This is a genomic window from Streptomyces sp. NPDC026394, from assembly GCF_055567735.1.
The window spans coordinates 1-54591 of record NZ_JBVHPX010000024.1; the positions used below are offsets into that span (position 1 = coordinate 1).

At 72.5% G+C, this 54591-nt stretch carries 55 protein-coding genes, 2 pseudogenes and 1 riboswitch (1 of these 58 only partly in view); of the genes and pseudogenes, 25 read left to right on the forward strand and 32 right to left on the reverse strand.

Features of this window, described 5'->3' with window-relative positions; translation table 11 throughout:
• Positions 1-348: 348 nt before the first annotated feature.
• The 4 genes from ACZ4QV_RS35230 to ACZ4QV_RS35245 all read right to left on the reverse strand — a co-directional run bounded on the left by ACZ4QV_RS35230 (position 349) and on the right by ACZ4QV_RS35245 (position 4271).
• Positions 349-744: a RidA family protein gene (locus ACZ4QV_RS35230; protein WP_361158553.1), complete on the reverse strand. Its 396-nt coding sequence runs from the start codon at positions 742-744 to the stop codon at positions 349-351.
• Between the two features lie 1126 nt (positions 745-1870).
• Positions 1871-2338: a GNAT family N-acetyltransferase gene (locus ACZ4QV_RS35235; RefSeq protein WP_361158550.1), complete on the reverse strand. Its 468-nt coding sequence runs from the start codon at positions 2336-2338 to the stop codon at positions 1871-1873.
• Positions 2339-3052: 714 nt separating this feature from the next.
• Positions 3053-3802 carry an SDR family oxidoreductase gene (locus ACZ4QV_RS35240; RefSeq protein ID WP_467763982.1) on the reverse strand — a complete coding sequence of 250 codons (750 nt, stop codon included), beginning with the start codon at positions 3800-3802 and terminating at the stop codon, positions 3053-3055.
• A gap of 46 nt (positions 3803-3848) precedes the next feature.
• Positions 3849-4271 carry a cupin domain-containing protein gene (locus tag ACZ4QV_RS35245; protein WP_467763983.1) on the reverse strand — a complete coding sequence of 141 codons (423 nt, stop codon included), beginning with the start codon at positions 4269-4271 and terminating at the stop codon, positions 3849-3851.
• Positions 4272-4650: 379 nt separating this feature from the next.
• Positions 4651-4879: riboswitch (cobalamin riboswitch) on the forward strand.
• Between the two features lie 164 nt (positions 4880-5043).
• Between ACZ4QV_RS35245 and metE the strand changes: the two genes are divergently transcribed.
• Positions 5044-7362 carry a 5-methyltetrahydropteroyltriglutamate--homocysteine S-methyltransferase gene (metE, locus tag ACZ4QV_RS35250; RefSeq protein WP_361158538.1) on the forward strand — a complete coding sequence of 773 codons (2319 nt, stop codon included), beginning with the start codon at positions 5044-5046 and terminating at the stop codon, positions 7360-7362.
• A gap of 131 nt (positions 7363-7493) precedes the next feature.
• Positions 7494-8048 carry a hypothetical protein gene (locus tag ACZ4QV_RS35255; RefSeq protein WP_467763984.1) on the forward strand — a complete coding sequence of 185 codons (555 nt, stop codon included), beginning with the start codon at positions 7494-7496 and terminating at the stop codon, positions 8046-8048.
• A 268-nt stretch (positions 8049-8316) separates the two neighbouring features.
• Here the strand turns inward: ACZ4QV_RS35255 and ACZ4QV_RS35260 are convergent, their stop codons facing one another.
• The 4 genes from ACZ4QV_RS35260 to fdh are packed head-to-tail and all read right to left on the reverse strand — an operon-like array spanning position 8317 to position 14066.
• Positions 8317-8703, reverse strand: coding sequence for a hypothetical protein (locus ACZ4QV_RS35260; protein WP_361158531.1), 387 nt, complete (start codon positions 8701-8703; stop codon positions 8317-8319).
• Complete coding sequence (gene nrfD / locus ACZ4QV_RS35265; protein WP_361639702.1) at positions 8700-9788, reverse strand: NrfD/PsrC family molybdoenzyme membrane anchor subunit; 1089 nt, start codon at positions 9786-9788, stop codon at positions 8700-8702. The genes ACZ4QV_RS35260 and nrfD overlap by 4 nt, the downstream gene beginning before the upstream one ends.
• A 34-nt stretch (positions 9789-9822) precedes the next feature.
• Complete coding sequence (locus ACZ4QV_RS35270; RefSeq protein WP_467763985.1) at positions 9823-10821, reverse strand: 4Fe-4S dicluster domain-containing protein; 999 nt, start codon at positions 10819-10821, stop codon at positions 9823-9825.
• Entirely contained in the window at positions 10818-14066 is a 3249-nt protein-coding gene (gene fdh, locus ACZ4QV_RS35275; RefSeq protein WP_361639698.1) for a formate dehydrogenase, read from the reverse strand. Before fdh ends, ACZ4QV_RS35270 begins: the two co-directional genes overlap by 4 nt.
• A 498-nt stretch (positions 14067-14564) precedes the next feature.
• Here fdh and ACZ4QV_RS35280 point away from each other — a divergent pair, with 498 nt between their 5' ends.
• From ACZ4QV_RS35280 to ACZ4QV_RS35305, 6 genes are all read left to right on the forward strand, one after another.
• Positions 14565-16043 (forward strand): aminotransferase class I/II-fold pyridoxal phosphate-dependent enzyme, encoded by a 1479-nt coding sequence (locus ACZ4QV_RS35280; protein WP_361589765.1) that lies wholly within the window; start codon positions 14565-14567, stop codon positions 16041-16043.
• Position 16044: 1 nt separating this feature from the next.
• Positions 16045-16590, forward strand: coding sequence for a cysteine hydrolase family protein (locus ACZ4QV_RS35285; protein WP_361589762.1), 546 nt, complete (start codon positions 16045-16047; stop codon positions 16588-16590).
• A 352-nt stretch (positions 16591-16942) separates the two neighbouring features.
• Positions 16943-17131 carry a hypothetical protein gene (locus tag ACZ4QV_RS35290; RefSeq protein ID WP_241268980.1) on the forward strand — a complete coding sequence of 63 codons (189 nt, stop codon included), beginning with the start codon at positions 16943-16945 and terminating at the stop codon, positions 17129-17131.
• Positions 17128-17928 carry a hypothetical protein gene (locus tag ACZ4QV_RS35295; RefSeq protein ID WP_361158511.1) on the forward strand — a complete coding sequence of 267 codons (801 nt, stop codon included), beginning with the start codon at positions 17128-17130 and terminating at the stop codon, positions 17926-17928. Before ACZ4QV_RS35290 ends, ACZ4QV_RS35295 begins: the two co-directional genes overlap by 4 nt.
• Positions 17925-18860 carry a DUF6895 family protein gene (locus tag ACZ4QV_RS35300; protein ID WP_361589756.1) on the forward strand — a complete coding sequence of 312 codons (936 nt, stop codon included), beginning with the start codon at positions 17925-17927 and terminating at the stop codon, positions 18858-18860. The genes ACZ4QV_RS35295 and ACZ4QV_RS35300 overlap by 4 nt, the downstream gene beginning before the upstream one ends.
• Entirely contained in the window at positions 18857-20017 is a 1161-nt protein-coding gene (locus ACZ4QV_RS35305; protein WP_361617693.1) for a serine hydrolase domain-containing protein, read from the forward strand. The genes ACZ4QV_RS35300 and ACZ4QV_RS35305 overlap by 4 nt, the downstream gene beginning before the upstream one ends.
• 60 nt (positions 20018-20077) lie before the next feature.
• On the opposite strand, the gene ACZ4QV_RS35310 is transcribed toward ACZ4QV_RS35305, so the two are convergent.
• A complete protein-coding gene (locus ACZ4QV_RS35310) occupies positions 20078-20698 on the reverse strand; it encodes a YigZ family protein (RefSeq protein WP_361617696.1) in 621 nt (206 codons plus the stop codon).
• Between the two features lie 238 nt (positions 20699-20936).
• Between ACZ4QV_RS35310 and ACZ4QV_RS35315 the strand changes: the two genes are divergently transcribed.
• On the forward strand, positions 20937-21344 hold the full coding sequence (locus ACZ4QV_RS35315) for a CoA-binding protein (RefSeq protein WP_361589749.1): 408 nt from the start codon (positions 20937-20939) through the stop codon (positions 21342-21344).
• A 9-nt stretch (positions 21345-21353) separates the two neighbouring features.
• Here ACZ4QV_RS35315 and ACZ4QV_RS35320 read toward each other — a convergent pair whose 3' ends face one another.
• A complete protein-coding gene (locus tag ACZ4QV_RS35320) occupies positions 21354-21728 on the reverse strand; it encodes an ArsI/CadI family heavy metal resistance metalloenzyme (RefSeq protein ID WP_467763986.1) in 375 nt (124 codons plus the stop codon).
• 78 nt (positions 21729-21806) lie between these two features.
• Here ACZ4QV_RS35320 and ACZ4QV_RS35325 point away from each other — a divergent pair, with 78 nt between their 5' ends.
• Genes ACZ4QV_RS35325 through ACZ4QV_RS35340 form a run of 4 tightly spaced genes read left to right on the forward strand, consistent with a single transcriptional unit; the run spans position 21807 to position 24281 of the window.
• Entirely contained in the window at positions 21807-22205 is a 399-nt protein-coding gene (locus ACZ4QV_RS35325; RefSeq protein WP_361158499.1) for an ArsR/SmtB family transcription factor, read from the forward strand.
• A complete protein-coding gene (gene arsB, locus ACZ4QV_RS35330) occupies positions 22202-23341 on the forward strand; it encodes an ACR3 family arsenite efflux transporter (RefSeq protein WP_361589745.1) in 1140 nt (379 codons plus the stop codon). The genes ACZ4QV_RS35325 and arsB overlap by 4 nt, the downstream gene beginning before the upstream one ends.
• Positions 23334-23795, forward strand: a complete 462-nt coding sequence (locus tag ACZ4QV_RS35335) for an arsenate reductase ArsC (protein WP_361158493.1) — start codon at positions 23334-23336, stop codon at positions 23793-23795. The genes arsB and ACZ4QV_RS35335 overlap by 8 nt, the downstream gene beginning before the upstream one ends.
• A gap of 9 nt (positions 23796-23804) precedes the next feature.
• Positions 23805-24281: a GNAT family N-acetyltransferase gene (locus ACZ4QV_RS35340; protein ID WP_361158490.1), complete on the forward strand. Its 477-nt coding sequence runs from the start codon at positions 23805-23807 to the stop codon at positions 24279-24281.
• Positions 24282-24346: 65 nt separating this feature from the next.
• Here ACZ4QV_RS35340 and ACZ4QV_RS35345 read toward each other — a convergent pair whose 3' ends face one another.
• The 5 genes and pseudogenes from ACZ4QV_RS35345 to ACZ4QV_RS35365 all read right to left on the reverse strand — a co-directional run bounded on the left by ACZ4QV_RS35345 (position 24347) and on the right by ACZ4QV_RS35365 (position 27140).
• Entirely contained in the window at positions 24347-24709 is a 363-nt protein-coding gene (locus ACZ4QV_RS35345) for an RICIN domain-containing protein (RefSeq protein ID WP_361158580.1), read from the reverse strand.
• Positions 24676-25008, reverse strand: a complete 333-nt coding sequence (locus ACZ4QV_RS35350) for a hypothetical protein (RefSeq protein WP_361158577.1) — start codon at positions 25006-25008, stop codon at positions 24676-24678. The genes ACZ4QV_RS35345 and ACZ4QV_RS35350 overlap by 34 nt, the downstream gene beginning before the upstream one ends.
• Before the next feature lie 238 nt (positions 25009-25246).
• A pseudogene (locus tag ACZ4QV_RS35355) lies at positions 25247-25477 on the reverse strand (helix-turn-helix domain-containing protein); the annotation flags it as partial.
• 354 nt (positions 25478-25831) lie between these two features.
• Complete coding sequence (locus tag ACZ4QV_RS35360) at positions 25832-26398, reverse strand: YbaK/EbsC family protein (RefSeq protein WP_361617701.1); 567 nt, start codon at positions 26396-26398, stop codon at positions 25832-25834.
• A gap of 43 nt (positions 26399-26441) precedes the next feature.
• Positions 26442-27140: a TetR/AcrR family transcriptional regulator gene (locus ACZ4QV_RS35365; protein WP_467763987.1), complete on the reverse strand. Its 699-nt coding sequence runs from the start codon at positions 27138-27140 to the stop codon at positions 26442-26444.
• Between the two features lie 101 nt (positions 27141-27241).
• Here ACZ4QV_RS35365 and ACZ4QV_RS35370 point away from each other — a divergent pair, with 101 nt between their 5' ends.
• From ACZ4QV_RS35370 to ACZ4QV_RS35385, 4 genes and pseudogenes are all read left to right on the forward strand, one after another.
• The gene (locus ACZ4QV_RS35370) at positions 27242-27568 is read left to right on the forward strand and encodes an STAS domain-containing protein (protein ID WP_361158481.1); all 327 of its coding nucleotides are present in this window, start codon (positions 27242-27244) and stop codon (positions 27566-27568) included.
• A gap of 53 nt (positions 27569-27621) precedes the next feature.
• Positions 27622-28827 (forward strand): annotated as a pseudogene (locus ACZ4QV_RS35375) (cytochrome P450).
• Positions 28828-29352: 525 nt separating this feature from the next.
• Positions 29353-29784, forward strand: a complete 432-nt coding sequence (locus ACZ4QV_RS35380) for a hypothetical protein (protein WP_467763988.1) — start codon at positions 29353-29355, stop codon at positions 29782-29784.
• Positions 29777-30604 carry an ANTAR domain-containing protein gene (locus tag ACZ4QV_RS35385; protein WP_361158475.1) on the forward strand — a complete coding sequence of 276 codons (828 nt, stop codon included), beginning with the start codon at positions 29777-29779 and terminating at the stop codon, positions 30602-30604. Before ACZ4QV_RS35380 ends, ACZ4QV_RS35385 begins: the two co-directional genes overlap by 8 nt.
• Positions 30605-30686: 82 nt before the next feature.
• On the opposite strand, the gene ACZ4QV_RS35390 is transcribed toward ACZ4QV_RS35385, so the two are convergent.
• The gene (locus ACZ4QV_RS35390; protein ID WP_467763989.1) at positions 30687-31625 is read right to left on the reverse strand and encodes a DUF3048 domain-containing protein; all 939 of its coding nucleotides are present in this window, start codon (positions 31623-31625) and stop codon (positions 30687-30689) included.
• A 278-nt stretch (positions 31626-31903) separates the two neighbouring features.
• Here ACZ4QV_RS35390 and ACZ4QV_RS35395 point away from each other — a divergent pair, with 278 nt between their 5' ends.
• Positions 31904-32683 (forward strand): Mut7-C RNAse domain-containing protein, encoded by a 780-nt coding sequence (locus tag ACZ4QV_RS35395; protein ID WP_361158472.1) that lies wholly within the window; start codon positions 31904-31906, stop codon positions 32681-32683.
• A gap of 29 nt (positions 32684-32712) precedes the next feature.
• Here ACZ4QV_RS35395 and ACZ4QV_RS35400 read toward each other — a convergent pair whose 3' ends face one another.
• A complete protein-coding gene (locus ACZ4QV_RS35400) occupies positions 32713-33537 on the reverse strand; it encodes an acyltransferase (RefSeq protein WP_361639691.1) in 825 nt (274 codons plus the stop codon).
• Between the two features lie 137 nt (positions 33538-33674).
• Here ACZ4QV_RS35400 and ACZ4QV_RS35405 point away from each other — a divergent pair, with 137 nt between their 5' ends.
• Positions 33675-34166, forward strand: coding sequence for a DUF6328 family protein (locus ACZ4QV_RS35405; protein WP_361158466.1), 492 nt, complete (start codon positions 33675-33677; stop codon positions 34164-34166).
• Positions 34167-34299: 133 nt separating this feature from the next.
• The gene (locus ACZ4QV_RS35410) at positions 34300-34908 is read left to right on the forward strand and encodes a flavodoxin family protein (protein ID WP_361158462.1); all 609 of its coding nucleotides are present in this window, start codon (positions 34300-34302) and stop codon (positions 34906-34908) included.
• A gap of 36 nt (positions 34909-34944) precedes the next feature.
• On the opposite strand, the gene ACZ4QV_RS35415 is transcribed toward ACZ4QV_RS35410, so the two are convergent.
• From ACZ4QV_RS35415 to ACZ4QV_RS35425, 3 genes are read right to left on the reverse strand one after another with little or no spacing between them, the layout of a single operon-like run.
• Positions 34945-35985 carry an SDR family oxidoreductase gene (locus tag ACZ4QV_RS35415; protein WP_361639689.1) on the reverse strand — a complete coding sequence of 347 codons (1041 nt, stop codon included), beginning with the start codon at positions 35983-35985 and terminating at the stop codon, positions 34945-34947.
• Complete coding sequence (locus ACZ4QV_RS35420) at positions 35982-36101, reverse strand: LPFR motif small protein (protein ID WP_275126499.1); 120 nt, start codon at positions 36099-36101, stop codon at positions 35982-35984. The genes ACZ4QV_RS35415 and ACZ4QV_RS35420 overlap by 4 nt, the downstream gene beginning before the upstream one ends.
• Before the next feature lie 28 nt (positions 36102-36129).
• Positions 36130-37014 (reverse strand): SDR family oxidoreductase, encoded by an 885-nt coding sequence (locus ACZ4QV_RS35425; protein WP_361158454.1) that lies wholly within the window; start codon positions 37012-37014, stop codon positions 36130-36132.
• Positions 37015-37191: 177 nt separating this feature from the next.
• Between ACZ4QV_RS35425 and ku the strand changes: the two genes are divergently transcribed.
• On the forward strand, positions 37192-38220 hold the full coding sequence (ku, locus tag ACZ4QV_RS35430; protein WP_467763990.1) for a non-homologous end joining protein Ku: 1029 nt from the start codon (positions 37192-37194) through the stop codon (positions 38218-38220).
• A gap of 73 nt (positions 38221-38293) precedes the next feature.
• Here the strand turns inward: ku and ACZ4QV_RS35435 are convergent, their stop codons facing one another.
• The 3 genes from ACZ4QV_RS35435 to ACZ4QV_RS35445 all read right to left on the reverse strand — a co-directional run bounded on the left by ACZ4QV_RS35435 (position 38294) and on the right by ACZ4QV_RS35445 (position 40236).
• A complete protein-coding gene (locus tag ACZ4QV_RS35435; protein ID WP_361158448.1) occupies positions 38294-38761 on the reverse strand; it encodes a DUF5709 domain-containing protein in 468 nt (155 codons plus the stop codon).
• Positions 38762-38902: 141 nt separating this feature from the next.
• A complete protein-coding gene (locus ACZ4QV_RS35440) occupies positions 38903-39298 on the reverse strand; it encodes a DUF2795 domain-containing protein (RefSeq protein ID WP_361158445.1) in 396 nt (131 codons plus the stop codon).
• Positions 39299-39498: 200 nt separating this feature from the next.
• Positions 39499-40236, reverse strand: a complete 738-nt coding sequence (locus ACZ4QV_RS35445) for a GAF and ANTAR domain-containing protein (RefSeq protein ID WP_361158442.1) — start codon at positions 40234-40236, stop codon at positions 39499-39501.
• Positions 40237-40516: 280 nt separating this feature from the next.
• On the opposite strand from ACZ4QV_RS35445, the gene ACZ4QV_RS35450 reads away from it, so the two are divergent.
• A complete protein-coding gene (locus ACZ4QV_RS35450) occupies positions 40517-41596 on the forward strand; it encodes a Ppx/GppA family phosphatase (protein ID WP_361158439.1) in 1080 nt (359 codons plus the stop codon).
• A 180-nt stretch (positions 41597-41776) separates the two neighbouring features.
• A complete protein-coding gene (locus ACZ4QV_RS35455; protein WP_361589712.1) occupies positions 41777-42154 on the forward strand; it encodes an STAS domain-containing protein in 378 nt (125 codons plus the stop codon).
• A 245-nt stretch (positions 42155-42399) separates the two neighbouring features.
• Here ACZ4QV_RS35455 and ACZ4QV_RS35460 read toward each other — a convergent pair whose 3' ends face one another.
• From ACZ4QV_RS35460 to ACZ4QV_RS35475, 4 genes are all read right to left on the reverse strand, one after another.
• On the reverse strand, positions 42400-42699 hold the full coding sequence (locus tag ACZ4QV_RS35460) for a hypothetical protein (RefSeq protein ID WP_361589709.1): 300 nt from the start codon (positions 42697-42699) through the stop codon (positions 42400-42402).
• Positions 42700-43008: 309 nt separating this feature from the next.
• Complete coding sequence (ligD, locus tag ACZ4QV_RS35465) at positions 43009-43971, reverse strand: non-homologous end-joining DNA ligase (RefSeq protein ID WP_467763991.1); 963 nt, start codon at positions 43969-43971, stop codon at positions 43009-43011.
• 53 nt (positions 43972-44024) lie between these two features.
• Positions 44025-44558 (reverse strand): gamma carbonic anhydrase family protein, encoded by a 534-nt coding sequence (locus ACZ4QV_RS35470; RefSeq protein ID WP_467763992.1) that lies wholly within the window; start codon positions 44556-44558, stop codon positions 44025-44027.
• A gap of 417 nt (positions 44559-44975) precedes the next feature.
• On the reverse strand, positions 44976-46001 hold the full coding sequence (locus tag ACZ4QV_RS35475; RefSeq protein WP_361158422.1) for an alpha/beta hydrolase: 1026 nt from the start codon (positions 45999-46001) through the stop codon (positions 44976-44978).
• Positions 46002-46325: 324 nt separating this feature from the next.
• Here ACZ4QV_RS35475 and ACZ4QV_RS35480 point away from each other — a divergent pair, with 324 nt between their 5' ends.
• Positions 46326-48056, forward strand: coding sequence for a LuxR family transcriptional regulator (locus ACZ4QV_RS35480; protein WP_467763993.1), 1731 nt, complete (start codon positions 46326-46328; stop codon positions 48054-48056).
• A 60-nt stretch (positions 48057-48116) separates the two neighbouring features.
• On the opposite strand, the gene ACZ4QV_RS35485 is transcribed toward ACZ4QV_RS35480, so the two are convergent.
• A complete protein-coding gene (locus tag ACZ4QV_RS35485; protein WP_361589812.1) occupies positions 48117-48761 on the reverse strand; it encodes a DedA family protein in 645 nt (214 codons plus the stop codon).
• A gap of 299 nt (positions 48762-49060) precedes the next feature.
• Positions 49061-49525: a DUF4442 domain-containing protein gene (locus ACZ4QV_RS35490; protein WP_361158415.1), complete on the reverse strand. Its 465-nt coding sequence runs from the start codon at positions 49523-49525 to the stop codon at positions 49061-49063.
• Between the two features lie 173 nt (positions 49526-49698).
• On the opposite strand from ACZ4QV_RS35490, the gene ACZ4QV_RS35495 reads away from it, so the two are divergent.
• Positions 49699-51096, forward strand: a complete 1398-nt coding sequence (locus tag ACZ4QV_RS35495; RefSeq protein ID WP_361158412.1) for an MFS transporter — start codon at positions 49699-49701, stop codon at positions 51094-51096.
• Positions 51097-51118: 22 nt separating this feature from the next.
• Here the strand turns inward: ACZ4QV_RS35495 and ACZ4QV_RS35500 are convergent, their stop codons facing one another.
• From ACZ4QV_RS35500 to tuf, 3 genes are all read right to left on the reverse strand, one after another.
• Entirely contained in the window at positions 51119-51910 is a 792-nt protein-coding gene (locus ACZ4QV_RS35500) for a spermidine synthase (RefSeq protein ID WP_361158568.1), read from the reverse strand.
• A gap of 493 nt (positions 51911-52403) precedes the next feature.
• On the reverse strand, positions 52404-53246 hold the full coding sequence (locus ACZ4QV_RS35505) for a patatin-like phospholipase family protein (RefSeq protein ID WP_361158409.1): 843 nt from the start codon (positions 53244-53246) through the stop codon (positions 52404-52406).
• Positions 53247-53463: 217 nt separating this feature from the next.
• On the reverse strand, positions 53464-54591 hold the 3' portion of the coding sequence (tuf, locus tag ACZ4QV_RS35510) for an elongation factor Tu (protein WP_361618497.1). It continues 48 nt past the right edge of the window; 1128 of the gene's 1176 nt are visible here — the last part of the coding sequence; the start codon falls outside the window, past its right edge — the gene reads right to left on this strand; it ends in the stop codon at positions 53464-53466.

A 54591-nucleotide genomic window follows, 5' to 3' on the forward strand; every position in this document is an offset into this window, starting at 1 on the left:
GTCAACAGGGCTCTCAGGCCCGGGCATACTCAAAGGCTCAGCTCGCGCCCCTGAATCAGCTACCACCGGCCTTCACTTCCCATTAGGCGTACTCCTCGCATGCCGTCCGCAGACACCAGCGCACACGCGGAATCCGTGCGGTCATCCCCGTCCCGGCCGATCCGCAGGCACACCGCCTTCGACGCGGCAGCCGGGGTGGCAGGCCGCCCGCCTTCAACCTGGCCCGGCCCGCCGATCGGAACGCGGCATGCCTTCCGCCGTCGCACACACCGGTCACAGCAACGACTTACCCGAGGGCTTGCCACGTTCCCGAGGGCCGCAAGGGGGCTGCTTCAGTGGGCCCGACCGTTACCCAGCGCTCGGCGCCACGGCCAATGCGTCGACCTCGACCCGGAAGTCCGGGTGGACCAGGCCGGCGACCTTCACCAAGGAACAGGCGGGCGGGTGTTCTGCGTCCTGGTATTCGTCTCGCACCTTGCGGAACGCGTCCAGATCGTCCAGATCGGTCAGGTAGACCGTCAGTTTGACGATGTGCTCCAGGCCGGAGCCGGCTGCTTCCAACGCGGTGGTCAGATTCGCGTATACCTGACGGATCTGGGCCTCAGTGTCCTCTTTACCGATCAGGTTGCCGTCGCCATCCACTGGAATCTGGCCCGAGACAGCGACCATCGCTCCGGTGAAGGCGACCGCGTGACTGTAGCCGTTGACGGGCGGTGAGCCGTTGGGACGTATGAAGTGCTCCATGGCCCCGATCATGCCACGAGCGAAAACTCCGGCCCTTACGGACGGCCGCCCCGGACGCGCCCAGCAGATGCGCACCGCAGGACAGACATCACCGCCCGGACCACCTTCGGCTACCGGACGCAGGCACCACTTGAATCACACGCGGCCGGGCGCACCAGTTCCCGCAGTCACCCATCCGCCTTCCACCTGCACCGGGACAGGCTGGTGTTGACGCGGTTCTCACACTGTCGACTGCTCGCACCCATGCAGTGAGCGAGAAGCCGGCGCCTTCTGAGTCCCTCTGTTGTTCGGCAACTGCCAGATCAGCGCGAAGCCGCCAGTTCCGCACCGATGGTCCCTCCCGAACCGTAACGTCAGCCCATCCCGGCTCCCGGCGGTTGAGACCAAGATCCGAATGATACGCGGACCAACGTTCCCCAGCGCCCGTGACAACCGCCATCGCAGCAGGTCAGCAGCACCGGCAGCTTCCGGCGTCACGTACACAGCCGCCGGCGTGGTCGTGGGCCAGCGCCCGCTTGGGATTTCTCTGGGACCCCCTGGGACTTTCGGCCAGATCAACGGGCATCGGCGCGAAAGACGCGAAAGATCGATCTGCCTGGTCAACGCCCTTCGACCACCCATCGCAGCGGGTCACGGGCCCGGCCGGTCTCTTCTACGGCATCTGGGGCGCCACGGACGAGGAGGAACGCCGCAAGCTGACCACCTACCGCCAACGCAAACGCCGAGCCGCGTGACGCGCACGAACGCGGGGTTCTCCCCGGCACTCCGCATTCGCCCCGGCCCCACGGCTGCCACCTCGTCAACCAGGAGGGCCTATCCTGCTCCACCGAAGTCGATTCGCCTTCGGCCCAGGGGCCTTCCCGAGGGGAGCAGCGACGGAATGACCAAGAAGAGGCAGCTTTCGCAGCATTCGCCGGAATCCCTGAAAGTAAGGAAAAACCACCACCACGCCTGACGAAACCGCTGGTCGAGGCCTGCGGTCCCCGCGCGTGCGGGGATGGTCCCCGTCCGGGGCCGGGCCAACCGGGGTCCGCGTCGCGGTCCCCGCGCGTGCGGGGATGGTCCCTACCCGCCGGGCAACGGGCGGGCCCCACACAGGGGACGCCCGCCCGCCACCTCCGCCTCTTCAAAGGGCGCGGCGGAAAGTCACCCGGTCCAGCGCGGGACCGTCGTAGTCCGCGATCGGGGCCGACGGGGTGAAGCCCAGGGCCCTGTGGAAGGCGATGGAACCGGTGTTGTGCGGCGAGGTGATGGCGCGTACCTCGGTGCGGCCGGCTGCTGCCGCGCGTTCGAAGAAGGTGGTGTAGAGGCGACGAGCGACGCCCTGCTGGCGCAACTCGGGGTCCACTCCGACGAAGTGGATGTACGCCTGGTCCGCGTGGTCGGCGGAGTGGAAGCCTACGAGGAACGCCCGGATTCCCCGCACGTCCTCCAGCACCAGACTGGTGTCCGCGAAGTGTTGCAGGAAGAGGCGTGGCAGCAGCAGGGAGAGTTCCCTCGCTTGTTCCGGGGTGCGTGAGTCGCCCCACCAGCGCTGGACGCACTCCACGAGGGTGGTGTGGTCGGTCGTACGGGCCCGGCGTACGTCTTGCATGCCCTGCCTTTCGGTTGGGGGTGATGGGGATGCGAGGGGGGTGCGATGGGGATGTGATCGGCATTGGAACGCTCAGCTACTCGCGGTAACTGGGTGACGTCGCGGAGCGCTGCGCTCGGTCAAGGCCGGGAGACAACCGTTCAGGGGTGGGTAGTTCCCAGTTTCTCGGCCGTGGGGTCGGTGGGTGCGATGTGTCCCTCCTTTTTACGTCGCGTCCTGTGATGGTCTGCCGTCGTCGATGAATTCGAGGAGACGCTCGACGAGCCGGTCCGGCTCGTCGAGCGACACGAAGGCGCGTGAACGCTCCGCGATGGCGACCGAGCGTGCGTCTCCAGGGAACAGTCCGCGTCCGGTTCGAGCGGCGTGCGGTGTCCCCCTAACGGCATGTCGGGCAGCACGATGTGGAACCGGTCGTGCAGTCCCGGGGCCAGCGGGTCCCACAGGTGTCCGTCGACCATCAGACCGTGCACGAACAACAAGTTCCTTCCCTGCCCGGCATGCCGCAGGTCGATGCGGCCGCCGGCCGTTTCCATCTGAGCGGTCCGAGTCTGCACTTCGGACACCTTTCCGCGTTCGCCCACAACGTAGAAATGCTCGCAGTGAAGGGTGTGAGCGACCCCGCCCACCGGACCTGGCGGCACGCGCGGTGTGTCGCTTGATCTGATCGAACCCGTCCTCGGACCGCGAGCAACGTGTATGCCTGCCTCGCCGTGTTCAGGAAGACGTACGCAGCCAGTCCTCGAAGCGGGTGGTGGCCAGTCGGGCGCTGCCCTCGTCGGGGACGAGGCTGCGTTCGGTGAGTTCGGAGCCGAAGTAGCGGGCGTGCGGGTCGGGGGCGACCGTGCGCGGGTCGTGCCAGGCGTGCAGGGCCCGGGCGACGAGTTCGTCGAAGCGGAAGACTTCGGGGCCGGCCACTTCGGTGGTGGCTTTCTGCGGGATTTCCACGGCGGCCTTGGTCACCGCCTCGGCGACGTCCGCGGCGGCCAGGGGCTGGAAGAGCACGGGTGGTACGCGCACGGTGTCGCCGTCGGTGGCGGCGTCGGCGATGCCTCTGACGAACTCGAAGAACTGTGTCGCCCGGAGGATCGAGTAGGGAATCGGGCCCTGTTTGATCAGCCGCTCCTGGACCACCTTCGCCCGGAAGTAGCCGTTGTCGGGCAGGTCGTCGATGCCGACGATCGACAGCGCCAGGTGATGCGTGACGCCCGCCGTGGCCTCGGCGGCCAGCAGGTTGCGGGTAGAGGTGGTGAAGAATTCCAGGACCGCCGACTCCTCGAAGGAGGGCGAGTTGGCCACGTCCACGACCACCTGGGCTCCGGCCAGCGCGGTGTCGAGGCCCTCGCCGGTGAGGGTGTTGACGCCCGTACTGGGCGCGGCGGGCACGGCCTCGTGTCCGCGCTCGGTGAGTCTGCCGACCACTTTGCCGCCGATGAGGCCGGTGCCTCCGATGACCACGATCTTCACTTCGTCTGCTCCTCGCGCTGTTGGCGCCCGCTGGGGCGGAGAGGCGTCAGGGCTCCCGGGGTACGCGCAGGTGAGCGCGCTGTTTGAGTTCTTCGTCGTCGACCAGGACGGACATGGGCTGCCCCGGTACGCAGAGCATGGTGACGACGAAGCGCAGCCGCGTGTCGGTGAGGGCGTTGCCGTCCTGGTAGTGGATGACGTCACCGCCGGGCTCCCAGAACGCTTCCCCGGCGCGGACGATCCGCTCCGGCTCACCTTCCAGTTCGAAGCGCATCTCGCCCTCCAGCACGTACCCGAAGGCCGGCCCTGGGTGGCGGTGCGGCGGGGCACCCTGGTCGCCGGGCGGGTACTCGATCTGGACGGTCGACACGTGCGCGCCCTCCGGGATGGCGGGCGGGACGACCTCTTGCAGCACGGTGAGCGCGGACTTCCATGCCTCCGAGGGCGGGTGTTCGTGGGTGCCGGGCATGGCGGGTCCTCCTTCTGCGGTGCCGATGCCGGCGCCGGTGCCTGTGCCGGTATCGGTAGCGATGGCGGTGCCGCCCCGGTGTGCGGTGCCGGCCCCCCCCGGTGTACGGCACCAGGCCTCGGCGAACGGCCCGCCGGTAAGCGGCCCGGCCGGGAGATGTCCCATTGTTCAGACCCCCGGCATGCCCGGTGAGCGCCGATCCGGACACATCCGGGACGCCGTACGGAGCCTCGGCCCCGCCCGTCCGACCCGGCTCCGCCCGTCCCCGTCCCCGCCGTCCCGCCCGGCTCCGCCCCCGCCCGCCCCCACCCCTCCCCCCGTGTCCCATCTCACGTACCACCATGTGAACAAGGGTGTCCCTACCGGGTGCGACCGATCTACGCTGTCCGGTGCAGCTGGTTCGCCCTGCCCGCCAGGCAGGCGCGTCGTAAGAGGGAACCCGGTGGGAATCCGGGACTGCCCCGCAGCGGTGAGCGGGAACGACCGCCGTCATACGCACTGGATCCGGGCCGCGGATCCGGGAAGCGACGGCCAATAGGTGTCCGCCGGACGATGGTCCGGCAGGCGTGCCCGCGAGTCCGAAGACCTGCCCGTTGCCCGCGTGCGTCCGTACGTGCGCGGACCTTCCGGTGACCTCGAGGGCGGGTCGGCGACCACAGCAGGCGGGCATGGGTGCCGTTCGGCGCCGGGTGGCCCGTCCGGTGCGTCATTCCTTCGCGTTCTCGTCCCGTCACCGGGCTCGGAGAAGATCACGCTCGCGAAGGAGAGTTCCGTGACAGCGAAGCCCGCAGCCGCGGCAGCACGGGCCACCGTGTACGGCTACCCCCGCCAGGGACAGCACCGGGAACTGAAGAAGGCCGTCGAGGGGTACTGGAAGGGCCGCGTCACCGCGGACGCCCTCCGGGAGACCGCGAAGGACCTGCGCCGTTCCAACTGGCAGCAGCTGGCCGACGCCGGCATCCACGAGGTGCCGACCGGTGACTTCTCGTACTACGACCATGTGCTGGACACCAGCGTCATGGTCGGCGCTGTCCCGGAACGGCACCGCGCCGCCGTCGAGGCCGACGCCCTGGACGGCTACTTCGCGATGGCGCGCGGGACGCAGGATGTGGCGCCGCTGGAGATGACCAAGTGGTTCGACACCAACTACCACTATCTCGTGCCCGAATTGGGGCCTGACACCGTCTTCTCCACCGACTCCGCCAAGCAGGTCGGCGAGGTGCGGGAGGCACTCGCGCTCGGTCACACCCCGCGCCCGGTCCTCGTCGGCCCGGTCACCTACCTCCTGCTGTCCAAGCCGGCCCCCGGTGTGGCCGCCGACTTCGACCCGCTGACCCTGCTCGACCGGCTCCTGCCCGTCTACGCGGAGGTACTGGCGGACCTGCGCGCGGCCGGCGCCGAGTGGGCGCAGTTGGACGAGCCCGCCCTGGTGCAGGACCGCACCCCGGCCGACCTCAACGCCGCCGAGCGCGCCTACCGCGTCCTCGGTACGCTCGCCGACCGCCCGAAGCTGCTGGTCGCCTCGTACTTCGACCAGCTCGGCGAGGCCCTGCCGGTACTCGCCAAGGCGCCCGTCGACGGTCTCGCGCTGGACTTCACCGAGGCCGCGGCGGGCAACCTGGACGCGCTCGCCGCCGCCGGCGGCCTGCCCGGCAAGCGGCTGGTCGCCGGAGTCGTCAACGGCCGCAACATCTGGATCAACGACTACGAGAAGTCGCTGGCCACGCTCGGTACGCTGCTGGGTCTGGCCGACCGGGTCGACGTGGCCGCCTCCTGCTCGCTGCTGCACGTGCCGCTGGACGCCACCGCCGAGCGGGACATCGACCCGCAGGTCCTGCGCTGGCTCGCGTTCGCCCGGCAGAAGACCGCCGAGGTCGCCACGCTCGCCCGCGGCCTCGCGCAGGGCACCCACACGATCGCCGCCGAACTGGCCGCCAACCGCGCCGACCTGGCGTCCCGCGCCGGTTCCGCGATCACCCGCGACCCCGCCGTACGGGCCCGTACCGCCGCCGTCACCGACGCCGACGGCCGCCGCTCGGCGCCGTACGGGGAACGGACCGTCGCCCAGCGGGCCCACCTCGGCCTGCCGCTGCTGCCGACGACCACCATCGGCTCCTTCCCGCAGACCGCCGAACTGCGCGCCGCCCGCGCCGACCTGCGGGCGGGACGCCTGGACACGGCCGGGTACGAGGAACGCATCGGGAACGAGATCCGCGAGGTGCTCGCCTTCCAGGAGGAGGCGGGCATCGACGTCCTCGTGCACGGCGAGCCCGAACGCAACGACATGGTGCAGTACTTCGCCGAGCGGCTGACGGGGTATCTCGCCACACAGCACGGCTGGGTCCAGTCGTACGGCACGCGGTACGTCCGGCCGCCGGTCCTCGCGGGCGACATCTCGCGGCCCGAGCCGATGACGGTGCGGTGGACGCGGTACGCGCAGTCGCTCACCGACCGTCCGGTCAAGGGGATGCTGACCGGCCCGGTCACCATGCTCGCCTGGTCGTTCGTCCGGGACGACCAGCCGCTCGGCGACACCGCCCGGCAGGTGGCGCTGGCCCTGCGTGACGAGGTCGGCGACCTGGAGGCGGCCGGCACCTCGGTCATCCAGGTCGACGAGCCGGCGCTGCGCGAGACGCTGCCGCTGCGCGCCGCCGGCCGTCCCGCCTACCTCGCCTGGGCCACCGAGGCGTTCCGCCTCACCACCGGCGGGGTGCGGGACCGGACGCAGATCCATACACACATGTGCTACGCCGAGTTCGGTGACATCGTGCAGGCCATCGACGATCTGGATGCCGACGTGATCAGCCTGGAGGCGGCCCGCTCACACATGCAGGTGGCCCGTGAACTGGCCGAACACGGCTATCCGCGGGAGGCCGGCCCGGGCGTGTACGACATCCACTCGCCCCGCGTGCCGAGCGCCGAGGAGGCGGCGAGCCTGCTGCGCAAGGGCCTCGGCGCCATCCCGGCCGAGCGGCTGTGGGTCAATCCCGACTGCGGTCTGAAGACCCGGGGCTGGCCCGAGACCCGTGCTTCGCTGGAGAACCTCGTCGCGGCCGCGCGGACGGTGCGCGCGGAGCTGCCCACGTCGTGATCACCTTCGAACTCCACAGCTAGAACCGGTTCATGGGGGTGACCCGGGGGGGGGCAGTCCGCCGGCCGGCTCGGGAACGGCCGGCCGGCGGGCCGTAAACTGCTCTCCCCGCACTTATCGAGGAACATCACTTGACCCCGTATTCCCTGGCGTTCTACATGGACGTCGTGACCACCGGCGCCGTGCTCGGCCTGCGCCACACCGATTCTCCCGAGCGCGTCGCCGAAAACCTGGGGCCGGACTTCGGCGAGAACAGGTTCGGGGAAACCGGCCTGGGCTACTCCTACGGCCTGCCCGAGTTCTTCTGGGAACGCGAATCCACCGACGCCCTCTGGTCGGGGCACCATTTCACCTTGCAGGTGCACAGACTGGCCCACCGGAAGCACAAGTCCGTCGACGAGGTGCTGCGAACCCGGTACGGGCGCTTCGCCCCCCGGCTGCGGTTCGAGAAGCTGCGGCGTCTGTTGGAGCGACGCGGCGTCCCGTTGCTGGAGATCCCGGATGCGGCGAACGCGCCGCACTACCGGACGTTCTGGCAGCCGAATTCCCAGGTCGCCGTCTCCGTCATCAATTGCCACGGTGAATTCAGCACACCGGGCAACCTGCGGGTCGGCGACGTCTATAACATCCAGGCGCCGCTGACTGCCGACGCGGTGGCGTGGCGGAGGGAGCGCGCCGCCACGTGAACGGCTTGGCAGTCTTCGCAAGGGCGGGCGGGAAGATGCGCAGAAGTTGGCACGGGGCCATGGTTGTTGGCATTCGGCGCCACTGTCAGAGTCTCCGTATGGTCGGCGCGAACTGGCGGCGTGCCGCACCGTCAAGGTGTATGCGGAGTACCTGGTACGGGGCGTGCAGACTCCGGGGTGAGGGCCCCGGACGTCCGTCGGGCGGGTGCGGAGCAGAACTGAGGCTGCTCCGCACCCGCCCGCGGCACACATGGTGCACCGGAAGGGGTCAGCTCTGCCCCGTGCTCTCCAGGACGATCTGGAGCTCGACCTCCTGGTCGCCCGACACCGTGCCTTCCGTACGGACGGAGAACGCGCGTGTCAGCACGTCCCGCAGCCGGTCCACCGCCAAGTGGCTGCCCTGGAGGTCGGCGGTGACGGCGGCGGACAGGTCCGCGTTCGGCCGGACGTCGCCGCGGACCTCCGAGGTTTCGAAGGTCTCGGTCCAGACGGTCGGGTGACCGGACCGGTGCGGCTGGTCGTGGGCGGTGTCGCCGTCGGCGCGGTCGGAGTCGAAGCAGCTGCGCAGCGTGCTGAACACGGCCTCGGCATCGGCCGGTGTCTGGGCGCTGAGCACGACCTGGGCCGGCTCGTCGGTATGGGGTGTGCGGGTCATGTGGGCTGGGTCCTCTCCGCGCTGTGCGTCGATGTGGTGCGGCGGGCTTCCTTGGCCGCCCGTTGGGGTACGACGGTGTATTTCGGGTCCTCGGCGGAGGCGATGCCGGCCGCGAAGACCCCGAAGCGGGTGCACACGGAACCGGCGAGCAGGGCCAGCCCGCTCGCGGCGGCCAGCGTGCGGGAACGGCCTCCGAAGGCGGCGCCGACGGCGGCTCCGGCCGCGGTGAGTGTCCGCGCCGTGCGGAGCAGCGTGCCGGCCCGCCCCTGGTGCCAGGTCTCCGCGACCATGCCGAGGCGCCGTTCGACGGCCTTGGTGACCGCTTCGTCGGCGACCGCGGCCAGTACCGCGGCGCACCGGGCGGGCACCGTCTCCCGTACGGGAGCGACGGCGAGGGCCGTCCCGGCGGCGGCGGCCGTCGCCGATGCCGCGAAGAGGTACGGGAGTTCGCGGTGCGCGCCGTGCCACGCGGGGACGGCGGTGTCCGCCGCGAGGACCGCGGTGTAGGTGGCGACGGCCGGTCCGAGGAGCGCCGCGAAGCCGGTGGCCAGGGCGCCTGCCCTGGGCAGCTTTCCGGTGACGGCCGAGGCGGCCGCGGCGCCCGCTGCCGGCCCGTAGGCGGCCAGCAGCCAGGAGCCGACGCTCATCGGCGAGGTCGGCTTGACGACCCGGAGCATGTTCGCGAACCGGCCGGGTCTGCCGAGGTCGTTGACGAGTGCGGCGGTGGACAGGGTGACCGCCGCCAGGGAGGAGCCCTTCATCGCGGTGGCGGTGGTGGTGCGGCCCGTCGCGTGGGCCCCGGCCGCCAGCACCGATCCGGCGCCGGCCAGACCGCCGAGGAAGAAGTACCCGGCGATGTCCCGGGCGCGCCAGGCAGGAGCCTTGATGACCGGCCGGCCGTAGTACGACCGGAAGTCGGCCGGGGGCGCCATGAGCTGCTCACCACGGCCGCCGCGGCCGCGCTTGCCGCCCTTGCGCCGTCCTCTCCCGTCGGCGCCCGGCCCGCCGCGCAGCATCTCCGGCGCGGCGGCGCGGCCCGGCCGCCCGCCCTCGGAGCCCTCGCGGGTGACATCGGAGCCGTTCATCGCCTCTCCTTCCGTCATCGCTCCTGCCCTTCCGTCATCGCCGTCCCTTCCGTCCGGTGGCACCGCCGAGCTGCTTCAGCGCGGGCCCGGCGAACGCCAGCGCGATGCCTCCCGCCAGCGAGAGCGCCGCGGCACCCGCGTGTTTCCACATGGCGGGCAGATCGCGGGTGGTGACGACGGGGTCCGGTGGCAGTCCGTAGACCTCGGGTTCGTCGAGGAGCAGGAAGAACGCGCCGTCCCCGCCGACGCCGTCGGCCGGCTCGTGCCCGTACAGCCGCGCGTCGGTGACGCCTGCCGCGTGCAACTGGTCGACGCGGAGCGCGGCCCGTTCGCGGAGTTCGTCCAGCGGTCCGTACTGGATGGACTCGGTCGGGCACGCCTTGGCGCAGGCGGGTTCCTGTCCGGCGCCGAGCCGGTCGTAGCACATCGTGCACTTGAAGGCGCGGCCGTCGGAGGGGCGTTGCTCGATGACGCCGTACGGGCAGGCGGGTACGCAGTAGCCGCAGCCGTTGCAGATGTCCTCCTGGACGACGACGGTGCCGAACTCGGTGCGGAAGAGCGAGCCGGTGGGGCAGACGTCCAGGCACGCGGCGTGAGTGCAGTGTTTGCAGACGTCGGAGGCCATCAGCCAGCGCAGGTCGCCGCCGGCCGCGTTGTCGGAACCGCCGCCGGTACCGTCGTTCGTGTCGGCCAGCGGCAGTTGTGTACGCCCGTCGGCAGCGGGCGGCCCGCCACGCACCGGCGCCGTCGGCTCGTCGCGCGCGGGAACCTCCTGCTCGATGAAGGCCACATGACGCCACGTCGAGGCCCCGAGCCCCTGCGTGTTGTCGTAGCTCATCCCGGACAGCGACAGTCCGTCCTCGGGCAGGGCGTTCCACTCCTTGCAGGCCACCTCGCACGCCTTGCAGCCGATGCACACGGAGGTGTCGGTGAAGAAGCCCGTCCGGGGCGGTGCGCCGGAGTGGCCGGCGTCTCCGGCAGGGTCCGGTTCGACGCCGCTGAGCAGGTGGTGGCCGAGCAGGTGGTCGGTCACGGGCGGGGCTCCGTTCCGGTGGTCTCGTCGATGCCGGCGCGCTGCCGGTAGGCCGCGACCAGTTCCGGCAGGCCGGGCCCGCGGGGCCGGCGGCCCGGCCGGATGTCGGCGGTGAGCGCCTTGTCCTCCTGGATGTGGGCGTTGGGGTCGAGGGCGATGGCCACCAGTTCGTTGGCGGCGTCGCCGGTGACCACGCCGTTGGGTCCCCAGTGGAAGGGCAGCCCGATCTGGTGGACGGTGCGTCCCTGCACGGTCAGGGCGGAGATCCGCCGGGTGACCATGACACGCGCCTCAATGGCGTTGCGCGCGGTGATGATGGTGGCCCAGCCCAGGTGTTCCAGGCCGCGTTCGGCGGCGAGCTGCGGGGAGATCTCACAGAACAGTTCCGGCTGGAGTTCGGCGAGGTAGGGCGACCAGCGGCTCATGCCGCCGGCGGTGAAGTGCTCGGTGAGCCGGTGGGTGGTGACGATGTACGGGTAGACGTCGGCGCCCGGTTCGTCGCCGCTGGGGTGATAGCGGTTTCCCTCATGGGGGTGCAGGCGGCGGACCGGTGAGCGCGGCGTGGCCGGGTACAGGGCGTTGCCGAACGGGGAGTCCTGCGGCTCGTAGTGGGTGGGCAGCGGCCCGTCCACCAGGCCGGCCGGCACGTACAGCCAGCCCTTGCCGTCCGCCTGCATGATGAACGGGTCGTCGCCGCGCAGGGCGTCGGGGCCGGTCGCGCCGTCCGGCGGCTCGTAGTCGGGGGCGCGGTCGGGAATGAAGTCCGGCACGTCGTGTCCGGTCCACTTCCCCTCCTGGGCGTCCCACCACACGTACGCCTTGCGCTCGCTCCAGGGTGTGCCGTCCGGGGCGGCCGAGGCGCGGTTGTAGAGGATGCGGCGGTTGGCGGGCCAGGCCCAGGCCCATTCCCCGGCCACCCAGTCCTGTTCGGTGTGCGGCTTCTTGCGGGCCGCCTGGTTGACGCCGTCCGCGTAGACGCCGCAGTAGATCCAGCAGCCGCATTTCGTCGATCCGTCGTCCTTCAGCTCCGTGTACGCGGAGAGCGGGCCGCCGTCCGGGCCAGTCCCGTTGATCTCCGCCAGGACGGCGGCGGCAACCGGCTCCTCCAGCGGCCCTTGCACCGGATAGTCCCAGGTCAGATCCTGTACGGGCCGGTCCATGGGGTCGGTGGAGGCGGCCAGCCTCGCCTTGATGCGCCGGCCGAGGTGGTACATGAACCACAGGTCGCTGCGGGCGTCGCCCTCGGGTTCGACGGCCGCGTGGTGCCACTGCACCCAGCGGTTGGTGTTGGTGAAGGAGCCGGACTTCTCGGTGTGCGCGGCGGCCGGGAAGAAGAATACCTCGGTGCCGATGTCCTCGGTGCGCAGCTCGCCGGTGTCGATCTCCGGGCCGTCCTGCCACCAGGTCGCCGACTCGATGAGCGAGAAGTCCCGGACGACCAGCCACTCCAGGTTGGCCATGCCCAGGCGTTGCAGGCGGGTGTTGGCGGAGCCGACGGCGGGGTTCTCCCCCATCAGGAAGTAGCCCTTGCAGGTGCCGTCGAGCTGCGCCATGACGGTCTCGTACGTGGCGTGGGCGCCGGTCAGGCGCGGCAGGTGGCCGAAGCAGTAGTCGTTGTCGGCGGTGGCCGCGTCGCCGTAGTACGCCTTGAGCAGGCTGACGAAGTAGGCCCGCATGTTGCCCCAGAAGCCCTTTTCGGTGCGGCTCGTGCGGACGAAGGTGTCCAGGTCCTCGTGCGCGTGGGCGTGCGGCATCGGCAGGTAGCCGGGCAGCAGGTTGAAGAGGGTGGGGATGTCGCTGGAGCCCTGGATGGAGGCGTGGCCGCGCAGGGCCTGGATGCCGCCGCCGGGGCGGCCGATGTTGCCGAGGAGCAGTTGCAGGACGCTGGCGGCCCGGATGTACTGCGCGCCGACCGAGTGCTGGGTCCAGCCGACCGCGTAGACGAAGGCGCTGGTGCGGTCGCGGCCCGAGTGAGCGGTCAGCTCCTCGCACACCCGTAGGAACGTCTCCCGCGGCACTCCGCAGATCCGCTCGACCATCTCGGGGGTGTAGCGGGCGTAGTGCCGCTTGAGGATCTGGTAGACGCAGCGCGGGTGTTGGAGCGTCTCGTCGCGCGGCGGCTGCCCTCCGGTGCGCGCTCCGCCGGAACCGTGCTGCTCAGGGCCGCCGGCCTCCTGCACACGGGCCTCGTACAGCTCGTCCACCTCACCCGACGGCGCCTGGACGTCGACACCCTCGTACTGCCAGGTCAGAGTGTCGTAGTGCGTACCGTCCGCACCCAGGCCGGAGAAGACGCCGGCCAGATCCTCGGTGTCCCGGAACTCCTCGCCGACCAGGGTGGCGGCATTGGTGTAGTTCAGGACGTACTCCCGGAAATCCTTCTCCTCCGTCAGAACGTGACGGATGATCCCGCCCAGGAAGGCGATGTCGCTGCCCGCCCGCAGGGGGACGTGCAGGTCGGCCAAGGCGCTGGTCCGCGTGTACCGCGGATCGACGTGGATGACGCGGGCGCCGCGTGCCTTGGCCTCCATCACCCACTGGAAGCCGACGGGGTGCGCCTCGGCGAAGTTGGAACCCTGGATGACGATGCAGTCGGCGTGCTGGAGGTCCTGCATGAAGGTGGTCGCGCCGCCGCGCCCGAAGGAGGTGCCGAGGCCGGCGACGGTGGAGCTGTGGCAGACCCGGGCCTGGTTCTCCACCTGGACCACGCCGAGGCCGGTCAGCAGCTTCTTGATGAGGTAGTTCTCCTCGTTGTCCAAAGTGGCGCCGCCCAGGCTGGCGATGCCCAGGGTCCGCGCCGTGCAGAGCCCCTCGTCGGACTCCCACTCCCAGGTGCGGCGGCGGGTCTCGACGACCCGGTCGGCGACCATGTCCATGGCCGTCTCCAGGTCCAGCGGCTCCCAGTCCGTCCCGTACGGACGCCGGTGGAGCACCTGGTGGCGGCGGGACGAGCCGGTGGTGAGCTGGAGCGTCGCCGAACCTTTGGGACAGAGCCGGCCGCGGCTGACCGGCGAGTCCGGGTCCCCCTCGATCTGGACGACCTTCTCGTCCTTGACGTACACCTGCTGGCCGCAGCCGACCGCGCAGTACGGGCAGACGGAGCGCACCATCCGGTCGGCGGAGTCCGTGCGCGGGCGCAGCCGCTCCGTGTACGGCGACATCGCGGCGCGGCCCCGGCCCAGCGGGTCGCCCCCGGTCAGCTGCCGGTACACGGGCCACTCGCGAACCCGTTTGCGCACGCCCATCGCTTGTCCTCCAGCGGGTCTGCGGTCTGCCACGGCGGCTGCCTCCTCAAAGACTCGCCCGCCGGAGCCCCGGCGGCGAGCGGGAGCGGCAGGCAGCCCCCGGCGGCGGCAGGCCGGTGCCGCCGGCAGCCGACCGGCGGCGCGAGGGCGGGTTCCCCGCACTGGCCAGGGAAAACCCGTACGGAGCGGCAAAGGTCCAAGAGGTACGGGAGCGGCCCGGCCGAAGCCGTCGCGGACGCTCAGGAGGACTCGTTCCGTGGCCGTACGGGTGAGTGCCGCCCTTCCGCCACGCGCCCCGTGCGCCTCACCACCAGGAGGACGGGCACCAGGGCAACCGAAGAATTCCCTGCCGTGGGCTTCGGCCGAAGGCTGGGGAGCGTTGGCCCCCTGCGTGCCCCGTCCCCACAACGAACGCGGTGCGAGCCGCGCGTCAGCGCGAACCCTCGCGCGCAACGCGCCCGGTGATTGACCCGCCCGCCCCCGGGGAACCCCTGCCGCATGGCTGTCGATCACACACAGGCACCGGTTCTGGAGGCATTGTCCCGCTACCGACAGGCCGGAGAGGTCTCCTTCACCCCGCCGGGCCACAAACAGGCCCGCGGTGCCGACCCTCTGGTGCGGGAGGTGCTGGGCGACGCCGTCTTCCACGGCGACCTGCTGGCCTCCGGCGGCCTCGACGACCGGCTGGGGGCCGGCCAGGTACTGGAGCGGGCCGAAGCGCTCATGGCGGACGCGGTGCACGCCTCGCACACGTTCTTCTCCACCTGCGGCAGCTCCCTGTCCGTCAAGGCGGCGATGCTGTCCGTCGCGGGCCCGCACGAGAAGCTGCTGGTCGGGCGGGACGCGCACAAGTCGGTGGTGTCGGGCCTGATCCTGTCCGGTGTGCGGCCGATCTGGCTGGACCCGCAGTGGGACGAGGAGCGCCGGATCGCCCATCCGCCGTCGGTCGAGGCGTTCGAGCGGGCCTTCGAGGAGCACCCCGACGCCCGCGGTGCGCTGGTCACCAGCCCTACGCCGTACGGCGCCTGCGCGGACCTCGACGGGCTGGCGCGGGTGTGCCACCGGCGGGGGCGCCCGCTGGTCGTGGACGAGGCGTGGGGAGCACATCTGCCCTTCCATCCGGACCTGCCGTCCTGGGCGATGGACGCCGGCGCCGACGTCTGCGTGACGAGCATCCACAAGATGGGCAGCGGCCTGGAGCAGGGCTCGGTGTTCCACCTGCGGGGCGACCTGGTACAGCCGACCGTACTGAAGTCACGGGCGGACCTCTTCGGCACGACCAGCCCTTCGGTGCTGCTGTACGCGGGCCTGGACGGCTGGCGGCGGCAGATGGCCCTGCGGGGCCGTGACCTCCTGGGCCGGGCCCTGGACCTGGCCGCGCGGGTGCGGGCCGCCATCGAGGAGATCGACGGGCTGCACGTCAACGACCGGGCCGACTTCTGCGGTCCGGGGCTGGCCGACGACTTCGACCCGCTGCCCGTGGTGATCGACGTGAGCGGGCTGGGCACGTCGGGCTACCGGGCCGCGGACTGGCTGCGCGAACACCGTTCCGTCGACGCTCATCTCGCCGACCACCGGCGGATCAGCGCCCAGCTCACACACGCCGACGACGAGGCGACCGCCGGGATCCTGCTCGACGCCCTGCGCGATCTGTCGCGGCACGCTGCGGACCTGCGCCCGGCCCCGGAGGTCGAGGTGCCGACGCCGGGCGAGCTGCGGCTGGAGCAGGTGTGCCTGCCGCGCGACGCCTACTTCGGCGAGGTCGAGGACGTGCCGGTGCACGCGGCGGCCGGCCGCATCGTGGCCGAGATGCTGACTCCCTATCCGCCGGGCATCCCGGCCGCGCTGCCCGGCGAACGGCTCGACGGGCCCGTGGTGCGGTATCTGTCGAGCGGGGTGCGGGCCGGGATGAACGTACCCGACGCGGCCGATCCCGAGCTGAAGACGGTACGGGTCCTCGTCGAAGGGAACGGCTGACATGCGGACGGCCCTCATCGTGATCGACATGATCAACACCTACGAGCACGCGGACGCCGAGCAGTTGCTGCCGTCGGTGCGCGACGCCCTGCCCGGCATGCTGCGCGTGCTGGAGCGGGCCCGCGCGAAGGAGTCGGACGTCGAAGTCATCTACGTCAACGACAACTTCGGCCGGTGGCGCTCGCACCACGACGAGATCCTCCGTACGGCGCTGGACGGACCCCACTCCGACTTGGTGGAGCCCCTCCGCCCGGACGACGCCTCGCTGTTCGTGGTCAAGGCCCGGCACTCGATCTTCTACGAGACGCCGCTGGAGTACCTCCTCGGCCAGCACGGCATCGGACGCACAGTGCTCTGCGGCCAGGTGACCGAGCAGTGCGTCCTGTACTCGGCCCTCGACGCGCACATCCGCCACCTGGACGTCACGGTCCCGCGCGACGCGGTGGCCCACATCCACGCCGACCTGGCCGACGCCGCGCTGCGGATGATGGAGCGCAACATGGGCGCGGACGTGACCGACTCGACGGCGGAGTCCCTGTTCGGGTGATGCCGGGTGCGGGATGACGGCCGGCCGTCAGGTCGGATACGCGTGGCGGGCACGAAAAGGCCTGCCACGCGCGGAAGTTGGCGCACGCGGCGACGGTGACGAGCAGTACGGCTGCGACCGGCACCGCCCACAGCGCGACACCGAGCGGGCCGTACGAGCCTGAACGGATCCGTACGGGCCCGTGCGTGCCCCCCGCGTCTCGAACCGGCAATGCCGCCGCTCCGGCGCGACGAAAGGGCCTGACAGCACCCTTGTCCACCAATGGTCGATATGTCGATTTAGGAGTACTTTGGGAGGTGGCATCGGGGGCATCACCGATCTTGGTGATGACGTCTCTTCGAGGGAGCGAATGATGCTTGCCCAGACCCTCCAGCCCACTGGCCTCACACTCGACAAGGAAGCACTGGGGTGGGTGGCGACCCAGCCCGAAGCCCCGCTGAGCGACGCACCGGTCCCCGCACCGCACGGCGCCGCATGGGGAGTTCTGCTCCTGGGCCTCCTGATCTCGCCCAAGGAGCCGAAGGAAACGAAGCGCCGGTGATCTCCGAGCGTTCACGGACCGCCCACAGCGAATCGGCCGACCAGTTGGCCCGTCGCGCCCTCGATGCCCTCCGGGGCACCGGGGGCGCCGCCGTGGCCGCGATCCATGTGGAGGCCGCGGCGGCGGAGGCCGGAGGCGACCCGGCGGTGGCGCTGGGCGCCGTCCGCATTCTGGGGGCGGACGTCCTCGCACCGTACGTACTGACCGGCCAGCCCCCTCCCGCGGGCGATACGGCCGCCATCGGCCTGGCACTCAGTGCCCTGCCACCCGACGAGACGCCGCCTCCGGCACCTCCCGCGGGCACCGAGGAAGCGTGGATCATGGCCTGGATCGACTGGGGCCTCGCCGCCGTGCAGGCCCGCCTCGACCCCGCCGATGCGCCGGTACGCACAGCGCCCCTCCCCCAGGGCCCTCCACGGTGCGACGATGCCACGCCCCGCAATCTGCCGCCGACCACGGACGCGGACGGCGGCGCACAGGAGGGCTGGGTCTCCTGGTCCGTACGCATGGGGAAGCTGGCCTCACTGGCCCTGCCGGGACTGGACGGACCGGTGCACGACGCCGCCCGGGCGGGAGCCCTGGGCCTGGCCCGCGGTGCCACCCGCGCCACCCTGCGGCGCGACCACCCCACCGCCGCCCGGATCACCCGCTGGCTGGCCTGGCTCCGCGCCGACGGGGTCGCACTGCCGCTCGACCCGGCGCCCCTGACCGAACACATCGGGCTGCTCGGCGGCGGCGATCGCCCCGCGCTGGACACCGCAGTCGCCCGCCGGCTGCTCGGCCTGGAGGACCTGTGAGACCGGCCGCGGCACAGACCGCGCACACCATCAGCTCCCGGGCCCTGGCCTGGCTGCACGCCCACCGCGAGCACGGCAAGCTCTCCGACTGCCCCCGCGCGGACCTCGTCGACGACGCCGACACGTACAAAGGCCTGGGCGAATCGGCGCTCGCCGCCTCCCTGGTCCTGCGCAGCGGCGTCGCCGGAACGGCGGAACTCGCCCTGGCCCGCGAGCTGCTGGAGTTCTGCTGGCAGCAGGTGGACAACGGTGCGCTGCTGTACGAGCGGCTGCTGCGGCACCCGCTCAAGACCGACCCGATGGAGACCTACGCACACTTCGTCCGCGGCGGCTACCGCCACCCGCAGTTCGAGCGACTGGCCGCCCACACGGTCACGCTGCGCTCGACGCACGCCGTGGAACATGTACCGAACCGACGGCTCGCGGTCGCCAACTCCGCGCGCGTCATCGGCCTCGACCACGGCCCGGCAGCCTACGACTGGGCCACGCTGACCCGGGCGACCTGGCTCGGCGCCACGCCCGAACCCTGGCACATCGACTGGCTGACCGGCTACGGCGTCACCCACGTCGCTTTCCACCTCACCGACTGGGGCCGTCTGCCCGACCGCCTCCCCGCCGAGCTGGCGGAGTACCTCACCCGGTGGCTCCCGGTCTGGACCGATATCTGGGCGGAATGCGGTCAGTGGGACCTGATGGCCGAGCTGATGATCGTCGGCGCCTGCCTGCCGGAGCCCTGGACGGAGACCGACGACTGGCAGCGGCTGGTCGGCCTGCAGCGCGAGGACGGGCTGGTGCCCCGCGACGACCAGCCCGTCGAGGGCGACCCGGCCGAACTCTTCGACGCCCACCAGCACCCCACCGTCGTGGCCGTCGTCGCGGGCACCGTCGCCCTCACCCGGGCGCTGGGCGGCGCGGGGCAGCCCGGCCCATGACCCCGCCGGGGGCACCGGCCGCGGCAGCGCCCGGCCTGCCCGAGGGGCTGCCGCGGGAGCTGCCGGAAGCGCTGCTGTCGGCCGCCCCGGGCGCGAGTGCCGTCGCCGTCGGCCTGTACCGGCGGGGGCAGCGGTCCTTCCTCGTCCGGGGCAGCACCGCCCGCGAGGACGGGGTGCCGGTGGAGCCGTCCACCCGCTTCGAAGTCGGTTCGCTCAGCAAGACGTTCACCGCGCTGCTCCTCGCCGAGCAGGCCGCCCGGGGCGAGGTCGGCCACCACGATCCGGCCGCCCGCCATCTGCCCGCGGGTACGCGCGTCCCCGTACGCGGTACGGACATCACCCTCACCCACCTGGCCACCCACACCTCGGGCCTGCCCCGCCTGCCTCCGGGGCTGCTGCGCTCCGGTATCCGCCGTCTCCCGACCAACCCCTACGCGGACTTCACGCGCGCGGACGTGCTGCGTGCCCTGGCCCGTACCCGGTTGCGGGCCCGGCCGGGCACCCGCGTGCGGTACTCCAACTTCGGTGTCGGCCTCCTGGGGCACGCCCTGTGCGGGGCGGCCGGCGGGCTCCCGTACGAGCACCTGCTCGCGGCCCGGGTCCTGCGGCCCCTCGGCCTGCACGACACGAGCGCCATCGCCGACCCGCCTCCCGGCGGCACGCAGGTCACCGGCTACGGCCACGGCCGCCCTCGGCCGCCGTTCGACATTCCTGGCCTGCCCGGCGCCGGCGCCGTCCGCTCCAGCGCCCGCGACCTGCTGACGGTCGCCGAGGCGCTGATCAGCCCGGGGAACGCGGAGGTCACGGACGTCACGGGCGTGGGCGTCACCGGCATCCTCGGTCCGGGGAGCGCGGCCTTCCCCGGTGTCCTCTCGGCGCCTTTGCGCACCGCCCTGGAGGACGTCACCCGCCCCCGCCTAGTCCTCCCCCGCACCACGTCCCAGCTCGCCCTGGTCTGGAACATCCGCCTCCGGGCCGACGGCTCCGGCCTCTACCACCACTCGGGCGGCACCCGCGGCTGCACGGCCTTCGTCGCCTTCAGTCCTCGGCACGACACCGCGCTGGTCGCCCTGGCCAACTGCGCGCCGGGCCTGCGCGCCCCGTTCGTCCAGCGGGCTTACGACACCGTGTCGGACCTGCTCCGCACCCCGGCCTGACCCTGACCCTGGTCCGGTCCCGGCCTGATCCCGGCCTGTCTCCCGACCCGGCCCCGGGCTCTACCCGTACGCCTCGCCACCCAGCTCCAGACCCGCCGTACCCGCCGTCGCATCGGCCAGCCAGGCACGGAAGGCGTCCAGGTCGGACTCCGGCAGCCCGACCTCGATACGTACGTCGGACCCGTACGTCACCTCGCGCACCGCCCGGCCCGTGGTCCGCAGGTCGTTCTCCACCCGCCCCGCGCGCTGGTGGTCGACGGTGACCGTGACCAGACGGAAGCGCTGCCGGGTGACCGTACCGAGGGTGTCCAGGGCCTCCCCCACGACGCCCCCGTACGCGCGGATCAAACCGCCCGCCCCGAGCTTGATGCCGCCGAAGTAGCGGGTGACGACGGCGACGACGTACCTGACCTCGCGGCGCACCAGCATCTGCAGCATCGGCACACCCGCGGTCCCGCCCGGTTCGCCGTCGTCGCTCGCCTTCTGCACCCCGCCGTCGGCCCCCAGGACGTACGCGAAGCAGTTGTGCCGCGCCGTGGGGTGCTCCTTGCGGATACGCGCGATGAAGTCCTGGGCCTCGGTCTCGGTCGCCACGGGGGCGAGCGCGCAGATGAAGCGGGACTTGTTGATCTCGATCTCGTGAACACCCTCGCGCGCGAGAGTCCGGTACTGCTCCTGCATCAGGCCACCCTATGCGCCGCCGGTAGCGCCCGGCGCATCCCCGTACGCGCCCCGTCCTGCGGCACTCAGGCGGAACCGCGCACACATCGGCGACCGGCGCCCGCTGAGATCGCTGGGAACGCTGGGAATGCTGAGCGCACGGGAATCTTCACCCCCCGCGTACACGTTCTCGACACCAGACGGCCGCCGGCACGCGGTCGCATCCGACGGGCCCCGGCCCGAACCACGGGAGGCAGTTGTGTACGGCGATCCGGCGACGATCCGCAGGATTCTTCGGGATTCGGGCGACACCTGGGCCGTCGTGGGCCTGTCCACCAACCGGAACCGCGCCGCGTACGGCGTCGCCGGCGTCCTCCAGCGCTACGGCAAGCGCGTCGTCCCGGTCCACCCGAAAGCCGAAGCGGTCCACGGCGAGCAGGGCTACCCGAGCCTGGCCGCCGTCCCGTTCTCCGTCGATGTCGTGGACGTCTTCGTCAACAGCGACGCCGCGGGCGGTATCGCCGACGAAGCGGTCGGAATCGGCGCCAAGGCAGTCTGGTTCCAGCTCGGCGTGATCGACGAAGCGGCGTACGACAAGGTCAGGTCCGCCGGTCTGGACATGGTGATGGACCGCTGCCCCGCCATCGAAATACCCAGGCTGGGCTGAGCCCGGGGGTCACGAGCCGGCGTCCGCCTTGACCACGTAGACCTCCCAGGGCTCCTTGCCGGGGCCGGTCACCCAGACCTTGTCCTGGAGGGCGTAGCAGCAGGTGGTGTCGTTCTCCTCGAAGGTGGCCAGGCCCGCGTCCTTGAGGCGGGTGGTGGCGGCGGTGACCTGGCCGGTGCTCCCGACTTCGATGCCGAGGTGGTCGAGCCGGGTCTCGTCGGCTTCCCGGCCTTCGAGGAGTACGAGTTTCAGCGGCGGCTCGGCGATGGCGAAGTTGGCGTAGCCGGGGCGGCGCTTGGCCGGTTCGGTGCCGAAGAGCTTGGTGTAGAAGGCGACGGACGCCTCCAGGTCGGGGACGCGCAGGGCGAGCTGGACACGCGGCATCACGGACTCCCAAGAGACTGGATCGATGTATGTCGATACAAGGTTGCGCCTCGAATCGAAGTTCGTCAATATAGAAGCATGTCGAATCAAGAGCTCGGGCTGCTCGGCGAGGACGGCCTCACGGTGTGCTGCCCTGACCTGCTGACCACGCCACTGGACGAGGACCAGGCGGTGGAGCTGGCGAAGGTGTTCAAGGCGCTGGGAGACCCGGTGCGGCTGCGGCTGCTGTCGCTGATCGCCTCCCGTGCCGGTGGCGAGGTGTGCGTCTGCGACCTGATCCCGGCCTTCGACCTGTCCCAGCCGACGATCTCCCACCACCTGAAGCTGCTGCGGCAGGCCGGGCTGATCGACTGCGAACGCCGGGGCACCTGGGTCCACTACTGGCTCGTACCGGAGATGACCGACCGCCTCGCGGGCATCCTCACCCGCCCCGCCGGCGCCCCGCTGCCCGTCTCCGCCTGCCGGACCGACGCATGAGCGCCCCCGCCGCCCCCACCCCCGCCGCCGACACGGCACCGGTGGCGGCCCGACTGTCGTTCACCGACCGCTGGCTGGCAATGTGGATCATCGCCGCGATGGCCGCCGGCCTCGGTCTGGGCCGCCTCGTACCCGGCCTGGGGGACGTACTGGCGAAGATCACCGTCACCGGGGTCTCGCTGCCCATCGCGCTGGGGCTGCTGGTGATGATGTACCCGGTGCTGGCCAAGGTCCGCTACGACCGCCTGGGTACGGTCACCCGCGACCGCCGCCTGCTCGTCCCCTCCCTGGTGCTGAACTGGCTGGTCGGCCCGGCCCTGATGTTCGCCCTGGCCTGGCTCTTCCTGCCGGACCTGCCCGCGTACCGCACCGGTCTGATCATCGTCGGGCTGGCCCGCTGCATCGCCATGGTCATCATCTGGAACGACCTGGCCTGCGGCGACCGCGAGGCCGCCGCCGTCCTGGTCGCCCTCAACTCCGTCTTCCAGGTCCTGGCGTTCAGCCTGCTGGGCTGGTTCTATCTGTCCGTCCTGCCCGGCTGGCTCGGCCTGGAACAGACCGCGCTGGACGTGTCGGTGTGGGAGATCGCCCGCTCCGTGCTGATATTCCTCGGCATCCCGCTCGCCGCCGGATTCCTCACCCGCCGCCTGGGCGAACGGGCCAAGGGCCGCGTCTGGTACGAGACGAAGCTGATCCCCCGGATCGGACCGTTCGCCCTGTACGGGCTGCTGTTCACCATCGTGGTGCTCTTCGCCCTCCAGGGCGACGCCATCACCTCCCAGCCCCTGGACGTCGCCCGCATCGCCCTGCCGCTGCTGGTGTACTTCGCCCTCATGTGGGCCGGGTCCATGGCCCTGGGCCGCGCGGCCGGACTGGACTACCCGCGCGCCACCACCCTCGCCTTCACCGCGGCGGGCAACAACTTCGAACTGGCCATCGCGGTCGCCATCGCCACCTTCGGCGCCACCAGCGGCCAGGCCCTCGCCGGCGTCGTCGGCCCCCTCATCGAAGTGCCCGTCCTGATCGGCCTGGTCCACGTCGCCCTCGCCGCCCGCCGTTACTTCCCCGCGGCCGCATCCGCCCCTCTCCCGAAGGCCGAATCAGCCACCGTCACGGAAGGATCGACCCGTGCCTGACACCCGCGGCCCGGCGGACAGGCCGTCCGTACTGTTCGTCTGCGTCCACAACGCCGGGCGCTCCCAGATGGCCGCCGCCTTCCTCACCCACCTCGGTGCCGACCGTGTCGAGGTCCGCTCCGCGGGCTCCGCCCCCGCCGACGCCGTTCATCCCGCTGTCGTCGAAGCCATGCACGAGGTCGGCATCGACCTCTCCGCCGAGACGCCGAAGCTGCTCACCACCGAGGCGGTGGACCGCTCCGACATCGTGATCACCATGGGCTGCGGCGACGCCTGCCCGTACTTCCCCGGCAAGCAGTACCGCGACTGGCAGCTCGACGACCCCGCCGGACAAGGCATCACCGCCGTCCGCCCCCTCCGCGACACCATCGAGCAGCGCGTGCGCGCTCTGCTCGGCGAACTCGGCGTCGAGGCCGCCAGGGACCCGGTGCCCGACGCGCCGCGCATGGGTTAGCGTCCGGGCATGATCGCGATACGTGCTGCGGGGCCCGCGGACGCCGAAGAGATCGTCCGGTTGCGCCGGTTGATGTTCCGGGCCATGAACGGACGGGACGAGGGCGGGGCGTGGGAGCGGAACGCGATCGAGAGTGCGCGGCGACAGCTTTCGGAAGAGGTGCCGTCTCTTGTCGGGTTCGTCGTGGAGGCCGGTGACGGCGCCGGGCTGGCGGCGTGTGCGGTGGGGCGGGTCGAGGAGCGGCTGCCGGCTCCGGGGCATCCTTCGGGACTGTTCGGGTTCGTGTTCACCGTCTGCACCGATCCGGCGTACCAGGGGCGCGGTTACGCGAGGGCCACGACCGAGGCGCTGCTGGAGTGTTTCGCTGAGCGGGGTGTCTCGCGGGTGGATCTGCACGCCACGCCCGACGCCGAACGGCTCTACCGGAGCCTTGGATTCGCGGAGCACTCCACGCCGCTGTCCCTGGATGTGCGTTCCCGGGGGTGAGCGGGCCGACGGACGAGGGTGAGTTCCGTCGGGTTCCGGGTGGGCCGGGTCAGGATAGGTCGGGGTCAGGGCGCGGGGTCGACGAGGAAGGTCTGGCTCTCGCGTCCGGTGCACCGTTGCAGGGTCACCTCGGCCCCGGTGGCCGTCCGGGCGCCGCGCACGCCGAGGCACTGCCCGCCGTCGGCGCGGAAGATGTAGCGGGCGGTCTTCCCACCGTTCGCCTGCCGGGCCGTTCCGAACGGTTCGGAGCCGGAGCCAGGAACGGGGCCGGGGGCGAAGGCAGGCGCGGAGTCGGGGGCGGAGGCAGGCGCGGGCTCGATACGGAAGCTGCTGGCCTGGGCGCAGGACTCCCACGGTTCGAGCAGGCCGTCCGCCGTTCCGCCCGACAGGGCCTTCAGGCAGCCCCTTCCGCGCTGGGGTGTACCCACGCGATGCGGTAGGTGTCCGTACCCACCGGTTCGAGTTCGGTGCGCTGCGGCGCGACGCCCCCGCACGGCCGCTGCACCGCCACGAGGGAGGCGTACCGGCCGTCCTGGACGCGGCCGTCGGTCACGCACAGGGTGGGAGCCGCGGCCGGGCGGATCCGTATCCAGCCGGCGGGCACCGCGGCGTTCCGGGACGGGGCTTCGGGCTGCGGAGCCGGATCGGAGGGCGGGTTGCCGGAGGTCGGGGTGCCGGAGGTCGCCATCCAGGCGGCGGTGGCCAGGGCGAGAGCGATCGCCGACACGATCAGGAGAGGCGCGCGCCGGGTGCTGCGGGTCCTGGTGGGGTGGGACGGCGGCGAGGGCCGGGCGTCGGTTCCGATTGTGGGTGCGGACGCTGCGGCGTCCTCGGGCGCCGCAGCGGCACGGGGCGGCGTCTGTTCCGTCGCGGCCGACTCCACCGGGGCGGGTTCCGTTTTCGCCGTGCGGGCCTTGGCGGCGACACCCGCGCGGGCGTCGCCGCCAAGCCGTGGCCCGGTCGCCGCTCTCGCCGCAGGCGCGTACGAAGACGGACAGGATTTCCGGGCGGGGCAGACGTCTGCCGCTCAGGACGTCCGCGAGAGTGCTGCGGGCCAGCACTTCGCCCTGTTCGGCGGCGCGCTGTTCGAACTGCCGGTACGTCAGCCCCCGGCGCTCCTTCAGTTCCCGCAGCATCGCGAGAAATTCGGCCACGTCACGGGCCTCGGCCGGGTCCGTGTTCCCCCTGGTGTCCATGGCGCGAATGATCGGGGTGACGCCTCCCGTACGGCTACAGGAGATTCCGCCAAGGCTGCGCACTTCCGGACAGCAACAGGGCAGAATCCGGACCGCGACCGGACTCAAACCGGACGCACCCGGAATCTTCCGGACAGCGCGCCGACCAGCCCGGACCCGCGACAACGCCCCCTCGGACGCCCCGGACACCCGGACGCCCCGTACACTCGGACGCCCCGGACACCGGGACGCTCCGGACAGACCGCAAGCGACGCCGGACAGCCGACACTCAGCCACCGTCCCCTCCGGACGCGGCACCGATCGCCCCGACCGCACCCCGCCCCAGGTGACATTTTCGGACAGCGAGCAGTCGCCCTACTCCCCCGGCACCGTCCCCAGCCCGTCAAGAACGGTCGCACCAGGCAGTTCGGCCAGGGCCTTGCCCGGCACGACGAGCTTGCCGCGCCGGCTGCCGCTGCCGATCAGCACGTACGGGGTGTCCGCCACGGCCGCGTCCAGGAGCAGCGGCCAGCTTTCGGGGAGCCCGATCGGGGTGATGCCGCCGTACTCCATGCCGCTCTCGCCGACCGCGGTGTCCATGGGGGCGAAGGACGCCTTGCGGGCGCCCAACTCGCGCCGTACGGCTCCGTTCACATCGACCCGGGTGTGCGAGAGGACCACGCAGGCGGCGAGCGTGACGGCGCCGCCGCGCTTGCCCGCCACGACGACGCAGTTCGCCGACTGCTCCAGGAGCCAGGGGCCGTGCTGCTCGACCAGGACAGCGGTGTCCGCGATCGCGGGGTCGGTGTCCACGTAGTGGAACTGTTCGACGGGCACGGTCCCCCGCCAGCCGCGGATCGCGGCGGCGACCGGGCCGGGCAGCAGGTCCAGACAGTCGAGGGCAGGGCGTACGTCGTCGAAGGCGTCCATGGGCTCGGGCATGGCGCCAAGCTAACAGTCCGGCCGGACCATACGGCGTGCCGTCTCAGCGGGCGGGCGGGGGCGGGCCGGCGCCGGGGTGCGCGGTGCCGTCGTCTTCACAAGCCGCCGGGTCGTCGTCGCAAGCGGCCGGGACGTCGTCACCGGCGGCCGGGACGCCGTCACCCGCGGCCGGCCGGTGCCGTTCGATGAGCGTACGGGCCATGTCCTGGGCCCGCCGGGCGGCCTCGGTGTCCCCCTCGGCCGCCGAGATGATCGCCCCCTTCATGAGGATGTGCCAGGACCGGGCGAAGTTCTCGGTGTCCCGGAGCCCGGCCTCCTCGGCCAGGGACCGCACGATGGCGCGGATGTTCTCCAGGTGGACGATGCTCGCCTTCCCCAGCGGGTGCTCCCAGCCCATCTCCAGCAGGACGTTGATGAAGGTGCAGGCGTCGAAGTCGGGCCGGCGGAACCACTCGTCGAACACGTCGAAGACGGCGAGGAGCCGCTCCTCCGGGTCCGCGCCCAGCCGCCGTGCCCCGGCCTCCACGTAGCCGCGGGTCCAGCGCTCCTCACGGCGTTCGAGGAACGCCAGCACCAGAGTGTCCTTGGAGGGGAAGTTGCGGTAGAGCGTGGCCTTGGCCACACGGGAGCGGGCGATCACCTCGTCGACGCCGACCGCGCGGATCCCGCGCCGGGAGAACAGCTCGTAGGCCGTCTCCAGGATGCGCTCACGCGCCTGGGCGGGCGGACGGACTGCCGGCACCGTCGATCCGACGGCCGTCGCGTCCCCTGGAGCCATCGTGTCCCCCTGACAACGTGGTGATGATTGTGGACAGGCTCGTCCGACCCTGACACGGTAAAGGCATGGCCCCTGAGACAGAACTGTCTGGCCCGGACTTCCTGAACATCTTGACGGTCCGCACCCGTCTGCACGGCGATCGGGCCGTGCTCAGCCCGAGAGGAGAGATCGACTGCGTTTCCGTACGCCTGCTCGACCAGGCTCTGGCCGGTCTGCCGTCCATGACCAGCAGTGTCACCCTGGACATCGCGGAGGTCACCTTCATGGACTCGGCGGGTCTGCACTTCGTGGAGCGCCTGCACGCCTTCGGCCACCGGCGCCACATCCTGGCCCGCACCCGTAACTGGGGCAGCCAGCCGAGCCGGCTGCGGGAAGTCGCCCGCCGCTCCTGACACACCGTACGGCCGGGGTGGCCACGACGGGCGCCGGCGGCTGGCGTCCGCGCATGGCAGGAGCCCGGGCAGTCTTCGATCCCTGGTCGCCGGATTCCGTCGCCGACCCGTACCCCGCCTACGCCGAGCTGCGGGCCCGCGGCCGGGTGCGGCACTTCGCACCCTCCGACCAGTGGCTCGTCCCGCACCATACGGACGTCTCGGCCCTGCTCCGCGACCGCCGACTGGGCCGTACCTCCCGGCACCGCTTCACCCACGAGGAGTTCGGGCGCACCGCACCGCCGCCGGAGCACGAGCCGTTCCACGTCCTCAACGACAACGGGATGCTCGACCTGGAGGCGCCCGCCCACACCCGTATCCGCCGCCTGGTCGCTAAGGCGTTCACGCCCTGTACGTCGAGCGGCTCCGGCCGTTCGTCGAGGGCTTGGCGGACCGGCTGGTCCGGGACCTGGTCGCGGACGGCGGCGGAGACCTCGCGGCGCGGGTCGCGGAACCGCTGCCGGTCGCGGTGATCGCCGAGATGCTCGGTGTGCCGGAAGCGGACCGGCATCTGCTGCGGCCGTGGTCGGCCGCGATCTGCGGCATGTACGAGCTGAACCCGTCCGCCGGTACGGCAGGGCGGGCGCCGCTTCCCGTGAGTTCTCCGACTACCTGCGCACGTTGATCGCCGCCCGGCGGGCGGTGCCGGGGGACGACCTCGTCTCCGGGCTGATCGCCGCGTACGACGAGGGCGAGTCGCTCATCGAGCAGGAGATGGTCTCCACCTGCGCCCTGCTGCTGAACGCCGGTCACGAGGCGAACGTCAACGCCACGGCCAACGACTGGTAGGCGCTCTTCCGCCACCCGGCGCAGCTCGCGGCCCTGCGCGCGGACCCGGCCGGGCCGCTGCCCACGGCCGTGGGGGAACTGCTGCGCTACAACACGCCGCTTCGGCTCTTCGAGCGCTGGGTGCTGGGTGCTGGACGACATCGAGATCGACGGCACGGTCGTCCCGCGCGGCAGCGAAGTGGCGCTGCTCTTCGGGTCGGCCAACCGCGATCCGGCGGTCTTCGCCCGGCCGGACGAGCTGGACCTCACCCGCAAGGACAATCCGCACATCTCCTTCAGCACCGGCATCCACTACTGCATCGGCGCTCCCCTGGCCCGCCTCGCTCACGGCGTTGCAGCGCAGGGCTCCGTCGCTACGGCTGGCCGCCGTCCCGGAACGCAAGCCGAACTTCGTGATCCGGTGGCTGCGCGACCTGCTGGTCGAGGTGTGACGGAACGCGTCGGCGGCGGCCGGCCCGGCGCGGCCGGTGAAGCCGACCGTCACCTCGTCACCGTGCCGTTCCAGCAGGGCGCGGTAGGCGGGAGCGGCAGTGGTGGGCGGGCCGGGGCCGCCGGACCTGTGCGGGTCGGGAACCGGACGGTATCGGGTGTCACGCGCGTCCCACCTCGTCCAGGGCGCCGTTCAGGAGTCCTGCGCCGTGATGTCGAGCCGGTGACCGAAGCCGCGTACGGTCGTGATGCTCGGTGTACGGACGCCGGCGGCCGAGAGTTCGCGGCCCCGATCGGCCCACCGTGGGCCCGTACCTGCCGGGCGTCGGGCGCGTCCGCCACGGTGAAGCCCTCAGGCGTCGCCCGCGGCGGTTCGGAGCATGACGGCAACGGTGGACCGATGGTGTCGGCCGCGTTGATGCGGCGTTGCTCCGACGTCGATGCCCCGGCCAACGGAGCCTGCTTGACTGGGCGTTGGGCCTGAACTGCTCCGTGACGCAGTACTTCGTGCCGGACAAGGGGACACCGTGGAAGGCTCCGAGGCGAACACATGCCGGTTCCGCCACCGTCTGGCGGACCTGGCCGGCGGCCCCCCGCGCGCCCGCGCCGGCATCCCCGGCATCCTCGACACCCTGACCCGCGTCTCGCGGCGGAGCCGTCCCGAAGGTCCGTGCGTGGTCTCCTTCCACACCGGCCGCGGCCCGCAGTGCCCCGACTTGGCACCCACGCACACCTGGTGGCCGCCCTCCGCCCCCGCGGCCCAGGACGCCGGGTTCCGCGCGGTGCGGAGGGCGATGCGGCTGCGGGGCGGGACGATCGGCATGACCGGCGGCCCTTCCGGTACGGAACCGCGCGCGGCGCCGGCCGGTCAGGGCTCCGGTGATCCGTCCGGCCTCCCGCCCGGACGCCGCCGACGCGGCCCCCCGCACGACCCTTCCCAGGAGCGCTTCGATGCCTGACCTCATCGGTCCTCCCTCCGGCGACGTCCCGTCCGGCGACCCTTCGTCCGGGGAGAAGGCACGGGCTCTCGGCGCGGCCCTCGCGGACCTGACCGACATCCGCGCCGGAACCACACCCGCCATGCTCACCCGGCGTCTGGTCACGTACTGTGTCGACCTGCTGCCCGTCGACGCCGCCGGCGTCATGCTCCTGGATCCGGCCGCCCCCGGTGCCCCGGTCGCCGAGACGGGTGTCCGGCCCGCCGGGAGCCGCGTCGACGTGGCCGCGAGCTCCGACGAGGCCCTCCGCGAGGTGGAGCTGTACGAGGCCGGCACCGGGCGGGGCCCGTGCGTCGAGGCCCTGTTCACCGGCCGCTCGTGCGGCGTCGCGGACTTCACCGTGGCGGGCGCACGCTGGCCCGGCCTCGCGCCGCGGGTGCTGGCCGCGGGCTACCAGGCCATGTGGGCCCAGCCGATGCGCCATCTCGAACACTCCGTCGGCGCCGTCAACCTCTACCGCCGCACCACCGGGCTCCTGCCCCCGCACCAGCAGGAACGTGCGCGGAAACTGGCCCACGCGGCCACCATCGGCCTGCTGCTGTTCTGGGCCCGGCGACTGCGGGCCGAGCATCTGCGGCGGGACCTCACCGCCCGTGTCGCCACCGAGCAGGCCAAGGGCATCCTCGCCCAGCGTCTCGGCCTGTCCCCGGAGGCCGCCTTCGAGGCGCTGACCGCCCAGGCCCTCCGGCACCACTCCCCCCTGCCCGACCTCGCCCGCGCCCTCACCGAAGAGCCCCAGGGGCCGTGGCCCCCACCGGCCCCGGACGACCGGCCGCGGTGATCCGGCCCGTGCCGGGACGCGCGTCCGCATCGCAGCCTCGTGTCCGTACCGGAGCGCGTGTCCGTACGGGCAAGCGGCCGCCCTATCCGGTTCCGCCGCTCACCGCCTCCTCCGGTACGTACACCACCCACACCTGGCCCGCCGCGAAGTTGAGCGGTCTGCCAGACGCCGTGGTGAAGTCCGTGCCGCTGTCGGGGGTCGGCCGCGACCAGTGGGCCTCGTACGCCTTGCCGTCCCGCAGCACCCGCGCCGGCCCGGAACCGGTGGACTCGGTGTACGGGGAGTAGGCGCCCCAGCGGTCGTGGTAGCGCGAGGGACGGATCCGTACGCCCTGGACGACGACGGTGGGGGCCACGAGCCGCTGCCCGGAGGCGGTCTCGGCCGGGGCGCCGTCCATCGACACCAGCCAGCCGCGCCGCTCCGCAGACCAGTCGAAGGAGAAGCGGGCGGCCGGGTAACGGGCGGTGTACGAGGCGGTGTTGCGTCCGCCCGACGGCGCGGCGCCGAAACGGAAGCCGATGTCCTGGACGGTGCTCGCGCCGGAAGCCGCCTTGAGGGCGCGTTCGGGGCGCAGGTAGAGGTTGTGCGGCGCCGCGCGGTCACGGCCCCGGAAATACGCTTCGGCGGTCTTCCCCGGAGGCTGCGGGTACAACGGGGCCGCCTCGACGACGGGCTCCAGCTTCGCCTGCGTGCCGGAGTAGGCGAAGGCGGGGCGGCCGAACTGGCGCAGCAGTTCCAGATCCGACTCGCGGGCGCTGCGTACGGGACCGACGGCCTGCGGCAGCCGGGAGGAGTAGACGGCCAGCAGCCGCGACAGCCCCGACTCGACCCGTTCCACGTAGACGATGTCGGCGGCGTCGAGGCCCGTCTGAGGGCGCGCGGCACGTACGTTGTCGATCTTCACGGCGAGCACCGGGGCGGCCCGCGCCGCCTTCCCCGTGAACGGCGAACGCCCGTCGGACGCCCCGCCCTGCTGGCAGCCGCTCGACACGCCTGCCAGCAGGAGACACACCAGCGCCACTCCCGCCGGCGCCTTGCGTTGTCCCGTCAGCGCCGTACGTCTACCCGCCAGCGCCGTACGTCTTCCCGTCGGCCCCGTACGCTTCCTCGCTCGCACCGCCGTCCTCCCGTCAGTGGCGCCCCGTCCGTCGAGAACACCACAGGAACGGCCGTGTGGCGAGAGGGCGCAGGCGGCCAGGGGCCTCGGCGCGGTGCCGGGTCGCCGAGGCCCATTGCGGTCCCGGAGGCCCCGGGCGGCCCGGTACGCACCGCGCCGCGGCGTGGTGGCATCCTGACGGCGTGAACCGACCCGAGATCCACTGCACCGTCGCCCCCGAGCTGCGGCTCTTCGTCCCCGCCGGCCGGCGCCAGGGCCGTACCGCCCTGCGCACCGACGGGACCTCCACCCTCGGACACGTCGTGGAATCGCTCGGTGTCCCGCTCACCGAGGTGGGCCGCCTGCTCGTGGACGGGCAGGAGGTGCCGGTGTCCCACGTCCCGCGCGACGGTGAGTCGGTCGAGGTGTGCGCGGTCGGACGGCCGCAGGAGGTGCCGGGCGCGCCGCTGCGGTTCCTGCTCGACGTGCACCTGGGGACCCTCGCGCGGCGGCTGCGGCTGCTGGGTGTGGACGCGGCGTACGAGAGCGAGGACATCGGCGACCCGGCCCTGGCCGCGCGGTCTGCCGCCGAGCGGCGGGTGCTGCTGTCCCGGGACCGGGGCCTGCTGCGACGGCGTGAGAACTGGGCGGGGGCGTACGTCTACAGCGACCGCCCCGACGAACAACTGCGCGACGTGCTGGGCCGCTTCGCGCCGGAGCTCGCGCCGTGGACCCGCTGCACCGCCTGCAACGGTCTGCTGAAGGAGGCGGCGAAGGGGACCGTCGAGGAGCGGCTGGAGGGCGGTACGCGGCGTACGTACGACGTGTTCGCCCAGTGCACCGTCTGCGACCGGGTGTACTGGCACGGCGCGCACCACGCGCGCCTGGAGGCCGTCGTCGACGCGGCGGTACGTGAGTTCGGCGGCGCCGCGGCCGCGACCGGTACCGCCGCGCCCCGGGACGGCTCTGCCGCGCAGGGGTGAGACAGGGGACGCGAGCCGCCCCCACGCCCTCAGGAAGCGTCGGCGGCCGCCCCCGGCACCGCCGTGCCGCGCCCGGCTACCAGCGTGCCGTGCCCCGGCTCCACCGGCGGCGCGCCGTCCGCCCCCGCCTCCAGCGCGGCCAGGGCCATCAGTTCCCTGGACGTCACCCCCTCGGGCACCGGCACCGGCGCCGGAGTGCGCAGCGGCGGCTGCCACCCCGCCTCCGGGTCCCAGGAGCGGACCACCTTGGCGGGCGCCCCGGCCACCACCGCGTGGTCCGGCACCTCGCCCCGTACGACCGCCCCGGCCGCGACCACCACGTTGCGGCCCAGCCGGGCGCCCGGCAGTATCACCGCCCCGGTCCCCACCCAGCCGCCCGGGCCGATCGAGACGGGCTCGCTGCGCGGCCACTGCTTGCCGACCGGCAGTTCCGGGTCGTCGTAGCTGTGGTTGGTGGTCGTGACGTACACGCCGGGGCCGAAGAAGCAGTCGTCGCCGATGGTCAGCCGGACGTCGGCGATCACATGGCTGCCGCGGCCCAGGACGACGCCGTTGCCGAGGGTGAGGATCGGGTCGGCGCCGAGGTCGAGGTCGGGCATCATCCCGGCGGTCAGCGTCACGTCCTGGGCGATGATGCAGTGGTCGCCGATCTCGATCCACGGGTCGCCGAAGACGGTGCCCTGCGGGAAGGCCAGCCGGGCGCCCGCCCCCAGCCGGCGGAACCGGTACGGTCCCGGGCGCTCGGCGGTGACGGCGCCCGCCTCCCGTACCCAGCGCGCTCCGCGGTGCACCGCGCGGGACACCGTCCGGCGGCGCCAGGCCGCCACGGATGAGAACACGTTCTTCTTCGGCACCCGCTCACCGTACTCAGGCCGGTGCGCCGACCGCCCCGCCGTCCCCTGTGATCTTCACCCCACCCCCGCCGGGCGTCGTCCGGCCGGGCCCCGGGCGCCGACGGGACAGTGCCCGGCGGCCCGCCTATCGTTGGGACATGGAACCGGCCGCGCAGGCTGTCGACGGCCGTCGGGAGTCCGCCGAGGAACGGGCCGACCGGCGGTGGAACGAGCTGCTGCAAGAGGTCCGGGTGGCCCAGACCGGCGTGCAGATCCTCTTCGGCTTCCTGCTCACCGTCGTCTTCACCCCCCGCTTCGCCTCCCTCGAACCGGCCGACAAGGCGATCTACGTGGTGACGCTGTGCCTGGGCGCGGCCGCCAACGGCGCCCTCATCGGGCCGGTCGCTTTCCACCGGCTCGTCACCGGGCTGCACCTGAAGGCGCAGACGGTCACCTGGGCGTCCCGGCTGACCATCGTCGGCATCGTGCTGCTGCTCGCCACGATCATCTCGGCGTTCCTGCTCATCCTGCGCATCGCGCTGCACGACAGCGCCGTCCCGTGGATCGTCTCGGGTCTGGTCGCGTGGTTCCTGCTGTGCTGGTTCGCGCTGCCCGCATGGGCACGGCGCCGGTACGCGCGCGACAGGTGAACGCCGCCGTGCGGCGCCGTACCTCCGCTCCGTGTCGAACGGCGGGGCGCGGGCACCCGGGGTACGGTCCACACCACAGGTGACCGGAGCACCACGGTGTGTTCCCACCCTGTCGATCCCCCGAGGAGCTGCCATGATCCGCGCCCTGGCGTTCGTCTGCACCCTGAACCCGTCCCCCACCGACTCCAGCAGCCAGCTTCTGGCGGACCAGGTGCTGGCCGAACTGGGCGACCTCGGGGTGCAGTGCGAGTCGGTACGCGTCGCCGACCACGACATCCGCCCCGGCGTCGCCACCGACATGGGCGACGGCGACGCGTGGCCGGGCTTGCGCGAGAAGCTGCTGGCGGCCGACATCGTGCTGCTGGCCACCCCGATCTGGCTCGGTCACCCGTCCAGCCTGTGCCAGCGGGTGCTGGAGCGGATGAACGCCGACATCGCCGAGACGGACGAGCAGGGGCGGCAGCTGATGTACGGCAAGGTCGGCGCCGTGGCCGTCGTCGGCAACGAGGACGGCGCGCACAAGGTGAGCGCCGACCTGTTCCAGGGCCTCAACGACCTCGGCGTCTCCCTCGCGCCCAACGCCGTCACGTACTGGGTGGGCGAGGCGCAGCACGGCACGGACTACCAGGACTTGGACGAACGGCCGAAGAACGTGGCTGCCACGACGCGCACGCTGGCGGTGAACGCCGTGCACCTGGTGCGGCTGCTCCGCCAGTACGCCTACCCGCCGTCGTCCTCCTGAGAGACCGGCCGGCGGGCCGGCGGCCCCTGCTGTGCGCTAATTGCCGCGCCTGCTGCGTCGTAGGGGCCCCAGTACGGCGCCCACCGCCGCTCCCGCCGCGGCCGAGGCGGCCGCCACGAGTACGGGGTGCCGCGCGAGGGCCGCCTGGGGCGAGCGCGGGTGGGAGGTGTCGTCGAAGACACCGTGTGCGCCGTGGTCGACACCGTCAGATCCGTCCGCCGGCTGCCACAGGTTCTGCGGCCGGTGGGCTTCCGCCTGCTGCTCCGTCTGCTGCGAGGCGTACCCCGTACGGGCGAGATAGCGGTCCAGGAGCGCGGGCGCGACCCGGTTGCCCAGGACGGCCGCCACCGTGGAAAGGCCGACGTAGTACTGCTTGCGCCGGGGATGGTCCGCCGCGTGCAGCACGGCACGGGCGGCGACCTCCGGCTGGTAGACCGGCGCGACCGGTCGGGGAGTCTTCGGCAGCCGGGACAGCACCCAGTCGAACTGCGGCGTGTTGACGGCCGGCATCTGGACGACGGTGACCGCGACCCGGCTGCCCTGGTGCAGCAGTTCGGTGCGGACGCTGGACGTGAAGCCGTTGATGGCGTGCTTGGCGCCGCAGTACACCGACTGAAGGGGTACGGAGCGGAAGCCGAGGGCGGAGCCGACCTGCACGATCGCGCCCGCGTCCCGCGGCAGCATCCGCCGCAGCGCGGCCCGTGTGCCGTTGACGAACCCCAGGTACGTCACCTCGGTGGCGCGCCGGTACTCCTCCGCGTCGACCTCCGTGAACGGCGCGAACACCGTACTGAAGGCGTCGTTGACCCATACGTCGATCGGCCCGAAGGCGTCCTCCGCCGCCTGGGCCGCCGCTTCGACCTGGTCCGCGTCGGCCACGTCGGCGGGCAGCACCAGCGCCCGGCCGCCCCGCTCCTCGACCTCGGCCGCCGCCGCGTCGAGTCCGGTGCGGCCGCGGGCGACCAGGGCGACGTTGGCGCCCTGCGCGGCGAAGAGCCGGGCGGTCGCGCGGCCGATGCCGGCGCTGGCGCCGGTGATGACGACGGTCCGCGGTCCGGGCCGGTGCCGACGGCTCACCGGGCACCGCGCGAGGCGCCGCCGAAGAGGCGGGCGAGGGCGCGGAAGGGCAGGGTGACGACGGAGGCGAGCGTGCTCCCGATGGCGCGGAACACGTCGGCGATGGCGCTGAGCATGGGAACCTCCCTGGTCGGACGACCGCGATCACGGCAGCGGGGTGCCGCCGGTCGCGTTGACGATCTCCGAAGTGATGTAACTGGCCTGCTGGGACGCGAGGAAGACATAGGCGGGGGCCATCTCCACGGGCTGTGCCGCCCGCCCCAGCGGGCTCTGCTTGCCGAATCCGGTGGTGTCCGGCAGCGTCGCGGGGATGAGCGGGGTCCACACCGGCCCCGGGGCCACCGCGTTGACGCGGATGCCGCGCTCGGCGAGGTCGCCGGCCAGCGCGTGGGTGAAGGTGACGATGGCGCCCTTGGTGGTCGCGTAGTCGAGCAACTGCGGGCTCGGCTGGTACGCCTGTACGGACGTCGTGTTGATGATGCTGCCGCCCTCGGGAATGTGCGGCAGCGACATCTTGGAGAGCCAGAACATGCCGTAGACATTGGTGCGCAGCACCCGGTCGAACTGCTCCGTGGAAATGCCCTCGATTCCCTCGGGCTGCGCCATCTGGTAAGCCGCGTTGTTGACCAGGACGTCGATACGGCCGAATTCCCGCACCACCTGGTCCACCAGCGCGCGGCACTGCTCCTCCGTACGGATGTCGCACGACACCGCCAGCGCCCGCTGCCCCGCTTCCTCGACCAGCCGGACGGTTTCCTTCGCGTCCTTCTCCTCTTCCTCCAGATATGTGAAGGCGACGTCCGCCCCTTCACGGGCGAAGGCGAGCGCGACCGCGCGTCCGATGCCCGAGTCACCGCCGGTGATCAGCGTGCGGCGGTCCCGCAGCCGCCCGGCACCTTCGTACGACGTCTCACCGTGGTCGGGCCGCGGCGTCATGTCGTCCGTCGCGCCGGGATGCGGCTGGTCCTGCTGGGGGAATTCCGGCTTCGGGTGCTCGTCCACCGGATTCCGCTGGTCGTTCCCGGTCATGGTCGATACCTCCACGTGCTGATGTGTCTACGCCGGTACCCGCCCTGCCGTCGCGAACACGTGCCGACTTTCCGTCCTTCCCGGCCCGTGTACCGCTCCGGTTCGATCCGTGTGCCGCCGCCGGGATGCGGCGGGCCGGTATCCGGCGTGCGATGGTTTTCGGAGGTGGTGCAGGCCATGGCACGAGCCATTTGGAGCGGGTCCCTGTCCTTCGGGCTGGTCAATCTGCCGGTGCGGATGTACGCGGCGACGGAGAGCCACACCGTGCATTTCCACCAGATCCAGCGCGGAACGTCCGACCGGATCCGCAACAAGCGGGTCAATGAACGCACCGGCAAAGAGGTACCCGCCGAGGACATCGTCAAAGGGGTCGACGCGGGTGACGCGTACGTGCTGGTCGAGCCCGAGGAATTGGACGACATCGCGCCCGGCCGGTCCAAGGCGGTCGAGATCAGCGGTTTCGTCGACCTCGACGAGGTGGACCCGGTGTATTTCGACACCACCTACTACCTCGGTCCACGCGGCAAGGACTACGGCAAGGTCTATGCCTTGCTGCACCAGGCCCTGAAGGAGTCCCACAAGGCCGGCATCGCCACCTTCGTCATGCGCAACCGCGCCTATCTGGTGGCGGTGCAGGCGGAGGGCGACATCCTGGTCCTGCACACCCTGCACTGGGCGGACGAGATCCGTGACCCACGCGACGAGATCGCTGACCTGCCCGGCCGGACGAAGATCCCGGACCGGGAACTGAAGACCGCGGTGCAGCTCGTCGAGGCCCTGAGTACCGCATGGCGTCCCGAGGAATACCACGACACCTACCAGGAACAGGTGCGCCGGCTCATCGAGGCCAAGCGCAAGGGCGAAACGGTGGAGAAGGCCCAGGAGGCGCCGGCGTCCACGAATGTCGTGGATCTGATGAGCGCTTTGCAGGCCAGTGTGGACACGGCCAGGGGCTCGGCGGCGCAACAGCGGAAGGGAAAGGGGAGAAAGGAGCCGGCGAAGCGCCGTACCGGCGGACACCGTTCCCGGCAGGGCGGGAACAGCGGCCGGAAATCCACCGCCGAGCTGTCACGGCTCAGCAAGGCCGAACTGTACGAACGCGCCACCGAGGCCGGCCTCCAGGGCCGGTCCTCGATGACACGTGCCGATCTTGTCGAAGCCCTCTCCGGCAGCGGCGACGGCCGGAGCCACGCGAAGGCATCCTGACCTGCGGCGCGTCAAGCGCGGCCGCCTCCGCTGCGGGCCGTGGGCAAGCCCTCGGCCCGCGAGGTCGGTACTGTCAACGCGAGAGGTCGGGATCGTCGACGATGTGCACCGCGGCCTCCTCAGCCGACGCCGCGCCACCGTCGATTCCCACATCACGGCCGATCTCGTCGTTGCGCAGCCGCAGCGCGTCGCCCTCGTCGGTGCCGGTCATCCGGCCGGCGCGCTCGTCGCCGACCTGGCGGTCCACCGGTTCGCCCTCGGCGTCCGGCTGGTCGCCGATGCCGTCGCCGTCCGGCGGTTCGACGTCCGGTACCTCCTTGGCGAGCCGTTCGTCGAGGCTCTCGCCCTCGCGCTGCTCGTTGGCGGTGGTACCGCTCTGATTCACGGCCAGCGGCTTTTCGGGGGGCGAGTAGCCCTGGTCCAGCATGTCGTCGTAGTCCGGCTCGTCGAGAGCGTCTTCCATGTCGAGTTCGTCGGACGTTCCCTGGTTGTCGGACGCGGACGGCTGATACACCTCGTCGCCCATCGCTTCATCGGACATGACAGCTCTCTTTCCAGCGCGGTGCCGGTCTCCTGCCCGCGGCAGGCCCTTTCTCACGGCCCGCCGTGCCAGGCGTTCTCCGGCGACGTCGGTGACCGTCGGTGACGGTCGTTCGGGTTCTCCTGCGGTCGCGGTGCGCCGCTACCTGCTGAGCCCCAGTGATTCCACGATGCGCTGTGCGTTCTCGTACCGCTCGTTCTCCGGAAGGCGCTGCGCCAGTGCGACCAGACGGTCCGGGGCGTTGTTCTCCCGCAGCGTGCTGATGATGGTGTCGCGGTCGGCCGGATACAGACTCCGGCGCAGGTGCTGGGCCATTTCGGTACGGATTTCCACGGCCTCCGGCGTCATACCGTCCGGAACGCTGCCCGGCGCCGTGCCACCGGCCGTCCGGCTCACCCCGGGCTGGTCCTCTCCCGAGGGCTCCAGTTCGTGGTCCTCTTCGGCGCGCAGTGCGCGGTCGGCCTTCAATTCGCCCTGGAGTTCTTTCTTCATCATGTCGTCCCGGGCCGGGCCGGCCTTGTTCGTACCGTGATCCATTGCTTCTCTGCCTCCAGGACTCACCGATGTCTTTCCGTTCCCGCCCCGCACGTCTCAGCCCTCCCGTGCCATGCGGTACGGAGTGCCCGTTGGCCCTTTCGCGAAACAGCCCGAAGCCGAGAGCGAACGAGGGAACGCGGGAACGGCCGGCCCTCCGGCGACCAGCGCCCCGGCGGCCGGTCCCGGCGCGAACGCGCCGGTCAGCGGGGCGAGGGCCGGGCGAACGGGCCGGATTCGGCCGGTCCGCCGATGACCTGCCGGGCGACCTCGGTCAGCTTGCGCTGGTGGGAGCGGGCGTAGCTGCGCATCACCTGGAACGCGTCCTCGGGGGTACGGCCCTGGCGCTCGGCGAGCGCGCCCTTGGCCTGTTCGATGATCACCCTGCTGTCCAGGGCGGTCTGGAGCTGCCCGGCCCGGACCCTGAGGTCGCGCAGGTCCCCGCGGTACGCCAGCCCGATGGCCACCGCGTCGGCCAGCGCCTGCCCCGTCGTGACCTCCCTGCGCGCCAGCGCCCGGTGCTGGTGGAAGAAATTGAGGGAACCCAGCCGCCGGCTCCGGTAGCGCACCGGCAGGGCGGTGGCCGCGCTGAATCCCTCGTCCAGCGCCTGGGTGGTGAAGCGCGGCCAGCGGGCCCGGTAGTCCGGGTGGCTCAGCGGTACGTCGGTGAGCCTCCGCCCCGTACGCCAGGCGTCCCGGCAAGGCCCCTCGTCGAGCGCGGCCTCGACGCGTTCCAGTCGCACGCCCGCGTCACCGAAACCCACCGTCAGCGCGGGCTGCCGGTCGCACGCCACCAGCACACCGCCCGCCTGCACCCCCGGGAGCCGTACGCAGTACTCGGCGAGCCGCTCCACGGACCCGGCCGCGTCCTGCCCCGTGGCCGGGTCGGCCAGTTCCAGCAAGGCGGTGATCAGCGATTCTTCCCGGTCGGACGCTGACATGGCAGGCACTCCCTTCGACAGGCCGCTCCGGCGGCCTGTCGCTCTTGGGGCGAAAGGGCCGCCCCGGATGTGCCCCCGGGTATCCCGGAACCGGCCGTACAAGCTCCTGGCAGGAGTGCAGGCGTGCACCGGGGCGGGGGGGCCGCACCCCGCGCCGGGGTGCGGCCCCCGCGCCCCGGAACATCCGCCTCCGGCCCATGGCACGTCCCTCCGGTGCGAACGCCCCGGCCTGGCTGGTACCAGGGCGCTAAAACAGGCCGGAAGGGGTACCCGCACAGACATGCGCTTAGCCGTCCTCGACGCCGGGTCGAACTCCGTACATCTGCTCATCAGCGAGGTCGTCGGCGGCGTGCCGTTGCCCGCGCACTCCCTGAAGAGCCCGGTCCGTCTGGCCGAGCAGGTGACCGTGGACGGAACGGTGCCCCCGAAGGCGGCACAGCGGCTGGCGGAGGCGGTGGCACAGGCCCGGGAGCACGCGGGCCGGTGGCGCTGCGACCGGCTGTTCGCCTACGCCACGGCGGTGGTCCGGGACGCCGCGAACCGCGACGAGGTGCTGGAGACGGTGCGTGCCGCGAGCGGGATGCGGCTGGCGGTGCTCCCGGGCGAGGTGGAGGCGGAGTTGACGTTCCGGGCGGCGCGGCGCTGGGTCGGGCTGCAGGCCGGTCCGATGGCGCTGCTGGACATCGGCGGGGGTTCGCTGGAGGTCGCTTTCGGCCGCGGCGCCCTCCCGGACTTCGCGTTCTCCCTGCCCCTGGGGGCGGGACGGCTGACCCGCGAGTTCCTGCCGGGCAAGGGCAGACCCGGCCGCGAGGGGCTGCGGGAGCTGCGCCGGTACGTACGTGCCACGCTCAAGGACGTGGCGGCCCGGGTGCGCTGGGAGGAGCCGCACACCGTGGTGGCCACGTCCCGGATGTTCCAGCAACTGGCCCGGTTGTGCGGGGCCGCGCCCGGCCGCGACGGCCCGTTCGTCACGCGCGGGCTGGCCCGTACCGACCTGAGGGAGGCGGTGCGGCGGCTCTCCCAGCGGACCGCGGCCGAGCGGGCGGAGCTGCCGGGCATCTCCGCCGCCCGCTGCCGCCAGGCGCCGGCCGGGGCCGTCGTCGCCCACCAGGCGATGAAGAGCATGGGGATCGACCGGGTCGTCATCTGCCCGTGGGCACTGCGCGAGGGCGTACTGCTGCGCCATCTGGAGCAGGGCGGTCAGGACTGGTGGCCGAGCCCGGTGCCGCGGCAGGAGGGCGCCGGGTCCGGACCGCTGCCCAGCCGGTCGACCGGCCTGTTGACCGGGCCGTCGACCGGCAGCGGGACCTCGCCGCGCGTGCCGCGCCGTCTGCCGCTCGGCCGGGCGCCGGCCGACTGACCGCATCCGTACGTACGGGCCGGTGCCACGGCCGTGAGCGCCCCGCCCGCGAAGCCGGGCTCCGCTCGGGGACCGGCACCGGCCTTGCCACTTCCGGATCCGCCCTCCCCCGCTTCCGGAACCGCTCCAACCGCTCCCGTGACCGCACCCCAACCGCTCCTGGACCGCTCCGAACCATCCATGCCGAACCACACCGGGCGTTCCGCGCCCCGTGCCGGAGTCATCATGTACTTGTCGAACTACCGCATCGCCGACCGCCTCGTGATCGAGGTTCCCGAGATCATCGACATAGCCAACACCGGCCAGGTCGACGCCGGCCTCCAGGGCCTGCTGCGCGAACCCCAGGCCAACGGGGTCGTCATCGATCTGCGCGCCCCCATCATCACCGTGGCCGGACTACAGACCCTGCTGCGCTGCCAGCGGACCGCGCGGGAGCGCGGTGTGACGCTGAGCGTGGCCGCGGACCGCCCCATGGTCCGCAAGGCGTTCCGGCTGACCGGGGTGCACCGCACCATCCCGCTGCACAGCTCACTGGCGGACGCTCTCGCCGCGGCGTAGCCCCCGCGCGACGTGCCCGCCCTCACCCCTGCGGGGCAGTACGGGCCCCCTCGTCCCCACCGTCACGCGAACCATCACTCAAAAGGGGTGTTTACCGACTGGTGCGGTGAGTTACCCGTCCCCCAGCCTTCCGCAAGCGGCCGCCGGAAGGCAGGCGCCGGGCCGGTTGAGACCACAGCCGCCGGCGCCGCTCCCCGCCACCCGCCGGGACCCTCCCGGTCAACCCGCTCGTCGAGAGAGGTCAGTCAGGAGGACGGCCGGTGCCCGTGGCGCCGGGGAAGCCGCTGGGGCGCGCCGGTCCGGAGGACCAGCGGGTGGGCGGGCAGCCTGGTCAGCGGCGAGGAGTGCCGGTAACGGTCGATGGAGGCGGCCCGGCCGTACGGGCCCGGCCTGCGGTACTGCCGACCGCGGGCGGCCGCGTCCGACGGCTCGGCCGGGGGCGGCCGGTGCGGCCGACGGGGGCGGAGCAGGGCGTCTTCGTACCGGCCCAGGGCAATCACGAGTCCGAGCATCGCCAGAGGCCAGAGGGCGGCGAGCAAGGGCATGGCCGCTCCCTTCCTTGCCGGTCGTACACGCTGGCTGGAGCTTCACGTCGTCTGTCGGGTCACCCCACGGCGACACGGCAAACCACCGGGCAGGACGGACCACTCCACCGGTCCCGTGCGCTGCACCTTTTCCGCCCGCCGCGCCCGGAGTCCGCCGAGCGGGAAAGCAGCAGGCCGGCGCGGTGCGCCCGGTCGCCGCCCCGCTCCCGACCCGACCGGAAGCCCGTTCGACGACTTGCGCGGCGGTGCTTCCCGTGCCGTGCCGAGTGCACCGCTGACCAGCCCCGACCAGCCCCTCTCCGGCCCCCGTCAGTCCAGCCGGGTGAGATCGGGGCGCAGCCGGTGCCAGGTCGGCTGCCGGAGCCGGTCGGCCGAGGTCCAGCCGGAAAAGGTGACCTCGGCGACGAGCCGTGGTTCCGCCCAGTGGGCGCCCGGCACGTCGACCGCGTTCCTGAAGGGTGAGGTGTCCCGCCGTACGACCTCCAGGTACCCGGCCAGTTCCCGGCGTTCGCGGCCGGAGAGCCCCGAGCCCACGGAACCGACGTACCGCAGCCCGTCCGGCTCGTCCACCCCCGCCAGTACGGCGCCGGGCAGCCCGGCGAGGCCGCCGCGGCCCTCCGTCCAGCCGCCGATGACCACGTCAAGGGTCACCAGGTGCTTCGTCTTGCGCCACTCGGACGACCGGACGCCGGGCGCGTAGCGGGACGTCAGCCGTTTGGCGACGATCCCCTCGAAGCCGGCGTCCAGCGTCGCCTCCCAGGTCGCCTGTGCGTGGCCCGTCACGTACGAGGGGACCGACCAGTGCGGCCCGCCGTCGAGCCCGAGCCCGGACAGGACGGCGCGGCGGTCCACGTACGGGAGCTCCAGCAGCGGCCGCCCGTCGAGGCGCAGGACGTCGAACAGGACGAGGTGGACCGGGTTCTCCCCGGCCAGCGCGGCCGCGCGGCGCCGGTTCGTGACGCCCATCCGGCGCTGGAGCAGCCCGAAGTCCGGCCGCCCGTCGGCGTCCAGGACGACCACCTCGCCGTCGAGGACCGCGGGCCGGTCCCGCAGCCGTTCACCGAGCGGCGCCAGCTCGGGGTAGGTCGCCGTCGCGTCGTTGCCCGCCCGGGTGACCAGCCGCAACGTCCCGTCACCCGGCGCGTCGGCCAGACACCGCGCCCCGTCCCACTTCGCCTCGAACGCCCACTCCCGCTCCTCCCCGGGAGCGGGCAACGGTCCGGGGGTGGCCAGCATGGGCCGCAGGACGGACGGTGCGGAGGACGGATCCATGCCCCCGATGATCGGCGGCGGCCCCGCACCCGGCCACCGGACGCGAGGGGCCGCTACCGGCCCTCCGCCACCACCCCGTGGCTCTTCGCCAGCTCGACGTACATCGTGGCGTTGAGCCGGATGTTGTCCCGCTCCTCCTCCGTCAGCTCACGCCTGACCTTGGCGGGCACCCCGGCGACCAGCGACCCCGGCGGCACCCACATCCCCTGCGGCACCAGCGCCTGCGCCGCGACCAGCGACCCGGCGCCGATGTGCGCGCCGTTGAGGACGGTGGCGCCCATACCGATCAGTACGTCGTCCTCGACCGTGCAGCCGTGCAGCACGGCGTTGTGCCCGACCGAGACCCGCTCACCGACCGTCACGGGGTAGCCCGGGTCGACGTGCACGGTGCAGTTGTCCTGGATGTTGCTGTCCGCGCCCAGCACGATCGGGCCGCAGTCGGCGCGCAGCACCGCGTGATACCAGACCCCGGCACCGGGCCCGAGCGTGACATCACCGACCACGACGGAGGTCGGCGCCGTGAAGGCCGCCGGATCGACCGACGGCGCCTTGCCGCCCACGCCCGCGATCAGTGCTCGCTGCTCCATACCCGTACTCCTCGTCACCGGACCGTACCGTTGCCGTTCGGACTCGCGCCCGGGGGCACAGTAGGCGACGGGGCCGCGGGCAGCGCGGGCGGGACTGCGGATCGTGGGGCGGGACATCCGAGTCCCGGTGGTGGTTTCGCAGGAAGCGGCCGTTCCCGGGCCTCGGCTGGCTCCGCCCTCCCGACGTCAGGAGGCGAGCCATGCCCGAGCATCCGGACCGCCCCGCTGCGGCCCACCACAGACAACAGGCCCGGACTGGAAACCGTCCAGGGTCGCTATCCCTTCGCCGACTGGCACGGCCCTGGCTGCACACCACCGCCCGCCCCCGCTCACCGAGCTGAGACGGCACGGGCCGCCGACTCGGCGACCTGGGCTACAGACACCCACGTCCTGCGCCCGTCTGGCCCTCCGCGCGGTTCAGGACTTCGGCCGCGTCTCCATCGGGACAGGCCCGAGCATCTGCTCGCTGATCCAGTGCAGCGACTCCGGCATCCGCTGGATGTACGTGTGCCCGCTGTGCCTGCCGTCGGGGATCTCGAACAGTGTGTGGTGGATGGGGCCGCCGGTGTGCTCCCGGATGAACTTCTCCACGTACGGCACCGCCTCCTCCTTCGAGCCCAGTTCGAAGGCGAGGTAGACGTCCGGGCCGCCCCGGGCCTTGAGCTGCTCGGCCAGCCAGCGCGGGTCGTTGGCGCGCTTCTCGGCGGGGTGACCGTTCCACATCGGCGAGTCCGGCACGGTGTCGGGGCCGTTCGCGATGACCGCCTTGAACTTCTTCGGGTGCTTCAGCACGGCCTTCAGGCCCGCGAAGCCGCCCGAGGAGGAACCCATGAACGCCCATCCGTCACGGCTGTCGTACGTGCGGTAGTTGGCGCGGGCGAAGGCCGGGACGTCCTCGGTCAGCCAGGTGCCCATCTTCGGCTGCCCGGGTATGTCACTGCCGTCGTGGTACTTCTTCTTCGGGTTCAGGACCGGCATCACCAGGATGAACGGCAGCGTCTTGCCGGACTGCGACCATTCGGCGATCTTCTCCTCCAGCTTGAAGTCACCGCCGATCCAGTAGTTGTTCGGGTATCCGTACGAACCGGGCAGCGCTATCAGGACCGGGAAGCCGCTCTTGGCGTACTGGGGCTGGTCGTACTGCGGCGGCACCCAGGACCATATGTCGCCGGTGAATCCGGATTTCTCCCCGTGCCACCGGGTCTTGACTATCTTCGTCCCGTCGTCACCCGTGGTGCGCTGCGTCACGAAGTGCGAACGCGGCCCGGTGGGCTGGACGACCTTGGCGGTCCCGCTGCTCGCCTCGCGCGCCTGCTGCCGCAGCTGCGGCACGTGGGAGGCGTCGACCTCGTCCCGGTCCTTGCTGCCGCAGCCGGCCGCGAGCCCCATCGCCAACAGGCTCACCGCGGCGACGGCCGCGGTACTGGTACGCAGGCGCTTCATCGGGACGAACTCCTTGCAGACTCGTGTCGGGCGGGGGCAGCGGTTTCCACCTCCACCGCTTCAGGCGAAAGACACCAGAATAAGATCAGCCGGCCGGCCGTCCGCGGCTCCCCCAGGGGTGCCGGTCCGGCCGCCCGCCGTACGACGGCGGCACGGTCGCGCACTCCGTCGTGCGTCTCCAGGGGTATGGATGTCGAACAGGCGGGTTCAGGTTCCCTCGATCGGTATGCCGGGTTGTGGTTGATTCGCGCACCGGCTCTGGGCATCGTGTTTTTCCGACTGGCGACGGGGCGGCACGAGACGGTGCCACGGACGGGGTGACCGATGAGCGCAGGGGCCGAGGACCCGCCGCCGCCCGGGATCTCGGGGCGCGCGGCGGAGCGCAGCGCACTGCGCGGGCTGCTCGCCCGTACGCCGCTGGTGACCGTGACCGGCCCCGCGAACGTGGGCAAGAGCACACTCGCCCGCGCCGTCCTGGAAGAGGCCACGCGGGGCGACGGCCGCGCCGGCGGCCTCCTTGGCGGCGGCTTCGTGCGGGTCGGCTGCCGGGAGGACGTGGACGCTTCGGGCGTCGCCGCGGCCCTCAACCGGGCGGCGGGCCTGCCGTACGACACTCCGCCGCAGACGCTGGCCGCCCACTGCGCCCGGCGGGGCCTGACCGTCCTGCTGGACGACTGCGACCCGATGGCCGGCGCGTGTGCGTGGCTGGTGCGGCAGTTGCTGCGGGCGGGGACGGGAGCGGGGGCGGTTCTCCGGCCGTGGGCCGGAGCCGGGGCCGCCGTACCGGCCGGGCTGCGGATCGTGGCCACCGCGCGGCAGCCGCTGGGGCTCGGCGCGGAACGTGTCCTCGCGGTGCGGCCGCTTCCTTTGCGGTGGGGCGGCAGGACGACGCTGTCCGCGCCAACTGCTGCGTACGAGATGCCCCGCGCATCGGCTGGCGGTGCGCTGTCCGCTCCCTACGACGTGGCAGTCCGCGCCCCGGCTGCCGCGCTCGGTGCCTGCTCCCCCGCGGACCGGCTGGTGTGGGCGCGGCTGTCCGTCCTCCCCGGGGACTTCGACGGGTGGCTGGCGGGGTGCGTGGCCGGTCGCAGTGACGTTTCTGCGCACGAGGTCGAGGCGGCGCTCGGCCGCCTGCTCAGGGCTTCCGTACTGGCCCTGGTACGGCAGGCACCGGACGCCGCCCCGAGCCCCCGTCCCCCCGGCCTCGAACCCACCGACACCCCCACCCCGGCCCGGCCACCGCGTCCGCCCCGCTACCGCCTGCCCGCCGCCGCCCGCGCCGTGGGCCTCGCGCATCTCCGGACGGCGGGCGAGGAGGCCGCGACGCTGCGCGCCTTCCGGACGGCCTGCGCGGCGCTCGCCGCCGAGGCGCAGATCGCCTGGCAGGGCTCCGACCGCCGGGTGGCCGTCCACCTGGCGGAGACCGAGCGGCACCATCTGCGCGCGGCGCTGACCCTGCCCCCGCAGGACGCGGCGGACGCCCTCACCGCGCTGGACACCGCCGTCTCCCTGTGGTTCCGGTGGGCCGACTGCGGCCGTCGGGGCGAGGGGCGCGCCCACCTGGCCCGGCTGCTGCGGCACTCCCGGGACGACACCGCCGTACGGGCCCGGGCCCTGTGGCTGGCGGGCTGGCTCGCCGCGCAGGACCACGCCCACCGCACCGCCGAGTCGCTGCTCGACCGGGCCGGCCGGGCGGCCGCCCGGCACGCCGACCCGGACACGCTGGCCCGCGTCGCACACGCCCGCGGCCTCCTCGCGCTCCGTCGCGCGGACCCCCGTACCGCCGCCGCGTGCCTACGGCGGGCAGCCGAGCACACGTATCAGGACGCCTGGTACGGGCCCGGGCCGGCCCACAGCCAGGTTCTGCTCGCCATCACTCTGGCCGCACCGGAGCCGACGAACGCGCCCGCGCCCGCACCCGCGCCCGCCCTGGCACCCGCTGCCGTGAAGGGCGCGACCACCACTGGCCGCGGCACCGCCATGCCCCCTGCCGCACACGACGGAGCCCGCAGCGGCCCCTTCCCAGGGACCCGCCGCGGGCTCCGTCTCACCTGACGCGTCCGACGGGACATCCGCCCGTCACGCCACCGGCCGTTCCACCGGGCTCTCCACCCGTCACTCCGCCATCGCGTCGGCCGGCTGGGCCGCGGCCACCTCGCGCCGGGCCGCCGCCTTCGCCGCGCGCCGTTTCATCACGACGAACGAACCGACGCCGAACAGCACCGCGGCCACCAGGCCCACCCAGGAGAACCGCTTGAGCCAGGACTCGGCGACGACACCGACGTAGTAGATCAGCGCGGTCGTGCCACCGGCCCAGACGACGCCGCCGAGCACGTTGGCGATGAGGAATTTCCAGTACGGCATCTTCAGCACACCCGAGAGCGGACCGGCGAAGATACGCAGCAGGGCGATGAAGCGGCCGAAGAAGACCGCCCACATGCCCCACTTGTCGAACTTCTCCTCGGCCATCGCCACCTGGTCGGGCCCGAAGTGCTTCGGGAACTTCCGCCCGGCCCAGTTGACCAGCGGCTGTCCGCCCTTGCGGCCGATCAGATAGCCGATGGAATCCCCGATGATCGCGCCGGCGGACGCGCAGGCGCCCAGCACCAGCGGATCGATGTGGTCCGTCGTCGCGGCCAGGAGCGCCGAGCTCACCAGGACGATCTCACCGGGCAGCGGAATGCCGAGGCTCTCCAGGCCGATGACCAACCCCACCAGGAGGTACACGCTCACGGCCGGTACCGTCTCCAGCCACTCCATCTGCAACGCCGCATCCTCCACTAGGTGTAGGGCCCCCGTGGGCCGCCGCCCGGCGTCCGACGACGCCGTCGATGATCGCGATTCTCCCCGCGTCCGCGCGCCACGGCGCGCCCGGGAAGCCTACTCGATCTCTTGGGGCCGCCCCGCTGTCCGGCGTCGTGGCCCCGGCCCGTCGCGGGGTGCGCGACGGGCCGGGGGTGACGCATCGGTCGGCGGGCCGGTGACCGGGCCATTTCTCCGTACGAGACGCGCCTCGGGGGCATGGAGTTGCCTCGGGTCCGGAGGAAGTTGTGGAAGCCCTACGCGGCGGGAGCGTTCGGACGCAGTGTCCAGACGATGGTCATCTCGCCGGTGACCGCGCCGTCCTCCCTGGTGATGGCGACGTTCACCGGGAACTCGGGCCGCTCCCCCGCGTCCAGCCGGGCGACGATCTCGGCGACCGGCCGGCCGAGCTCGGCGGTGGCGGTGACCGGGCCCATGGCGAGCTTCTTGTAGCCGATCTCGGCCCGCACGGCGAGCGGTACGGCCCGGGAGAGCTGGTCGCCGAAGGCCGCGAGCACGATCGCGCCGCTGGCCGACTCGGCGAGTGTGAACATCGCGCCGGCGTGCGGGCCGCCGACGTGGTTGTGGTAATCCGCCTGGTCGGGCAGCCGGACCACGGCCCGCTCGGGGCTGGTCTCGGTGAACTCCAGGTGGAGCGTACGGGCCATCGGCACGGTGGCCGCCATCATTTCGCCGATCGACGGCTTGGTCTCGGAGGACATGGCGGCATGTTACCTACGAGTAGCTTGCTGGGGGAAGCCCCGCCCGGCGTTCCGCCCCACCACCCGGGACGCTTATCGTGGTGGCTCATGTGGCCAGGTCAGCAGCCGCCCGGAGGCGAGCAGAACCCGAATCCCGCGCGGCACGCGGTCCCGCGGCGGACCCGGGAGCGGCCGTGCTGACCTCTCGTACGGACGGCCGCGACGGCACTCGCCGCCGTTTCCGCCGCCCCGCCTGGGCGGGACGCAACTACACCCTGCTGACCACCGCCGCCGTGGTCGCCAACCTCGGCAGCGCCGGTTCGCTGATCGCGGCGGCGTTCGCGGTGCTCGGCACGGGCGGTTCGGCCACCGACGTCGGCCTGGTGGCCACCGCCCGAACGATTCCGCTCGTCGTCTTCCTGCTGATCGGTGGCGCGGTCGCCGACCGGCTGCCGCGCCACCGCGTCATGGTCGCCGCGAACGCGCTCAACTGCGTCTCCCAGGGCCTCTTCGCCGTCCTGGTCCTGACCGGCGAGGCGCGTCTGTGGCAGATGGCGGTGCTGGCCGCCCTCGGCGGCACCGGCCAGGCGTTCTTCGCGCCGGCCTCCGAGGGGATGGTCCTCTCCAGCGTCTCCGGCGAGCACGCGAGCCGGGCCTTCGCCTTCTTCCGGATGAGCATGAACGGCGCGAACATCGGCGGCGCCGCACTCGGCGGCGCCCTGGTCGCCGCCGTCGGGCCCGGCTGGGTGCTGGCCGTCGACGCCGCCGCCTTCGCCGTCGCGGGCGCGCTGCGCGCCTTCCTCGACGTCCACCACATCCCCGGGCGCGCCCCCACGGCCGGACTTCTCAAGGACCTCCGCGACGGCTGGCGCGAGGTGGTCTCCCGGCCCTGGCTGTGGGCCGTGGTCGGTCAGTTCGCGGTCGTCAACGCCGTCGTGGTGGCGGCCGAGGCGGTGTACGGGCCGATGGTCGCCGAGGAACACCTGGGCGGCCCCCGGCCGTGGGGCCTGGCGCTGGCCGCCTTCGGCGCGGGCACGGTCGGCGGCGCGCTGCTCATGATGCGGCTCAAGCCCCGCCGCATCCTGCTCACCGGCATCCTGTGCGTCTTCCCGCTCGCCCTCCCCTCGGCCGCGCTCGCCGTGCCGGTGCCGGTGACCGCCCTCCTCCTGGTGATGTTCGGCACCGGCATCGCGCTCGAAGTGTTCGGCGTGATGTGGATGGTGGCGCTGCACCAGGAGATACCGGAGGAGAAGTTCTCCCGGGTCTCGTCGTACGACTGGTTCGGCTCACTGGCGATCACTCCGGTGGCCACCGCGCTGGCCGGGCCCGTACAGGACCTCATCGGGCGGACCGCCGCACTGTGGGGCTGCTCCGCGCTGATCGCGCTGCTGACGGCGGCGGTGCTGTGCGTGCCGGACGTCCGTCGCCTCACGCGCCGCCCCGCCGCGGCCCCAGGGCTCTCCGGGGCATCGGCCGCGGGGGCTGAGGGGGGCGGGCCGGTGGCGCCGGTCGGTGTTGCGGGTGATGCGCGTGATGCGGGGGTTGCGGGTGCGTCGGCTGCTGGGAGCGGGTCCGGCGCGTCCGCTCCCTAGGGTCGCCTCAGGCCCGGTGGGCTCAGCCGATGCTGAAGGCTCCGTCCGGCGGGCGGGGCGACGGCACGGCCTGGGCATCGTGCACGGGCACGGCGTCGCCGATCAGCCGCCGTAGCGCGGCGCCGTGCTCGACCCGCGCGGGGAACACGTCGGCGGCCGCGCGCCGGGCCACCTGCGTGAGCGGCAGCTCGACGCGGGACGCGGCCAGCACGATGTTGCCGAAGCGGCGGCCACGCAGCACGGCCGGTTCCGCGATCACACAGAGGTGGCCGAAGACGGACGCGTGGTTCGCCAACTGAGACCGCAGGAAGTCGAAGGGCGCGCTGTCGGCGAGGTTCGCCGCGTAGATCCCGTCCGGACGCAGCACGCGGGCGGCAGCACGCGCGTACTCGACCGAGGCCAGGTGCGCGGGCACCCGCGAGCCGCCGAAGACGTCCGCCACGATCACGTCCGCACTGTGCCCGGGCGCCGCTTCCAGTGCCGTACGGGCGTCCTCGGCCCGTACCGTGATCCCGCAGTCCGGAGGCAGCGGCAGTTGTTCGGCGACCAGCGCGAGCAGCCCGCGGTCGGCCTCGACGACGTCCTGGCGGGAGCCGGGGCGGGTCGCGGCGAGATAGCGCGGCAGGGTCAGCGCCCCGCCGCCCAGGTGCAGTACGTCGAGCGGCTCGGCCGGGTCGGCGGCCGCGTCCAGTACGGCCGCGAGCCGGCGCGCGTACTCGAATTCCAGGTCGGTCGGCGCGTCGAGGTCGACATACGACTGCGGGGCACCGTCCACGGTCAGCAGCCAGGCACGCGGCCGGTCCACGTCCGGCATCAGCTTGGCGGTGCCGCAGTCGACGGCGCGGGTGACGGGAATGGGGTCGGGGCCGGGACCGGGATCGGGACTGGGATCGGGATCGGAGTCAGGGCCGGGGCCGGAGCCGGAGGCGGGGGCGGGGGCGGAATCGAGGTCGGGGCCGGGGCCGGTCTCCGGCACGGCCTGGGAAGCGGTCGGCGGAGGCGGACCTGCCGGTGCGGCCAGGTCGTCCGGTGCCGCCGACGCCACGGCCTGCGCCGCTGCTGCCGCCAGGCCAGGAGGACCGGTACGGGCACGGGTACGGGGAACGATCACCCCGGGGACCGGCTCGACCGCCCCGCCCTCGACCGGCGTGCCCGATATCTGCTCGGCTGCTTCGTCCACCGTCCCATTGTGCCGGTACGAAGGCGCGCGACGACCCTCCTCGAACCGGCCGCCACAGCCTTCTCCGCACCTCCCGCCCCCTCCCGCCCCCTCGCTCCCCCTCACCTCCTCACTCCTCCTCGCCCCGTCACTCCCCCCACACCGAACCAACCTCCTTCAGATGTGCCGCTGCCTGGCGGCGTCCGGCGTGGGCCGCGGCGGCGCGTTTCGCCGGGTCCAGGACGTTGCGGCCGAAGGCGGCGCGGGCCGCGCGGTCGGGCACCAGTACGCACACCCGTGCGCCCCGCCGTGCCAGGGCCGCGCCCTGCGCCCGCGCGGTGGCGATGGGTCCGCCGCCGGCCGCCACGGGCGCCAGGACGACGACCCGGCCGTATCCGGCGGCGAGGTCCGCGTTGGCGCTGGAGTGCACCCCGCCGTCGATCCACCACTTCTCACCGATCCGCACCGGCGGCCACACACCGGGCACGGCGCAGCTCGCGCTGACCGCGTCGACCAGGTCCGCCCCGCTCGTGTCGTCGAAGGCCGTCCGCTGCCCGGTCGTCGCGTCCACCGCGGTGACCATCAGCCGACGCGCCGGCCAGTCGTGGCTGACCAGGCGCCGGGCGACGGCGTCGCGACGGCTGGGGCCCGCGGCCGCGCGGGAGCCCAGCGCGAGGCGCCCCATCCGTGCGCCGAAGTCCACGGCGTCGCGCGAGCGCAGCGCCAGGTACGCGAACCGCGCCAGTTCGCGCGTCCCCATACGCGCCGCGGTCTCGCCCGTGACCGGGGCCAGCTGACGTGTGAAGAGTTCGTCCGGTGCCAGCCGGCCCGACGTGAGCTGGGCGCCCACGATCGAACCGGCCGAGGTCCCGATGACCACATCGGCCGTCGCGAGGTCCACGCCGGCCTCGGCGAACCCGGCGAGCATGCCGATCTCCCATCCGATGCCGGTGTAGCCCCCGCCGCCCAGTACCAACGCCGTGCCCGTCATCGCGGTCCCCTCTCCGGTCGCGTCCCGGTCGCCGCGGTACAGCGGCTTCGTACGGCAGTGTGGCAGCCGCACCGTTCCGGGACCCGGCGCACCGGCGGGTGCGGAGCAGGCGCGGTTCGAGTGTGGTGCGGGCGCAGTACTCCTACCGCACCCGCACCACACCCACCTACGGCCCGGCCCGGCCAACCCCGGCCAGCCCCGGCCCAGACGGTTCCGGCTAGACCTCGGCGACCGTACGGACCGTCCCCGCCGCCACCGTCCTGCCGCCCTCGCGGACGGCGAATCCCAGCCCGGGCTCCAGCGGGATGTCGCGCCCCAGCTCGACGGTCATCGTCACCGTCTCGCCGGGCCGGGCGGTACCGCGCTCGCCGAGGTCGATGTCGCCGACCACGTCCGCCGTACGGATGTAGAACTGCGGGCGGTAGCCCGTGGACAGCGGTGTGCGGCGGCCGCCCTCCTCCGTGGACAGGACGTACACCTCGGCGGTGAAACGCCGTCGTGGCGTCACGCTGTCCGGCGCCGCGACGACGTGCCCCCTGCGCACCTCGTCCCGGTGCAGGCCGCGCAGCAGCAGCGCGACGTTGTCACCGGCCTGCGCCGACTCCATCGGTTTCCCGAAGGTCTCCACGCCGGTGACGGTCGTCTCCGCGTCGGCGCCCAGTACCGCCACCCGGTCACCGACGCGTACCGTGCCGCGCTCGACGGCGCCGGTGACGACCGTGCCGCGGCCGGTGATGGTCAGGACGTTCTCCACCGGCAGCAGGAACGGCGCGTCGAGGTACCGCTCCGGCGTCGGCACGTACGTGTCCACCGCGTCGAGCAGCGCCTCGATGGCCTGGCTCCAGCGCGGGTCGCCCTCCAGGGCGCGCAGCCCCGAGACCCGTACGACGGGTACGTGGTCCCCGTCGTAACCGTGCACCGTCAGCAGCTCGCGGACCTCCAGCTCCACCAGGTCGGTCAGCTCGGGGTCGCCCGCGTCCGCCTTGTTCAGCGCGACGACGACGTACCGGACGCCGACCTGCTTGGCGAGCAGGACGTGTTCGGCGGTCTGCGGCATGATCCCGTCGAGCGCCGAGACGACGAGGATCGCGCCGTCGAGCTGTGCCGCGCCGGTGACCATGTTCTTGATGAAGTCGGCGTGGCCCGGCATGTCGACGTGGGCGTAGTGCCGGGTGTCCGTCTCGTACTCGACGTGCGAGATGTTGATGGTGATGCCGCGCGCGGCCTCCTCCGGGGCCCGGTCGATCCGGTCGAAGGGCACGAAGGTGCCACTGCCCCGCTCGCTGAGCACCTTGGTGATCGCGGCGGTCAGGGTGGTCTTGCCGTGGTCGACGTGGCCCATGGT

Coding starts and splice junctions, on each gene's coding strand:
- ACZ4QV_RS35425 (WP_361158454.1), bottom strand. CDS start 37,014: ATGACCGGGAACGACCAGCGGAATCCGGTGGACGAGCACCCGAAGCCG.
- ACZ4QV_RS35460 (WP_361589709.1), bottom strand. CDS start 42,699: ATGCCCTTGCTCGCCGCCCTCTGGCCTCTGGCGATGCTCGGACTCGTG.
- ACZ4QV_RS35290 (WP_241268980.1), top strand. CDS start 16,943: ATGCTTGCCCAGACCCTCCAGCCCACTGGCCTCACACTCGACAAGGAA.
- ACZ4QV_RS35280 (WP_361589765.1), top strand. CDS start 14,565: ATGGCTGTCGATCACACACAGGCACCGGTTCTGGAGGCATTGTCCCGC.
- ACZ4QV_RS35260 (WP_361158531.1), bottom strand. CDS start 8,703: ATGACCCGCACACCCCATACCGACGAGCCGGCCCAGGTCGTGCTCAGC.
- ACZ4QV_RS35505 (WP_361158409.1), bottom strand. CDS start 53,246: ATGACGGGCACGGCGTTGGTACTGGGCGGCGGGGGCTACACCGGCATC.
- ACZ4QV_RS35440 (WP_361158445.1), bottom strand. CDS start 39,298: ATGGATCACGGTACGAACAAGGCCGGCCCGGCCCGGGACGACATGATG.
- ACZ4QV_RS35360 (WP_361617701.1), bottom strand. CDS start 26,398: ATGCCCGAGCCCATGGACGCCTTCGACGACGTACGCCCTGCCCTCGAC.
- ligD (WP_467763991.1), bottom strand. CDS start 43,971: ATGGATCCGTCCTCCGCACCGTCCGTCCTGCGGCCCATGCTGGCCACC.
- ACZ4QV_RS35420 (WP_275126499.1), bottom strand. CDS start 36,101: ATGCTCAGCGCCATCGCCGACGTGTTCCGCGCCATCGGGAGCACGCTC.
- ku (WP_467763990.1), top strand. CDS start 37,192: ATGGCACGAGCCATTTGGAGCGGGTCCCTGTCCTTCGGGCTGGTCAAT.
- ACZ4QV_RS35410 (WP_361158462.1), top strand. CDS start 34,300: ATGATCCGCGCCCTGGCGTTCGTCTGCACCCTGAACCCGTCCCCCACC.
- ACZ4QV_RS35500 (WP_361158568.1), bottom strand. CDS start 51,910: ATGCCGGACGTGGACCGGCCGCGTGCCTGGCTGCTGACCGTGGACGGT.
- ACZ4QV_RS35245 (WP_467763983.1), bottom strand. CDS start 4,271: ATGCCCGGCACCCACGAACACCCGCCCTCGGAGGCATGGAAGTCCGCG.
- ACZ4QV_RS35230 (WP_361158553.1), bottom strand. CDS start 744: ATGGAGCACTTCATACGTCCCAACGGCTCACCGCCCGTCAACGGCTAC.
- ACZ4QV_RS35435 (WP_361158448.1), bottom strand. CDS start 38,761: ATGTCCGATGAAGCGATGGGCGACGAGGTGTATCAGCCGTCCGCGTCC.
- ACZ4QV_RS35285 (WP_361589762.1), top strand. CDS start 16,045: ATGCGGACGGCCCTCATCGTGATCGACATGATCAACACCTACGAGCAC.
- ACZ4QV_RS35320 (WP_467763986.1), bottom strand. CDS start 21,728: ATGCCGCGTGTCCAGCTCGCCCTGCGCGTCCCCGACCTGGAGGCGTCC.
- ACZ4QV_RS35305 (WP_361617693.1), top strand. CDS start 18,857: ATGACCCCGCCGGGGGCACCGGCCGCGGCAGCGCCCGGCCTGCCCGAG.
- ACZ4QV_RS35310 (WP_361617696.1), bottom strand. CDS start 20,698: ATGCAGGAGCAGTACCGGACTCTCGCGCGCGAGGGTGTTCACGAGATC.
- ACZ4QV_RS35485 (WP_361589812.1), bottom strand. CDS start 48,761: ATGGAGTGGCTGGAGACGGTACCGGCCGTGAGCGTGTACCTCCTGGTG.
- ACZ4QV_RS35490 (WP_361158415.1), bottom strand. CDS start 49,525: ATGTCCTCCGAGACCAAGCCGTCGATCGGCGAAATGATGGCGGCCACC.
- ACZ4QV_RS35470 (WP_467763992.1), bottom strand. CDS start 44,558: ATGGAGCAGCGAGCACTGATCGCGGGCGTGGGCGGCAAGGCGCCGTCG.
- ACZ4QV_RS35450 (WP_361158439.1), top strand. CDS start 40,517: ATGCGCTTAGCCGTCCTCGACGCCGGGTCGAACTCCGTACATCTGCTC.
- ACZ4QV_RS35325 (WP_361158499.1), top strand. CDS start 21,807: ATGTCGAATCAAGAGCTCGGGCTGCTCGGCGAGGACGGCCTCACGGTG.
- ACZ4QV_RS35445 (WP_361158442.1), bottom strand. CDS start 40,236: ATGTCAGCGTCCGACCGGGAAGAATCGCTGATCACCGCCTTGCTGGAA.
- ACZ4QV_RS35340 (WP_361158490.1), top strand. CDS start 23,805: ATGATCGCGATACGTGCTGCGGGGCCCGCGGACGCCGAAGAGATCGTC.
- ACZ4QV_RS35235 (WP_361158550.1), bottom strand. CDS start 2,338: ATGCAAGACGTACGCCGGGCCCGTACGACCGACCACACCACCCTCGTG.
- ACZ4QV_RS35385 (WP_361158475.1), top strand. CDS start 29,777: ATGCCTGACCTCATCGGTCCTCCCTCCGGCGACGTCCCGTCCGGCGAC.
- nrfD (WP_361639702.1), bottom strand. CDS start 9,788: ATGAACGGCTCCGATGTCACCCGCGAGGGCTCCGAGGGCGGGCGGCCG.
- fdh (WP_361639698.1), bottom strand. CDS start 14,066: ATGGGCGTGCGCAAACGGGTTCGCGAGTGGCCCGTGTACCGGCAGCTG.
- arsB (WP_361589745.1), top strand. CDS start 22,202: ATGAGCGCCCCCGCCGCCCCCACCCCCGCCGCCGACACGGCACCGGTG.
- ACZ4QV_RS35480 (WP_467763993.1), top strand. CDS start 46,326: ATGAGCGCAGGGGCCGAGGACCCGCCGCCGCCCGGGATCTCGGGGCGC.
- ACZ4QV_RS35455 (WP_361589712.1), top strand. CDS start 41,777: ATGCCGAACCACACCGGGCGTTCCGCGCCCCGTGCCGGAGTCATCATG.
- ACZ4QV_RS35370 (WP_361158481.1), top strand. CDS start 27,242: ATGGCCCCTGAGACAGAACTGTCTGGCCCGGACTTCCTGAACATCTTG.
- ACZ4QV_RS35405 (WP_361158466.1), top strand. CDS start 33,675: ATGGAACCGGCCGCGCAGGCTGTCGACGGCCGTCGGGAGTCCGCCGAG.
- ACZ4QV_RS35475 (WP_361158422.1), bottom strand. CDS start 46,001: ATGAAGCGCCTGCGTACCAGTACCGCGGCCGTCGCCGCGGTGAGCCTG.